Annotated in this window: 42 protein-coding genes, 2 rRNA genes and 1 pseudogene (1 of these 45 running past the window's edge); 33 read left to right on the forward strand and 12 right to left on the reverse strand. The window is 74.9% G+C overall.

What is annotated here, in order from left to right; genetic code table 11:
- Both BM048_RS09750 and rrf read left to right on the forward strand, forming a co-directional pair.
- Positions 1-109: ribosomal RNA gene (locus tag BM048_RS09750) — 23S ribosomal RNA — on the forward strand; the annotation flags it as partial.
- A 104-nt stretch (positions 110-213) separates the two neighbouring features.
- Positions 214-330: ribosomal RNA gene (gene rrf, locus BM048_RS09755) — 5S ribosomal RNA — on the forward strand.
- A 343-nt stretch (positions 331-673) separates the two neighbouring features.
- Here the strand turns inward: rrf and glgB are convergent.
- The 5 genes from glgB to glgX form a co-directional block, all read right to left on the reverse strand.
- Positions 674-2860, reverse strand: a complete 2187-nt coding sequence (gene glgB / locus BM048_RS09760) for a 1,4-alpha-glucan branching protein GlgB (RefSeq protein WP_090032783.1) — start codon at positions 2858-2860, stop codon at positions 674-676.
- Positions 2861-2941: 81 nt separating this feature from the next.
- A complete protein-coding gene (locus BM048_RS09765; RefSeq protein WP_239079052.1) occupies positions 2942-4414 on the reverse strand; it encodes an aminoglycoside phosphotransferase in 1473 nt (490 codons plus the stop codon).
- Positions 4411-6189 (reverse strand): maltose alpha-D-glucosyltransferase, encoded by a 1779-nt coding sequence (gene treS, locus BM048_RS09770; RefSeq protein ID WP_090032784.1) that lies wholly within the window; start codon positions 6187-6189, stop codon positions 4411-4413. Before treS ends, BM048_RS09765 begins: the two co-directional genes overlap by 4 nt.
- Positions 6186-8207 carry an alpha-1,4-glucan--maltose-1-phosphate maltosyltransferase gene (locus tag BM048_RS09775; RefSeq protein ID WP_373308474.1) on the reverse strand — a complete coding sequence of 674 codons (2022 nt, stop codon included), beginning with the start codon at positions 8205-8207 and terminating at the stop codon, positions 6186-6188. The genes treS and BM048_RS09775 overlap by 4 nt, the downstream gene beginning before the upstream one ends.
- Positions 8208-8258: 51 nt before the next feature.
- Complete coding sequence (gene glgX / locus BM048_RS09780) at positions 8259-10571, reverse strand: glycogen debranching protein GlgX (protein WP_090032786.1); 2313 nt, start codon at positions 10569-10571, stop codon at positions 8259-8261.
- 131 nt (positions 10572-10702) lie between these two features.
- Here glgX and BM048_RS09785 point away from each other — a divergent pair, with 131 nt between their 5' ends.
- Both BM048_RS09785 and BM048_RS09790 read left to right on the forward strand, forming a co-directional pair.
- Positions 10703-11515: an electron transfer flavoprotein subunit beta/FixA family protein gene (locus tag BM048_RS09785; RefSeq protein ID WP_090032960.1), complete on the forward strand. Its 813-nt coding sequence runs from the start codon at positions 10703-10705 to the stop codon at positions 11513-11515.
- Positions 11516-11582: 67 nt separating this feature from the next.
- A complete protein-coding gene (locus tag BM048_RS09790; protein ID WP_090032788.1) occupies positions 11583-12596 on the forward strand; it encodes an electron transfer flavoprotein subunit alpha/FixB family protein in 1014 nt (337 codons plus the stop codon).
- Between the two features lie 71 nt (positions 12597-12667).
- Here the strand turns inward: BM048_RS09790 and BM048_RS09795 are convergent, their stop codons facing one another.
- Positions 12668-13678: a phosphotransferase family protein gene (locus BM048_RS09795; protein WP_090032961.1), complete on the reverse strand. Its 1011-nt coding sequence runs from the start codon at positions 13676-13678 to the stop codon at positions 12668-12670.
- 86 nt (positions 13679-13764) lie between these two features.
- On the opposite strand from BM048_RS09795, the gene BM048_RS09800 reads away from it, so the two are divergent.
- From BM048_RS09800 to BM048_RS09850, 11 genes are all read left to right on the forward strand, one after another.
- Complete coding sequence (locus BM048_RS09800) at positions 13765-14979, forward strand: cysteine desulfurase family protein (protein WP_090032789.1); 1215 nt, start codon at positions 13765-13767, stop codon at positions 14977-14979.
- Positions 14979-16148 carry a tRNA 2-thiouridine(34) synthase MnmA gene (gene mnmA / locus BM048_RS09805; RefSeq protein WP_090032791.1) on the forward strand — a complete coding sequence of 390 codons (1170 nt, stop codon included), beginning with the start codon at positions 14979-14981 and terminating at the stop codon, positions 16146-16148. Before BM048_RS09800 ends, mnmA begins: the two co-directional genes overlap by 1 nt.
- Entirely contained in the window at positions 16145-17221 is a 1077-nt protein-coding gene (locus BM048_RS18180; protein ID WP_090032793.1) for a uroporphyrinogen decarboxylase/cobalamine-independent methonine synthase family protein, read from the forward strand. Before mnmA ends, BM048_RS18180 begins: the two co-directional genes overlap by 4 nt.
- 93 nt (positions 17222-17314) lie before the next feature.
- Positions 17315-19840 (forward strand): NAD-dependent DNA ligase LigA, encoded by a 2526-nt coding sequence (ligA, locus tag BM048_RS09815; protein ID WP_090032794.1) that lies wholly within the window; start codon positions 17315-17317, stop codon positions 19838-19840.
- The gene (locus BM048_RS09820; RefSeq protein ID WP_239079074.1) at positions 19837-21159 is read left to right on the forward strand and encodes a GNAT family N-acetyltransferase; all 1323 of its coding nucleotides are present in this window, start codon (positions 19837-19839) and stop codon (positions 21157-21159) included. Before ligA ends, BM048_RS09820 begins: the two co-directional genes overlap by 4 nt.
- Positions 21160-21220: 61 nt before the next feature.
- Positions 21221-21643, forward strand: a complete 423-nt coding sequence (locus BM048_RS09825; RefSeq protein ID WP_090032796.1) for a pilus assembly protein CpaE — start codon at positions 21221-21223, stop codon at positions 21641-21643.
- 17 nt (positions 21644-21660) lie between these two features.
- Complete coding sequence (gatC, locus tag BM048_RS09830) at positions 21661-21960, forward strand: Asp-tRNA(Asn)/Glu-tRNA(Gln) amidotransferase subunit GatC (protein ID WP_090032797.1); 300 nt, start codon at positions 21661-21663, stop codon at positions 21958-21960.
- Positions 21957-23495 (forward strand): Asp-tRNA(Asn)/Glu-tRNA(Gln) amidotransferase subunit GatA, encoded by a 1539-nt coding sequence (gene gatA / locus BM048_RS09835; protein ID WP_239079073.1) that lies wholly within the window; start codon positions 21957-21959, stop codon positions 23493-23495. The genes gatC and gatA overlap by 4 nt, the downstream gene beginning before the upstream one ends.
- A complete protein-coding gene (gene gatB, locus BM048_RS09840) occupies positions 23492-25000 on the forward strand; it encodes an Asp-tRNA(Asn)/Glu-tRNA(Gln) amidotransferase subunit GatB (protein ID WP_090032799.1) in 1509 nt (502 codons plus the stop codon). Before gatA ends, gatB begins: the two co-directional genes overlap by 4 nt.
- 13 nt (positions 25001-25013) lie before the next feature.
- Positions 25014-25571 (forward strand): GNAT family N-acetyltransferase, encoded by a 558-nt coding sequence (locus tag BM048_RS09845; RefSeq protein WP_090032801.1) that lies wholly within the window; start codon positions 25014-25016, stop codon positions 25569-25571.
- 113 nt (positions 25572-25684) lie between these two features.
- Positions 25685-26731: a 2-hydroxyacid dehydrogenase gene (locus BM048_RS09850; RefSeq protein ID WP_239078588.1), complete on the forward strand. Its 1047-nt coding sequence runs from the start codon at positions 25685-25687 to the stop codon at positions 26729-26731.
- Positions 26732-26791: 60 nt separating this feature from the next.
- Here BM048_RS09850 and BM048_RS09855 read toward each other — a convergent pair.
- Positions 26792-28147 (reverse strand): annotated as a pseudogene (locus BM048_RS09855) (cryptochrome/photolyase family protein); the annotation flags it as partial.
- A gap of 77 nt (positions 28148-28224) precedes the next feature.
- Between BM048_RS09855 and BM048_RS09860 the strand changes: the two are divergent.
- The 10 genes from BM048_RS09860 to BM048_RS09905 all read left to right on the forward strand — a co-directional run bounded on the left by BM048_RS09860 (position 28225) and on the right by BM048_RS09905 (position 41708).
- On the forward strand, positions 28225-28890 hold the full coding sequence (locus tag BM048_RS09860) for a VOC family protein (protein WP_090032803.1): 666 nt from the start codon (positions 28225-28227) through the stop codon (positions 28888-28890).
- Positions 28891-28993: 103 nt separating this feature from the next.
- On the forward strand, positions 28994-30856 hold the full coding sequence (gene ilvD, locus BM048_RS09865) for a dihydroxy-acid dehydratase (RefSeq protein ID WP_090032805.1): 1863 nt from the start codon (positions 28994-28996) through the stop codon (positions 30854-30856).
- 69 nt (positions 30857-30925) lie between these two features.
- Positions 30926-32656 (forward strand): dihydroxy-acid dehydratase, encoded by a 1731-nt coding sequence (ilvD, locus tag BM048_RS09870; RefSeq protein ID WP_090032807.1) that lies wholly within the window; start codon positions 30926-30928, stop codon positions 32654-32656.
- 384 nt (positions 32657-33040) lie between these two features.
- Positions 33041-34999: an acetolactate synthase large subunit gene (locus BM048_RS09875; RefSeq protein ID WP_090032808.1), complete on the forward strand. Its 1959-nt coding sequence runs from the start codon at positions 33041-33043 to the stop codon at positions 34997-34999.
- A 13-nt stretch (positions 35000-35012) separates the two neighbouring features.
- Positions 35013-35540, forward strand: coding sequence for an acetolactate synthase small subunit (ilvN, locus tag BM048_RS09880; RefSeq protein WP_090032810.1), 528 nt, complete (start codon positions 35013-35015; stop codon positions 35538-35540).
- 58 nt (positions 35541-35598) lie between these two features.
- Entirely contained in the window at positions 35599-36627 is a 1029-nt protein-coding gene (ilvC, locus tag BM048_RS09885; protein ID WP_090032812.1) for a ketol-acid reductoisomerase, read from the forward strand.
- Positions 36624-37700 carry a 3-isopropylmalate dehydrogenase gene (locus BM048_RS09890; protein ID WP_090032814.1) on the forward strand — a complete coding sequence of 359 codons (1077 nt, stop codon included), beginning with the start codon at positions 36624-36626 and terminating at the stop codon, positions 37698-37700. Before ilvC ends, BM048_RS09890 begins: the two co-directional genes overlap by 4 nt.
- Positions 37701-37805: 105 nt before the next feature.
- Positions 37806-38927, forward strand: a complete 1122-nt coding sequence (locus BM048_RS09895; RefSeq protein ID WP_090032815.1) for a branched-chain amino acid aminotransferase — start codon at positions 37806-37808, stop codon at positions 38925-38927.
- Positions 38928-38961: 34 nt separating this feature from the next.
- Positions 38962-40569: a citramalate synthase gene (cimA, locus tag BM048_RS09900; RefSeq protein WP_090032817.1), complete on the forward strand. Its 1608-nt coding sequence runs from the start codon at positions 38962-38964 to the stop codon at positions 40567-40569.
- 113 nt (positions 40570-40682) lie between these two features.
- Entirely contained in the window at positions 40683-41708 is a 1026-nt protein-coding gene (locus tag BM048_RS09905; protein WP_090032967.1) for a lipoate--protein ligase family protein, read from the forward strand.
- An 83-nt stretch (positions 41709-41791) separates the two neighbouring features.
- On the opposite strand, the gene BM048_RS09910 is transcribed toward BM048_RS09905, so the two are convergent.
- From BM048_RS09910 to BM048_RS09920, 3 genes are read right to left on the reverse strand one after another with little or no spacing between them, the layout of a single operon-like run.
- Positions 41792-42547, reverse strand: coding sequence for a YggS family pyridoxal phosphate-dependent enzyme (locus BM048_RS09910; RefSeq protein WP_239078587.1), 756 nt, complete (start codon positions 42545-42547; stop codon positions 41792-41794).
- The gene (gene ybaK / locus BM048_RS09915; RefSeq protein WP_090032820.1) at positions 42544-43089 is read right to left on the reverse strand and encodes a Cys-tRNA(Pro) deacylase; all 546 of its coding nucleotides are present in this window, start codon (positions 43087-43089) and stop codon (positions 42544-42546) included. The genes BM048_RS09910 and ybaK overlap by 4 nt, the downstream gene beginning before the upstream one ends.
- A gap of 52 nt (positions 43090-43141) precedes the next feature.
- Positions 43142-43717, reverse strand: a complete 576-nt coding sequence (locus tag BM048_RS09920; RefSeq protein ID WP_090032821.1) for a VIT1/CCC1 transporter family protein — start codon at positions 43715-43717, stop codon at positions 43142-43144.
- A gap of 211 nt (positions 43718-43928) precedes the next feature.
- Between BM048_RS09920 and BM048_RS09925 the strand changes: the two genes are divergently transcribed.
- The 7 genes from BM048_RS09925 (at position 43929) to BM048_RS09955 (ending at position 52214) form a co-directional block, all read left to right on the forward strand.
- Complete coding sequence (locus BM048_RS09925) at positions 43929-45230, forward strand: extracellular solute-binding protein (protein WP_090032822.1); 1302 nt, start codon at positions 43929-43931, stop codon at positions 45228-45230.
- Between the two features lie 9 nt (positions 45231-45239).
- Positions 45240-46256 carry a carbohydrate ABC transporter permease gene (locus tag BM048_RS09930; RefSeq protein ID WP_090032824.1) on the forward strand — a complete coding sequence of 339 codons (1017 nt, stop codon included), beginning with the start codon at positions 45240-45242 and terminating at the stop codon, positions 46254-46256.
- Positions 46256-47146: a carbohydrate ABC transporter permease gene (locus BM048_RS09935; protein ID WP_090032825.1), complete on the forward strand. Its 891-nt coding sequence runs from the start codon at positions 46256-46258 to the stop codon at positions 47144-47146. The genes BM048_RS09930 and BM048_RS09935 overlap by 1 nt, the downstream gene beginning before the upstream one ends.
- A 199-nt stretch (positions 47147-47345) precedes the next feature.
- Positions 47346-49760, forward strand: a complete 2415-nt coding sequence (locus tag BM048_RS09940; protein WP_090032968.1) for a beta-xylosidase/alpha-l-arabinosidase — start codon at positions 47346-47348, stop codon at positions 49758-49760.
- Positions 49757-51328, forward strand: a complete 1572-nt coding sequence (locus BM048_RS09945) for a glycoside hydrolase family 43 protein (protein ID WP_090032826.1) — start codon at positions 49757-49759, stop codon at positions 51326-51328. Before BM048_RS09940 ends, BM048_RS09945 begins: the two co-directional genes overlap by 4 nt.
- Positions 51329-51506: 178 nt before the next feature.
- Entirely contained in the window at positions 51507-51800 is a 294-nt protein-coding gene (locus tag BM048_RS09950) for a hypothetical protein (RefSeq protein WP_090032828.1), read from the forward strand.
- Positions 51801-52010: 210 nt separating this feature from the next.
- Positions 52011-52214, forward strand: a complete 204-nt coding sequence (locus BM048_RS09955; RefSeq protein WP_090032829.1) for a hypothetical protein — start codon at positions 52011-52013, stop codon at positions 52212-52214.
- 82 nt (positions 52215-52296) lie between these two features.
- On the opposite strand, the gene BM048_RS09960 is transcribed toward BM048_RS09955, so the two are convergent.
- Positions 52297-54471 carry a DEAD/DEAH box helicase gene (locus tag BM048_RS09960; protein ID WP_090032831.1) on the reverse strand — a complete coding sequence of 725 codons (2175 nt, stop codon included), beginning with the start codon at positions 54469-54471 and terminating at the stop codon, positions 52297-52299.
- Positions 54472-54827: 356 nt separating this feature from the next.
- Between BM048_RS09960 and BM048_RS09965 the strand changes: the two genes are divergently transcribed.
- Complete coding sequence (locus tag BM048_RS09965) at positions 54828-56225, forward strand: dihydrolipoyl dehydrogenase family protein (protein WP_239078586.1); 1398 nt, start codon at positions 54828-54830, stop codon at positions 56223-56225.
- Between the two features lie 82 nt (positions 56226-56307).
- Here the strand turns inward: BM048_RS09965 and BM048_RS09970 are convergent, their stop codons facing one another.
- Positions 56308-57671, reverse strand: the end of a protein-coding gene (locus BM048_RS09970) for an endo-1,4-beta-xylanase (RefSeq protein ID WP_175499472.1). It continues 2725 nt past the right edge of the window; 1364 of the gene's 4089 nt are visible here — the last part of the coding sequence; its start codon lies off the right edge, out of view; its stop codon occupies positions 56308-56310.

The raw sequence follows: 57671 nt of genomic DNA on the forward strand, positions 1-57671 counted from the left end.
GTGGGGTGAGAGGCTCCCCGTAGACCACGGGGTCGATAGGCCGGATGTGGAAGGCAGGACCAACGACTGCCGCAGCTGACCGGTACTAATCAGCCGACAACTTGCTCACACCATTCACTGCTACGCGTCCACTGTGCGGTTCCCGAACCACGACCCACCCCCACCCGCCACCACCACGTGGCCGGGTGCGCGGGGCGCCAGGTTCGACCCCGTTACGGCGGTCATAGCGGTGGGGAAACGCCCGGTCCCATTCCGAACCCGGAAGCTAAGCCCACCAGCGCCGATGGTACTGCACCCGCCAGGGTGTGGGAGAGTAGGACGCCGCCGGACAACCATTACACGAAAGGCCACCCCGACACGGGGTGGCCTTTCGTCGTTCCCGAGACACGGCGTGGTTTCTCGCCGGCGACACGTGACCCGCACACGCGGGGCGCAACGGTGCTCCTCGCCTCTCCTCGGCTCCTCGCCTCCTCGGCTCCTCGGCTCCTCGGCTCGACGGCTCCTCCATCGCGGTCCCGGTCGTCGGGCCAGCTGCTCGTCCGGTGCGGCATGCCTGCACGGCTGCTGTGTCGCATCCGGAAGCACGACGGTGCTGGGGGTGCAGGAAAGTCGGGGACGGCGACGGCCCCGCACCTCCGGTGGAGGGGCGGGGCCGTCGGTGGGGCGGTGCTGGTCAGCCCTCGGGGGTGAAGATCACCGCGCCGAGCGGGGGGACGCGCACCGAGGCGGAGAACGCGCGGCCGTGGTGCGGGACGGCCTCGCTCGTCACGGCACCCAGGTTGCCCACGCCCGACCCGTAGAACTCCTCGGCGTCGGAGTTGTAGACCTCGGTCCACCGGCCACCGGACGGCAGTGCGAGACGGTAGCCCTCGTGGGGTGCGCCGGCGAAGTTGACGACGACGGCGACGGGCTTGGTGCCGGCGCGACCCTTGCGCAGGTACGCGAGCACGTTGTGCTCGGCGTCGTCGGACGTGATCCACTCGAAGCCCTCGGGGGAGTGGTCGAGCTCCCACAGCGCGGGGTGCGCGCGGTAGACGGCGTTGAGGGCCGCGAGGGAGCGCTGGACCCCGGTGTGGCCCGGGTCGTCGAGCAGGTACCAGTCGAGGCCGCGGGCCTCGCTCCACTCCTTCTGCTGGGCGAACTCCTGCCCCATGAAGATGAGCTGCTTGCCGGGGTGGGTCCACTGGTAGGCGAGCAGGGCGCGAACGCCGGCGATCTTCTGCCAGTGGTCCCCGGGCATCCGCTCGTACAGCGAGCCCTTGCCGTGCACGACCTCGTCGTGGCTGATCGGCAGGACGTACTGCTCGGAGTACGCGTAGACCATCGAGAACGTGATCTCCCCGTGGTGCCACCGGCGGTTGACGGGGTCCTCCGCCAGGTAGCGCAGGGTGTCGTTCATCCAGCCCATGTTCCACTTCAGCCCGAAGCCGAGACCGTTGTAGCTGGTGGGCGCGGTGACGCCGGGCCACGCCGTCGACTCCTCGGCGATCATGAGGATGCCGGGGGTGCGGCGGTAGGCCGTCGCGTTGGCCTCCTGCATGAAGGCGATGGCGTCGAGGTTCTCGCGGCCGCCGTACTTGTTCGGCCGCCACTGGCCGGGCTGCCGCGAGTAGTCGAGGTAGAGCATCGAGGCGACCGCGTCCACGCGCAGGCCGTCGACGTGGAACTCCTCGAGCCAGTAGGTGGCGTTCGCGACGAGGAAGTTGCGCACCTCGTTGCGGCCGAAGTTGAAGATGTACGTGCCCCAGTCCGGGTGCTCCCCGAGCAGCGGGTCCGGGTGCTCGTACAGTGCCGTGCCGTCGAACTGCGCCAGCGCCCAGGAGTCCTTGGGGAAGTGCCCCGGCACCCAGTCGACGATGACGCCGATGCCGGCGCGGTGCAGGCAGTCCACCAGGTACCGGAAGTCGTCCGGGTGGCCGAACCGCGAGGTCGGCGCGAAGTAGGACGTGACCTGGTAGCCCCACGACGGGCCGTAGGGGTGCTCGGCGACCGGCATGAGCTCGACGTGGGTGAAGCCCATCTGCTGCACGTACGCGGTGAGCTGCTCCGCGGCCTCGCGGTAGCTCGCGCCGGCGCGCCACGAGCCGAGGTGCACCTCGTAGACGCTCAGCGGCTGGTCGTGCGGGTCGGTGGACGTGCGGTGGGAGATCCACTCGTCGTCCGTCCAGGAGTAGTTCGACTCGACGACGACCGACGCCGTGGCGGGCGGCACCTCGGTGCCCTTGGCCAGGGGGTCGGCCTTCTGCAGCCAGGTCCCGTCGGGGCCGAGCAGCTCGTACTTGTACCGCTCACCGCCGGCGACGCCGGGCACGAAGAGCTCCCAGACGCCGCTGTCGCCGAGCGAGCGCATGGCGTGGGTGCGGCCCTGCCAGTGGTTGAAGTCGCCGATGACGCGGACGGCCCTGGCGTTGGGGGCCCACACGGCGAACGAGGTGCCGGTGACGGCACCCATGGCGCCGGGGTAGTGCTGCACGTTCGCGCCGAGCACCGTCCACAGCGTCTCGTGCCGGCCCTCACGGATGAGGTGCTGGTCGAGCTCGCGGACGGTGGGCAGGAACCGGTAGGGGTCGTCGTCGCGCGTCGTCGTGCCGCCGTAGGTGACGTCGAGGCGGTAGTCGGGGACCGAGGTGCCCGGCAGGACGGCGACCCAGATGCCCTCGTCCTCGTGGACCGCGGGGTGGTGGCCCTCGTCGGTGACGACCACGACCGACTCGGCGAAGGGCCGCAGCACGCGGACGGTCACGCCGTCCGCCCCGGGGTGCGCACCGAGGACGCCGTGCGGGTCGTAGGAGGTGCCGTACGCGACGGCCCGGAGGGTGTCGCGGTCGACGGGGACGGGTGCGGGAGCCGCTGCGGTCATGGGATCAGCCCACCATCTCCGGCGGGACCGCGCAGGTCGGCCCGCCCATCGCGTCGCGCCCGGCGGACACCGGGTGCGCAGTCATCGGTCGAGGAGCCGGTCGAGGCCGGCGAGCGGGATCGGCAGCCAGTCGGGGCGGTTGCGCGCCTCGTACACCGCCTCGTACAGCGTCTTGTCGAGCTCCATCGCGGTGAGGAACAGGTCCTCGGCGGACCCGGCGGGCGGCTCGCCCTCGGCGTGGGCGCCGGCGGACGCGTGCAGCGCTCCGGCGTAGCCCCCGAGCAGGGCGCCGCGTGCCGTGTCCGCCCAGGCCTGCGCCGTCGTCCCGGTGAGCCCGCCGACGGCGGCCGCGTAGTCCAGCGACCGCAGCATGCCGGCGACGTCGCGCACCGCGAGATCGGGGCGCGTGCGCTCCCCGAGCGGTGCGAGAGGCTCGCCCTCGAAGTCGGTGATGAACCAGCGGTCGACGGACCGCAGGACCTGGCCGAGGTGCAGGTCACCGTGCACGCGCTGCCGCGGCGGCGCCGTCGGGGCCGACCGCAGCCGCTCGACGACCGCCGCGACGGGCGCCTCGTAGGGGGCCAGCGCGGGGACCGCGGCCGAGGCCCACGCCCATCGCGTCGCCAGCGCGTCGGCCACGACGGCGGGGTCCGACCCGCCGTCCGCCGTCGCCTCGACGCCGTAGGCGCGGGCGAGCGCGGCGTGCATGCCGGCGACGGCCCGTCCGAGCGCGGCGGCCTCGTCGGCGAAGGAGCCCCCCTCCCGCGCGACCGCGCACGCCAGCTCGAACCCGTCCTCCGCCGCGGGCACGAAGGCCGCGAGGGCGGCGAGGTACCCGGTCAGCGGCGGGCCGGCGGGGTCCCGCGGGTCCGGCCAGGTGCCCTCGAGCCAGGCGAGCGGTGCCGGGACGCCGTCCCAGCCGGCGTCGACGAGCCGACGCGGGACGTCGACGTCGGGGTTCTCCCCGGCCTGCACGGCGCGCAGCACCTTGAGGATGCCGACGGGGGCGCCGTCGTCGCCCCCGGTGCCGGGCAGGACGACCGAGGTGTTGGACTGCTCGCCGCGCAGCACGCGGGCACGGTCGACGTCCAGGTCGGCGCCGGGGCCGTCGGCCACCGCGAGCCATGCGCGCAGGAAGGCCGGGTCGCCGGCGCCCTCACGGACCGTGTAGGCGCCGACCTGCCCGAGCAGGCCCGGGTCGGGCTCCGCCGGCGACGAGGGTGCGTCGGAGTTCTCCAGCGCCTCGGGGGAGGACGGGTCGGCGACGGCCGGCACCAGGACGAGCGGGACCTGCAGGGTCACGTCCACCGAGGGGGCGAGCACGCGGACGAGCAGCAGGCGCACGCGGACGTCGCCGCGCGCGTCCGCCGTGCCCATGCCGATCGGCGTCGCGGCACCCTTCGGCCCGTCGTCGACGGACAGGTCGGCGGAGGCGACGACCGAGACCTCCGCGTCGACGCCCTTCGCGGGGTACCAGCGCCGGGCGGGCGCCCAGGCGCGCACGAGGGCGAGGAGCTCCTCGTCGTCGGGCCGGGGCGGGTCGAGGACGATCACGGTCGGATCAGCTCCAGCCAGAAGAACTCGCGCGAACCGAGGGTGACCTGCGTCCGCCCCTCGGCGGTGACCTGCGGGAACGCCGCGCCGCCGAAGACGTCGCGCAGCCCCCACCCGGCGTGGTCCGGCAGCTCGACCGTCGCCGCTCGGGCGGTGGCCGCCAGGTTGACGACGACGAGCAGCGTCTCCTCGGCGGTCGTGCGCAGGAACGTCAGCACCGACTCGTTGTCGGACGGCACGACGGTGAAGTCGCCGCGGCCGAGCGCGGGGTGGCGGCGTCGGACGGAGAGCATGCCGTGGACCCAGTGCAGCAGCGAGGTCGGCTGCACGAGCTGGGCCTCGACGTTGACGTGGTTGTAGTGGTGCGCGATGGACTGGATCAGCGGCAGGTTGAGCTTGCCCGGGTCGGCCGTGGAGAAGCCGGCGTTGCGGTCCGGCGTCCACTGCATCGGCGTGCGGACCGCGTCGCGGTCGTTGAGCCAGATGTTGTCGCCCATGCCGATCTCGTCGCCGTAGTACAGGCACGGGCTCCCGGGCAGCGACAGGAGCAGCGCGTGGGCGAGCTCGATCTCCTTGCGGGAGTTCTCCAGCAGGGGTGCGAGCCGGCGGCGGATCCCGATGTTCGCGCGCATGCGCGGGTCGGGTGCGTACCAGCCGTACATGGCCGCACGCTCCTCGGTGGACACCATCTCGAGGGTGAGCTCGTCGTGGTTGCGCAGGAAGGTGCTCCACTGCCCGCCGACCGCCGGGATGGGCGGGGTGTCGGCGAGGATGTCGATGATCGGCGTCGCCCGCTGGTCGCGGATGGAGTAGAAGATCCGCGGCATGACGGGGAAGTGGAAGCACATGTGGCACTCGGGCCGCTCCGGCGTGCCGAAGTAGTGCACGACGTCCTCGGGCCACTGGTTGGCCTCGGCCAGCGTGATGCGGCCCGGGAACTCCGCGTCGATCATCGCGCGCACGTCAGCGAGGAACTCGTGCGTCCGCGGCAGGTTCTCGCAGTTCGTGCCCTCCTCCTCGAAGAGGTAGGGCACGGCGTCGAGCCGGAACCCGTCGACGCCCATCCGCAGCCAGAAGCGGGCGACGTCGAGCATCGCCTCGCGCACGCGCGGGTTCTCGAAGTTCAGGTCCGGCTGGTGGCTGAAGAAGCGGTGCCAGAAGTACTGGCGGCGGACCGGGTCGAAGGTCCAGTTGGACGTCTCCGTGTCGACGAAGATGATGCGCGCGTCCTGGTAGCGCGTGTTGTCGTCGCTCCACACGTAGAAGTCGCCGTACGGGCCCTCCGGGTCCTGCCGGGACGCCTGGAACCACGGGTGCTGGTCGCTCGTGTGGTTCATGACGAGGTCGATGACCACGCGGATGCCGCGCGCGTGCGCCCGCTCCATGAGCTCGGCGAAGTCCGCCGTCGTGCCGTACTGCGGCGCGATCGCGGTGTAGTCGGAGATGTCGTAGCCGCCGTCGCGCATGGGCGAGGGGAAGAACGGCGGCAGCCACAGGCAGTCGATCCCGAGCCACGCCAGGTAGTCCAGCCGGGCGATGAGGCCGCGCAGGTCGCCCGTGCCCGACCCGTCGGAGTCGGAGAACGAGCGCAGCATGACCTCGTAGAACACCGCCGTGCGGTACCACTCGGGGTCGTCGGACAGGCCCGTCGCCGTCTCGTGGGGATGGGGGACGAGGGGCTGGCGGCGCGGGGGCAGCGCGGACAGGGCGATCTGGCCGGTGAGCGGCGCCGGCTCCGGGGCGGCGGCGGGCGTCGCGCCCGTCGTCGCCGTCACCGCTGCCCCAGGTGGACGACGTGGGCGCAGCGGACCTGCGGGTCGAGGCGCACGTACACCTGGGGCCCCCACTCGTAGGTCTCCCGCGAGAGCACGTCGTACGCCGTCACCGCGGCGTCGGGGGCGAGGCCGAACTCGGCCAGGTCGAGCTGCACGAAACCGTCCCGCGTGGTCCAGGGGTCGATGTTGACGACGACGACGACCGTGTCGGCACGGCCCGTCGGGGAGTGCTCCGCCGGAAGGTGGCGGGAGAACGCGACGAGGGCAGGGTCGCTCGTCGGGTGGATGCGCACGTTGCGCAGCTGCTGCAGCGCCGGGTGCGTGCGGCGGATCTCGTTGAGCCGGCCGATGAGCAGCGAGATGCCGTACCGGTCCGCCTGCGACCAGTCACGGGGGCGGAACTCGTACTTCTCGTTGTCGACCTGCTCCTCGACGCCCGGGCGGGGCACGTTCTCGACGAGCTCGTAGCCGGAGTAGACGCCCCACGTGGGCGATCCCGTCGCCGCGAGGACCGCGCGGACCGCGAAGCCGCCCACCCCGCCCTGCTGCAGGTACGGCGGGAGGATGTCGTGGGTCGTCGGCCAGAAGCTCGGGCGCAGCCACGGCGCCTCCTCGCCACCGACGCGCGCGAGGTACTCCTCGAGCTCCTCCTTCGTGTTCCGCCACGTGAAGTACGTGTAGGACTGGTGGAACCCGACCTTGGCGAGGGTCAGCATCATGGACGGCCGCGTGAACGCCTCCGACAGGAAGATGACGTCCGGGTGGTCGCGCCGCACGTCCGCGAGGAGCCACTCCCAGAAGCTCAGGGGCTTCGTGTGGGGGTTGTCGACGCGGAAGAGGGTGACGCCGTGGTCGATCCAGACCTGCAGGACGCGGCGGATCTCGGCCGCGATGCCCTCGGGGTCGTTGTCGAAGTTCAGGGGGTAGATGTCCTGGTACTTCTTCGGCGGGTTCTCCGCGTAGGCGATCGTGCCGTCGGCACGCGTGGTGAACCACTCGGGGTGCTCGGTGACCCAGGGGTGGTCGGGGGAGCACTGCAGGGCCACGTCGAGGGCGACCTCGAGGCCGAGCGACGCGGCGCGCGCGACGAAGGCGTCGAAGTCGTCGAAGGTGCCCAGGCTCGGCTCGATGGCGTCGTGGCCGCCGTCGGCCGATCCGATGGCGTAGGGGGAGCCCGGGTCGCCCGGCTGCGCGTCGAGGCTGTTGTTGCGCCCCTTGCGGTGCGTGGTGCCGATCGGGTGGATCGGCGTCAGGTAGACGACGTCGAAGCCCATCTGCGCGATCCGCGGCAGCTCGTCAGCGGCCGTCCGCAGCGTGCCGGACGTCCACTCGCCGGTCGCCTCGTCGTACGTCGCGCCATGCGAGCGGGGGAACAGCTCGTACCAGGAGCCGTGCAGCGCGAGCGGACGGTCGACGCGCAGCGGGTACGCGGCCGACGCCGTGACGAGCTCGCGCAGCGGGGCCTCCGCCAGCGCGTCCCGCACCGCCGGCGTGAGGCCGGCGGCGAGCCGGGCGTCCGGGGTCAGCGTCGTGTCCCGCAGCTCGGCCACGGCGCGCTTGAGCGTCGAGGCGCCCGCGGCGGTCATCGCGTCCGGGCCCCGCCGGGCCGCGGCCCGCCCGAGCAGGAGCGCGCCCTCCGTGAGCATGAGCTCGACGTCGACCCCGGCGGCCACCTTGAGGGCGGCGTCGTGCACCCAGGTCGCGTACGGGTCGGACCATCCCTCCACGCGGAACGTCCAGTCGCCGGGCCGATCCGGCACCACGGTGCCCTCGTAGCGGTCCAGGCCCGGCGCGATGTCGCGCATCCGCTGCCAGGAGTGGTCCGAGCCGTCGGGGCGGGTGAGGACGACGGTCGCGGCGACGGCGTCGTGGCCCTCGCGGAAGACCGTCGCCTGCACGGCGAACGCCTCCCCGACGGCGGCCTTGGCCGGGAACCGGCCCGCCTCGGCGACGGGCCAGACGTCGACGACGGGGATGCGGCCGACCTTCGTGATCGATGTGGAGGTCACACCCGGCAACCTACTGTCAGGGTCGGGGGGCGGGCATCCGGTGGCGCGACGAGGGATCCCTCAGCCCGCGACGTACAGCCGCAGGCTGAGCGGCTCGAGCAGCGCGGTGCCGTCGGGCGCGGGACGCAGGCCGCCCTCGATCGCCGCCGACCGCTCCTCCGCCGGGTGCTCCCAGACGGAGTCCCAGACGAGGCGCCACGCGGCGCCCCCGCCGCCGGGCAGGTCCGGGCAGGCGGCCAGCGTGACCGTCACGGGCGCCAGCCCGCCGTGCACGACGAGGAGCGTGGCGTCGTGGCCGTCGTCGTGACGTCCGTCGGTGCGGTCGTCGGTGCGGTCGTCGGTGTGGGGGTCGGTGCGGGGGTCGGTGCCGGGTCCGTCGTCCGTGCCGTCCGTCGTCCGCACCATCTGCAGCGTCCGCAGGTCCGTCGAGTGCCACCGGGCGTGGTCCATGGCGTCGCCGGCGGCGTCGTACCACCCAAGGTCCGGCGGGCCGCCCTCGCGCCGCGGCCGCCCCGTGAAGAACCGCGGCGTGCGCAGCGTCGGGTGCAGCGCGCGCAGCTCGACGAGCCGCCGCGCCGTGGCCAGGAGGTCCTCCCGCCACGGCGAGCGGTCCCACCGCACCCACGACGTCTCGTCGTCCTGGCAGTACGCGTTGTTGTTGCCCTGCTGGGTGCGGCCCATCTCGTCGCCGGCGGTGATCATCGGGGTGCCGGCGGACAGCAGGAGCGTGGCGAGCAGGTTCCGCACGGAGCGGCGTCGCAGCGGGACGATCGCGGCGCCGGGGGAGTCCGCCGTCACGGGGCCCTCGATGCCGTGGTTCCAGGACCGGTTGTCGTCGGTCCCGTCCCGGTTGTTCTCCCCGTTCGCCAGGTTGTGCTTGTGGTCGTAGGCGACGAGGTCCGCCAGCGTGAAGCCGTCGTGGGCGGTCACGAAGTTCACGGACGCCACCGTGCCGCGGCTCAGGGGCGGATCTCCGTGCCCGAAGAGGTCGACGGAGCCGGACAGGCGCGTGGCCAGGTCCCGCAGCCGGTGCCCGGGCAGGCCGTGGGCGGCGCGGCCGGGGTCGGCGAGCCAGAAGGAGCGCACGGCGTTGCGGAACCGGTCGTTCCACTCGGCCAGGGGCTCGGGGAACTGCCCCGTGCGCCAGCCGCCCGAGCCGACGTCCCACGGCTCGGCGACCATCTTCAGCCCGTGCAGCACGGGGTCGGTCACCAGGGCGACGAGGAACGGGTGCTGCGGCGTGAACCCGCTCCAGTCGCGGCCCAGCGTCACCGCCAGGTCGAACCGGAACCCGTCGACGCCGACCACCTGCGCCCAGTACCGCAGGGAGTCCAGCGCGAGGCGCACGACGGCCGTGCGGCGGAAGTCGAGCGTGCTGCCGGTCCCCGTGACGTCGGCGTACGTGGCCGGGACGTTCCCGTCGTGCAGGTAGTACAGCGAGTTGTCCAGGCCGCGCCACGACAGGTGCTGGCCGCCCTGCCCGCCCTCCGCCGTGTGGTTGTAGACCACGTCGAGCAGGACCTCGAGCCCGGCCTCGTGCAGCGCGTGGACCGTGGTGCGCAGCTCCGCCAGGACGGCCGCCGGACCGGCCGCGCGGGCGGCCGCGGTGGCGTACGCGGCGTGCGGCGCGAAGAACCCGAGCGTGCTGTAGCCCCAGTAGTTGCGCAGCCCCTTGGCGACGAGGTGCGGCTCGTCGGAGAAGGCGTGCACCGGCAGCAGCTCGACCGCGGTGACGCCGAGCGCGAGCAGGTGCGCGACGACCGCCGGGTGCGCGAGGCCCGCATACGTCCCGCGCAGCTCCGGCGGCAGGTGGTGGGCGAGGGCGGTCAGGCCCTTCACGTGCGCCTCGTAGACGACCGTGCGGTCCCACGGGACCCAGGGCCGGTTGACCGCCGGGTCCGGACCCGGCAGTGCCGCGACGTCGACGACGACGGCGTGCGGCACGGACCCGGCGGAGTCCCGGGGGTCGGCGGCGCCGTACCAGTCGCCCCGCAGCGCGTGGTCGACGACGTGGCCGTAGCTCTCGGGCCCGTGCCCCACCGCGCCCACGAGGCCGCGGGCGTACGGGTCGACGAGGAGCTTGGCCGGGTTGTGCCGCAGACCCGCGGCCGGGTCCCAGGCGCCGTGGGCCCGGAAGCCGTAGCGCTGCCCCGGCCGCACACCGGGCACGGTGGCGCTCCACACCCCGTGCGACGGGCCGCGGAGCGGGACCCGCCGCTCGGCGGTGCCGCCCGACGGGTCCTCGTCGAGCAGGCACAGGTCGACGCCCGTGGCGTGCGAGGCGAGGACCGCCACCTCGACGCCGTCCCCGGCCACGTGCACGCCGAGGCGTGGGGGGGCGTCGCGGCGCGGGCTCGGCTGCACGGGTCCCATGATGGGGCAGGGCCGGGCCGGGCGGTGCGCCCGACCGGGTGGAACCCACGCCGTGACGGGCTGTGGACGGCTCACGGGCTCCCGCGGACGCGCGGGCGGGCGCGTCGCCGGGGCGCGGTAGCCTCGCGGGCGTGAGGATCGTGGTCTGCGTGAAGCACGTGCCCGACATCCAGTCCGAGCGCTCCCTGGGCGACGACGGGCGGACCGTGCGGGACGGGGGCGACGGCACCCTGAACGAGCTCGACGAGAACGCCGTCGAGGCGGCCCTGGCGCTGGTCGAGGCCCGCGGCGGCGACGACGACGAGGTCGTCGCTCTGACCGTCGGGCCGGAGGACGCCGTCGAGGCCGTGCGCAAAGCCCTCCAGATGGGCGCGGGCGCAGCCGTGCACGTGCTCGACGACCGCGTGGCCGGTGCGGACGCCGTCGGCACCGCGCAGGTCCTCGCCGCCGCCGTCCGCCACCTGGGCCAGGAGCGGCCGGTCGACCTCGTCGTGCTGGGCATGGCGGGCCTCGACGGCCTGACGTCGCTGCTGCCGACGATGCTCGGCGAGCTCCTCGGCGTGCCGGCGCTGCCGCTGGCCTCCGCGCTGGAGGTCGAGGGCGACGCGGCCTCGGGCGGGACGGTGCAGGCGCGGCGCGACCTCGACCACGCGAGCGAGACCCTGCGCGCCCCGCTGCCGGCGGTGGTGTCCGTGACGGACCAGGCCAACGACCCGCGCTACCCCGGCTTCAAGCAGATCATGGCGGCGCGCAAGGCCCCGGTGACCGTCCTGTCGCTCGACGACCTGGGGGTCGACCCGGCGCTCACCGGCGCGGTCGGGGCGCGCACGCAGGTGCTCGTCGCCCGTCCGCGTCCGCCGCGCGAGGACCGGGTGCTCGTGCAGGACACCGGCGACGGGGGCGTGCGGCTCGCGCAGTTCCTCGTCGAGCGCGGGCTCGTCTAGGCCCGGCACCAGCCCCACCTCCCCGCACCCGCCGCACCACGCCGTCCGCCGAGAGAGGCACCCCACCGTGACCGACACGACGACCGCCGCGCCCGCCCCCGTGCTGGTGCTGCTCGAGCACACGGCCGACGGGACGCTGCGCGCCCCCACGGACGAGCTGTGCACGGCGGCGCGCGGCCTCGCCGCCGGCGGCGCCGTCGAGGCGGTCTGGGTCGCCGGTGACGAGGGGGACACCCCCGCGCCCGCCGTGCTCGAGCACCTCGGCACGCTCGGCGTGGCCCGCGTGCACCGGCTGGTGGCGGAGGGCGGCACGCACGGCACGGCCCTCGTCGCCCAGGGGCTGACGACGCTGCTCGACGAGGTCGCCGGCGCGCGCGCGGTGCTGCTCGCGTCCTCCTTCGAGAACAAGGAGGTCGCGGCCCGGCTCGCCGTGCGCACGGGTGCCGGGGTCGTCACCGACGCGGACGACGTCGTCGTCGAGGACGGACGGGTCGTCACCGGCAAGACCGTGTTCGCGGGCACGTGGACCACGCGGTGCGCCGTGGCGACGCCGCTCGCGGTCGTCACGCTGAAGGCCAACGCCGTGCCGGCCGCGCCGGCGGAGGCGGCCACGGCGCCGGAGGTCGTCGACGTGCCGCTCGTCCCCGACGCCGTGGCGGCCGCCGTGACGCTCGTCGAGCGCACCGAGCGGGACGTCAGCGGGCGGCCCGACCTGTCGAGCGCCCACGTCGTCGTCGTCGGGGGCCGCGGCACGGAGGGCGACTTCTCGCCGGTCGAGGAGCTCGCCGACGTGCTCGGCGGGGCGGTCGGCGCGACGCGCGTCGCCACCGACGAGGGCTGGATCGCGCACGACGCGCAGATCGGCCAGACCGGCGTGACGATCTCGCCGCGGCTCTACATCGGCGCCGGGGTGTCCGGCGCGGTCCACCACCGCGGCGGCATGCAGGCCTCGGGGACGATCGTCGCCGTCAACGCCGACCCCGACGCGCCGATCTTCGAGATCGCCGACCTGGGCATCGTCGGCGACCTGTTCACCGTGCTGCCGCAGGCGGCCGCCGAGCTGCGGCGGCTGCGGGGCTGACGTCGTCGCCGGCTGCCGTGCCGCTGCGCGGCCGCCGGGCGGCGGCCCCCCGGACGCGCGGTCCCGCCGCGTCAGCTCAGGCGGCGCAGCCAGCCCAGCGCGGCGATGCCCTGCGCGTGCTGGAACCGGCGCAGGTTGGGGATGCCCCGTGGCGCCGGCTGGCGGGCGTTCCACACGAAGTACCCCGACAGCCCGGCGAGCGCCGCGCGCAGCTCGTCGTCGTGGACGCCGTCCGCCACCGGGTGGGAGCGGAACAGCTCGTCGGGGCGGCCGCCGCCCTGGAGGCTGACGCTCGGCAGCATGAAGGCCAGGTCGATCCAGGGCGCGCCCACGCTGGCGTGCGGCCAGTCGATGAACCAGACCCGGCGCTCGGCGTCGATGAGGACGTTGTCGGCGCGCAGGTCCCCGTGCACCAGAGCCTCACCCGCGAGCACCGCCGTGGCGTCCTGCTCCCACAGCACGAGCTGCTCCAGCTCGTGGCGGGTCCAGGCCGCGAGCTCGGCCGGCCAGACGAGCTCGTCGTGCGAGCCCGGCCGGTGCAGGAGGGCGGGATCCCCGTCGGCCAGCAGGTGCAGCCGCCGCCAGCCGGTGAAGTCCTCGGCCAGCAGGTCGTCCGTGCGCGGGAGGGCGTGGCCAGGCAGGGGCTCGGCGTCCGCCAGGGGCACGAGCGCGTCCAGCACGGCGGCGAGGTCCTGCTCGCGCCACGGCAGCTCCGGCGACCAGCCGTGCACGACCTCGAAGCCGAGGACCACCCACGTGCCGTCGTCGAAGGACCACTGCAGGCGGGGGGCGGGCACGTCGAGCGGCAGGCCCGCCGACACGCGGAGCTCCGAGCGCGCGAGCTCGACCGAGGTGGGGTTCTGCTCGGGAGACACCGCCTTGACGAAGACGTCGCGCCCGTCCGACAGCTCCAGCACGGAGGCGAAGCCCGGGGAGAAGCCCGTGGTCGCGCCGATCACCGCCGAGACGCGCGCGTGGCAGTGCTCCTCGATGCGGGTGCGGACCGAGCGGGGCAGGTCGCGCCAGTCGAGCCGCTGACCGCTGAAGGCGATCGGCAGCTCGACGGCGTCCTCGGGGCTCACGGCGGTCATCCTGCCAGGTCACGCCCGGCCACCGGCGGGTGCGACCGCCGCGTGGCGCCCGTCGGGGCGTCCGTAGACTGGCGACGATGAGCGCCTACCTGGACCACGCGGCGACCACGCCGCTGCTGCCGTCCGTCCGGCAGGTCCTCGCGGAGGCCTGGGGGCGGACCGGCAACCCCTCCTCGCTGCACGCGGCGGGCCGTGCGGCGCGCCGCGTCGTCGAGGAGTCGCGCGAGGCGGTGGCGGGGGCCCTGGGCGCGCGGCCGAGCGAGGTCGTGTGGACCTCCGGCGGCACCGAGGCCGACAACCTCGCCGTCAAGGGGCTGTTCTGGGGTCGGCGCACCACCGCACCCGAGCGGCGGCGCGTCCTCGTCGCCGCGGTCGAGCACCACGCCGTGCTTGACCCGGCGTTCTGGCTCGCCGAGCACGCGGGTGCCGAGGTGGTGCTGCTGCCCGTCGACGGCGAGGGCGTGCTGGACGTGGGCGCCCTGCGGGCGGAGCTCGAGCAGCGCGCCGCGACGACCGCGCTCGTCTCCGTCATGTGGGCGAACAACGAGGTCGGGGCGCTGCAGCCGCTCGACGAGGTGGTCGCGCTCGCGCACCGCCACGGCGTGCCCGTCCACGCGGATGCCGCGCAGGCGGTGGGGCAGCTGCCGGTCGACTTCTCCGCCTCCGGGCTGGACGCCATGACGGTCTCGGCGCACAAGACCGGGGGGCCGGGGGGCGTCGGCGCGCTCGTCGTGCGGCGCGACGCGCCCGTGACGCCCGTGCTGCACGGGGGCGGCCAGGAGCGCGGCATCCGGTCGGGGACGCTCGTCGCGCCGCTCGTGGCGGGCTTCGCCGCGGCGGTCACGGAGTCGGTGTCCGGGCTCGACGAGCACGCCCTGGCGCTGGCCGCGCTGCGCGACGACCTCGTCGCCCGCGTCCGCGCCGCGGTGCCGGACGCGGTCCTGCGGGGGCCCGCCGACACCGGCCGGCGCCTGCCCGGCAACGCCCACTTCACCTTCCCCGGCTGCGAGGGCGACTCCCTGCTCTACCTGCTGGACTCCGCCGGCGTCGAGGCCTCGACGGGCTCCGCCTGCCAGGCCGGCGTCGCGCAGCCGAGCCACGTGCTGCTGGCCATGGGGGTCGACGAGGCGGACGCGCGGGGCGCGCTGCGGTTCAGCCTGGGCCGCACCTCCACGGCCGCGGACGTCGACGCGCTGCTGGCCGTCCTGCCCGGGGCCGTCGAGCGGGCGCGGGCGGCGGGGCTGGTCGGCGGCGCGCTCGACGCGGCGACGCCGGTCGAGGTGGCCTCCTGATGCGGGTGCTCGCCGCCCTGTCCGGCGGGGTCGACTCGGCGGTCGCCGCGGCGCGGGCTCAGGAGGCCGGGCACGACGTCGTCGGCGTGCACATGGCGCTGTCACGGCAGCGGGAGCAGCACCGCACGGGGTCGCGGGGGTGCTGCTCCATCGAGGACGCGGGCGACGCGCGGCGGGCCGCGGACGTCCTGGGCATCCCCTTCTACGTGTGGGACCTGTCGGAGCGGTTCGAGCGGACCGTCGTGGCGGACTTCCTGTCCGAGTACGCGGCCGGTCGCACGCCCAACCCGTGCGTGCGGTGCAACGAGCACGTGAAGTTCGCGGCGCTGCTCGACAAGGCGCTGGCGCTGGGCTTCGACGCGGTCTGCACCGGGCACTACGCGCGCCTCGTCGCCGGGCCCGACGGGGTGCCGGCGCTGCACCGCGCCCGCGACGCGGCGAAGGACCAGTCCTACGTCCTGGCCGTCACCGGCCCGGAGCGGCTGGCGCGCACGCTGTTCCCGCTCGGGGACGCCGCGTCGAAGGACGAGGTGCGCCGCGAGGCCGCCGCGCGGGGCCTGCCCGTGGCCTCGAAGCCCGACTCCTACGACATCTGCTTCGTCGCCGACGGGGACACGCGCGGCTTCCTCGACCGCGCCCTGGGGACGCGGCCCGGGGAGGTCGTCGACACGGACGGGGCGGTCCTGGGCAGCCACGACGGGGCGCACGGCTTCACCGTGGGCCAGCGCAGGGGCCTGCGGCTGGGGCGCCCGGCGCCGGACGGGCGGCCGCGGTACGTGCTGGCGGTCGAGCCCGTCCGCAACCGCGTGGTGGTGGGGTCGGCGGAGGACCTCGCCGTCGGATGGATCACCGCGGACCGGGCTGTCTGGTACGTGCCGGCGCCGGGGGCGGAGCCCGTCGACGTCCTCGTGCAGGTGCGCGCGCACGGCACGCCGGTGCCGGCGGTCGTGCGCCTGCGCGACGGCGTGCTCGACGTGCGGGTCGCCGAGGAGGCCGGGCTGCGCGGGGTCGCCGCGGGGCAGTCGCTGGTGCTGTACGACGGCGACCGCGTGCTGGGCCAGGCCACGGTGACGGGGGCGGGTCGCGCCCGCCGCGCTCCTGCCGACGACGCGCCGCCCCCGGGTGCGTCGGCGGACGCCCTCGCCGGCGCATCAGGCGAGGGCCGGTGACCGCGGTCACGGGGGCGGGCCCCTGGCCCGGGACGGACCCGTTGGAGGCGCAGGCCACGGTCGTCGGCGACCTCGCGGAGGTGCCGGACGGCGTCGTCGGGCTGCCGTTCTCCGTGCTGCTGCCCGCGCGGGGGCCGTGGGCCGACGCGACGGGCCGCGCCGCGGCGCTGCTCGCGGACCTGCCGGTCGAGCTCGGGCCGCACGGCTGGCGCCTCGCGGACCGGCCGGGGCACGACGCGGCGCGGGCGGCGGCGCTCCTGCGCCAGGACGTCGACGCGCTGGCCGTCGCCGCACACGGCTGGGACGGCCCGTGGGTGGTGCCCGTGCTCGGGCCGCTCTCGCTGGCCGCGAGCCTCTACCTCGCGCGCGGCGACCGCGCGGTGGGCGACGAGGGGGCGCTGCGCGAGCTGGCCGAGTCGCAGGCCGCGGGTCTGGGCGAGCACCTGGCGGCCCTCCGGCGGGCGCTGCCCGGTGCGCGGCCGCAGGTGCTGCTGCACGAGCCCCTGCTGGCGGCCGTCGTCGCCGGGGTCCTTCCGTCGTTCTCCGGCTACGCGCGCCTGCGGGCGGTGCCCGCACCGGTCGCAGCGGAGCGGGTGCGGACCGTGGCCGACGGGCTGCGCGCCGCCGGTGCCGAGGCCGTCGTCGTGCACGGCGGGGCGGCGCGGCTGGCGGTCCGGGTGGCGACGACGGCCGGGGTGGACGGCGTCGGGGTGACCGTCGCCGGGCTCGACGAGGCCGCTTGGGAGGGCGTGGCGGAGGTCGTGGAGGGCGGTACCGCCCTGTGGGCCCAGCTGCCCCCGCGGGCGTCGTCGCAGTGCGCCGGCCCGGACGTCGCCGGCCAGGCCGCGACGCTCCTCGACCCGTGGCGCCGCACCGGGCTGGAGGTGGCGCGGCTGCGGGACGTCGTGCTGCTCGACGGCGGTGCGTCGACGGGCGGCGGCGCGGCGGGCGGTACGGCGGGCGGTGCGGCGGGGGGTGCGGGGACCGGTGGGCGGTCGTCGGCCGACGCGCGGGCGGCGCTCGCGGGCCTGGCGCGCGCGGCGCTCGTCGTGGCGGAGCGCGCCGAGGGCTGAGCCGGTCCGGACGTGCACGTGCCGACACGTGTCGGTGCACGTCTCGGTGCACGTCTCGGTGCACGTGTCGGTGGGGTGGGCCACGATGGCGCCATGACCAGCGCCACCCCCGGAGCCGCCGTGCCGTCCGCCGTGCCGTCCGCCGTCCCCCCGGCGTCCGCGGAGGTCCGCCACCGGTGGGACGGGCTGGCGCGGCGGGTGCGGGACTGGCAGTTCGCGTACTACGTCCGCGACGCCCCGGTGGTCAGCGACGCGGAGTACGACGAGGTGCTGCGTGCGCTTGCCGCCCTTGAGGAGGCCCATCCCGACCTGCGGACGCCCGACTCGCCGACCCAGCGCGTCGGCGGCACGTTCTCGACGGACTTCGCCGCCGTCGAGCACGTGGAGCGGATGCTCTCGCTCGACAACGCCTTCTCCGCGGAGGACCTGCGGGCGTGGGCCGACCGGGTGCAGCGCGACCTCGACGTCGCCGGGGCGGACCTGCACCACCTGTGCGAGCTGAAGATCGACGGGCTCGCCATCGCGCTGCTCTACGAGCGCACGGACGACGGGCCGGCCCGCCTCGTCCGTGCCGCGACCCGGGGTGACGGTCGCACGGGTGAGGACGTGACCCTCAACGTCCGCACCATCGCGACCATCCCGGCCGAGCTCGCGGGGGACCCCGCCGGGCACCCCGAGCTCATCGAGGTCCGGGGGGAGGTCTTCCTGCCGGTCGAGGCCTTCGCGGCGCTCAACGAGACGCAGGTGCGCGCGGGCAGGGCGCCCTTCGCCAACCCGCGGAACGCCGCTGCGGGATCCCTGCGGCAGAAGGACCCGCGTGTGACCGCCTCGCGACCGCTGCGGATGTACGCGCACGGCATCGGGGCGCTGCGGTGGGGCGCCGGCGGCGGCACCGGCGTGCAGCGGCAGAGCCAGGTCTACGACCTGCTCGCCGGCTGGGGGATCCCCGTCTCCTCCCACTCGCGCGTGCTCACGGGGCTCGACGAGGTCCTCGCCATGGTCGAGAGCGTCGGCGCGCACCGCCACGACGTCGAGCACGAGATCGACGGGCTCGTCGTCAAGGTCGACGAGATCGCGCTGCAGCGGCGCCTCGGCGCGACGAGCCGGGCCCCCCGCTGGGCGATCGCCTACAAGTACCCGCCGGAGGAGGTGAACACCCGCCTGCTCGCCATCGAGGTGGGCATCGGCCGGACCGGGCGTGCCACCCCGTTCGGCGTCATGGAGCCCGTCGTGGTCGCCGGGTCGACGGTGCGGCAGGCGACGCTGCACAACCAGGACGTCGTGGCCGCGAAGGGCGTCCGGGTCGGCGACGTGGTGGTGCTGCGCAAGGCGGGCGACGTCATCCCCGAGATCGTCGGCCCGGCGCCCGCCACGCCGGACGACGACGTCCCCCGCATCACCTGGCACATGCCGCGCGACTGCCCCGAGTGCGGCACGCCGCTGCGGCCGATGCGGGAGGGCGACGTGGACCTGCGCTGCCCCAACGCGCGGGCGTGCCCCGCGCAGGTGCGGGGACGGGTGGAGCACATCGGGTCGCGCGGCGGGCTGGACATCGAGGCGCTGGGGGAGGTGACGGCCGCGGCGCTGACCCAGCCCGAGACCCCGGCGGTGCCCCCGGTGGTCAACGAGGCGGACCTGTTCGACCTCGTCGCGTACCCGTTGGACGCGCCCGCGGAGACCGTGGAGCGGGTCCGCCGGGCGAGCCTCGAGCGGCTGGCGCAGGTCGAGGTCGTCGTGCGCGACCCCGAGACGGGACTGCCGCGGCAGGACGAGGACGGGACGGTCCGCCGGCGCACGCCGTTCCGCCGGGTGCTGCGGCACGGCCGTGCCGCCCGGGCGGCGGCCGAGGCGGAGGGGCGCACCCTGCCCGACTGGGCGCCGTCGGAATCGGCGCTCACGCTGCTCGACCAGCTCGACGCCGCCAAGGGCAAGGAGCTGTGGCGGGTGCTCGTGTGCCTCAGCATCCGCAACGTGGGGCCCACGGCCGCCCGCGCCCTGGCCACGCACCTCGGGTCGATGGACGCGCTGGAGGAGGTCGTGGACGTCGGCCCCGAGCACGCGGTGGCGGAGCTGTCGCAGGTCGAGGGCATCGGCCCGGTCATCGCCGAGTCCATCGTGGACTGGTTCACCGGGCCCGACGGGGACTGGCACCGCGAGATCGTCCGGCGGTGGGCGGCCGCCGGCGTCCGCATGCGCGACGAGCGGGACGCCGGCGTCGAGCGCACGCTCGAAGGGCTGACCGTGGTCGTGACCGGCAGCCTCGAGCGGTTCAGCCGGGACTCGGCCAAGGAGGCCGTCCTCGCCCGTGGCGGCAAGGCCGCGGGCAGCGTCTCGAAGCGGACCGACTACGTCGTCGTCGGGGAGAACGCGGGCTCGAAGGAGGCCAAGGCCCGCGAGCTCGGTCTGCGCATCCTCGACGAGGAGGCCTTCGAGGTGCTCCTGGCCGGCGGGCCGGCGGCGCTCGGCCCGGCGGAGCAGGACCCGGCGGAGCAGGAGCCGGTGGAGCAGGAGCCGGTGGAGCAGGAGCCGGTGGAGCAGGAGCCGGTGGAGCAGGAGCCGGTGGAGCAGGAGCCGGTGGAGCAGGGGTCGGCAGCCGACGGGACCGAGGGCGAGGCGTGACGGCGCGCACGGCGGCAGCGCTGCCGCTCGGGGGCATCCCGCTCGCGCCCTGGTCGGTGGGGCCGGTCCGCGAGGACGAGCTCGACGCCGTCGGGGCGCTGACCGCCGGCGCGTACCTCGCGGACGGGCTGCTCGACGGCGACGACGAGTACGAGGCCGAGCTGCGCGACGCGCGGTCCCGGTGGCGCGACGCGTCGTTGCTCGTCGCCCGCACCGACGACGGGGCCGTGCTCGGCTCGCTGACGGTCGCCCCGCACGGCTCGCCCTTCGCGGAGGTCGCGCGGCCGGGCGAGGTGGAGCTGCGCATGCTCGCGGTCGACCCGGCGGCACGCGGCCGGGGCGTGGCGGAGGAGCTCGTGCGGGCGGCCCTGGTCCGCGCGGTCCTCGACCGTCGTGCGGGGGTCGTGCTCTCCACCCTCGACTCCATGCTCACCGCGCACCGGCTGTACGCCCGCCTGGGCTTCCGGCCCGCGCCCGAGCGGGACTGGGACGCCGACGACGGGTTCGTGCTGCGGGTCCACACCTGGTCGCCGCCGCCCGCGCCCGGCGCCGCCGTCGAGCGCGCGGTGTGGCCGCCGCTGCGCACGACGACGACGGCCGCCGGCTGGACGGTCGGGCTGTCCGAGGGCCTGACGCGGCGCGCCAACAGCGCGACGCCGCCCCCGCCCGCGGACGGCGTCGCAGGCCCGGACGAGCGCGACGTGGCGACGCTGCTCGAGGGGCTCGACGAGGTCGAGGCGGTGTACGCCGCGGCCGCCCTGCCGACCACCGTGCGGGTCGACGGGCCGCTCGGTGCGCCAACCGGGCCGCTGTCCGCGGCGCTGCGCGCGCGGGGCTACGCCCTCCGGGCGACCACGCTCGTCCTGGTCGCGGCGCTCCCGGCCGTGCCCGCCACGGCCCTGCCGCCGGCCGACGGCGTCACGGTCACGGCGTCCCCCGAGCCCGACGACGCCTGGGTGCGGCTGTGGCTGGCGGAGAAGGCCGACGGCGACGGTCGCGCGGCCGACGTCGGCCGCCGGCTGCTCACCGGTGCGCCCGCCGCGTACCTCACGGCGTGGCGGTCCGGCGCCGCGGTGGGCGTGCTGCGGGTGGCGCCCGCCGACGGGTGGGCCGCGCTCGCGTGCCTCGTCGTCGACCCGCAGGAGCGACGACGCGGGACGGCGCGACGCCTCGTCGAGGCGGGGCTGCAGCACGCGGCCCGGGAGGGGGCGGCACGCGCGTTCCTGCAGGTCGAGGTCGAGAACCACGCGGCGCGCCGGCTGTACGCCCGGTGGGGCTTCCTGCCGGCCGACGCCTACCACTACGCGGAGCGCCCGTGAGTCGCGCCACGGGCGCGTCGCCCGCCCGGCGGCCCGCCCGGGCCACGGCGATACTGGCGCGATGATCTCCCTGCTGAACGCCGAGCGGCTCCGCGCCGCCGGGCTGCGCTGGTCGCCCGCGCCGGGCGACCGGTTCACCCTGCGGTCCGAGCAGCTCGAGGACCAGGTGTTCACGATCTCCGACATGGTCGTCGAGGCGCACCGGTACGAGACCGGGATCGTGCTGGGCTTCAACGGCACGACGGAGTGGGCGCTGGACTCCGTCCGGCAGGAGGACGCGCTGTGGCTGCCGCGCGAGGACCAGTTGCGCGACCTCCTCGGCCGGACGTTCCGGAGCCTCGCGCGGTCGACCGACGGCCGCTACCAGGTGCTCGTGGAGCTGGCGTCCCGTCCGGAGCAGGTGTTCACCGCCGACACGGCCGAGGACGCCTACGCCGAGGCGCTGCTGGCGCTGGTCTCGGCCGCCCGGGAGCCCGTGGCCTGACGTCTAGACTCGCGGCCATGTCCACCCTCTCCCGCGACGAGGTCGCGCGCGTGGCCGGGCTGGCCCGCATCGAGCTGACGGAGGCCGAGCTGCACCGGCTCGCCGGTGAGCTCGACGTCATCGTCCAGTCCGTCGCGCGCGTGAGCGAGATCGCGACGCCCGACGTGCCCGCCACCAGCCACCCGCTGCCCCTGACGAACGTCTTCCGGCCGGACGTGCCGGTGGCGCCGCTGGACCGCGGCGCGGTCCTGGCCGCCGCGCCGGCCGCCGAGGAGGGCCGCTTCGCGGTCCCGCAGATCCTGGGCGAGGAGGCGTGAGCGCCGTGACGAGCGGGGCTCCCGCGGACCTGACGCGCCGCAGCGCCGCGCAGCTCGCGGAGGCGCTGGCCGCCGGCGAGGTCTCCAGCGTCGAGGTCACGCAGGCGCACCTCGACCGGATCGCGGCGGTCGAGCCGGCCGTCCACGCCTTCCTGCACGTCAGCGGCGAGGACGCCCTCGCCACCGCCGCGGACGTCGACGCGCGGCGCGCCCGCGGCGAGGAGCTGCACGCGCTGGCCGGCGTGCCGATCGCCGTGAAGGACGTGGTCGTCACGCAGGGGGTGCCCACCACCGCCGGCTCGCGCATCCTCGAGGGGTGGCGGCCGCCGTACGACGCGACCCTCGTCGCCCGCATCAAGGCCGCGGGCCTGCCGATCCTCGGCAAGACCAACATGGACGAGTTCGCGATGGGCTCGTCCACCGAGCACTCGGCGTACGGGGACACGCACAACCCGTGGGACCTCGATCGCATCCCCGGCGGCTCCGGCGGCGGGTCCGCGGCCGCGGTGGCCGCCTTCGAGGCGCCGCTGGCGATCGGGACGGACACCGGCGGCTCCATCCGCCAGCCCGCCGCCGTCACGGGCACGGTCGGGGTGAAGCCGACCTACGGCTCGGTGTCGCGGTACGGCCTCATCGCGCTCGCCTCCAGCCTCGACCAGGCCGGCCCCTGCACGCGCACGGTCCTGGACTCGGCGCTGCTGCACGCGCTCGTCGGCGGCCACGACCCGCTCGACTCGACCTCGATCCCCGAGCCGCTGCCCGACGTGGTCGGCGCGGCCCGGCGCGGTGCCGACGGCGACCTGTCGGGCGTGCGCGTCGGCGTCGTCCGCGAGCTGCAGGGCGAGGGCTACCAGGCGGGCGTGCTGGCCCGCTTCGAGGAGTCCCTGACGCTGCTGCGGGAGGCGGGCGCCGAGGTCGTCGAGGTGTCCTGCCCGCACTTCGGCTACGCGCTCGAGGCGTACTACCTCATCCTCCCGGCCGAGGCGTCGAGCAACCTCGCGAAGTTCGACGGCATGCGGTTCGGCCTGCGCGTGGAGCCCGAGGACGGCCCGGTCACGGCGGAGCGCGTCATGGCCGCCACCCGCGGCCGCGGCTTCGGCGACGAGGTCAAGCGCCGGATCATCCTCGGCACGTACGCGCTGTCCGCGGGCTACTACGACGCCTACTACGGGTCGGCCCAGAAGGTGCGCACGCTCATCCAGCGCGACTTCGCCGCGGCCTTCGCGCAGGCCGACGTCCTCGTCTCGCCGACCGCGCCCACCACGGCCTTCCGCCTGGGGGAGAAGCTCGACGACCCGCTGGCGATGTACCTCAACGACGTCGCGACGATCCCGGTGAACCTCGCCGGGGTGCCGGGGCTGTCCCTGCCGGCGGGCCTGTCGGACGACGGGCTGCCCGTGGGCTTCCAGGTCATCGCGCCCGCGAAGGCCGACGACCGTCTCTACCGCGTCGGAGCCGCCCTCGAGGCGGCCCTCGAGAGCCGCTGGGGCGGCCCGCTGCTCGCGCAGGCCCCCGAGCTGGAGGTGCAGCGATGACCACGACCACCCCGGCCCTCGTCGGCTACGACGACGCCGTCGCCCGCTACGACACCGTCTTCGGCATCGAGGTGCACGTCGAGCTCGGCACCCGCACGAAGATGTTCGACGGCGCGGAGGTCGCCTTCGGCGGCGAGCCGAACACCCAGGTGACCCCCGTCTCGCTCGGCCTGCCGGGCGCGCTGCCCGTCGTCAACGCCACCGCCGTGGAGTACGCGATCCGCATCGGCCTCGCGCTGAACTGCTCGATCGCCGAGAGCTGCCGCTTCGCGCGGAAGAACTACTTCTACCCGGACGTCCCGAAGAACTTCCAGACCTCGCAGTACGACGAGCCCATCGCCCACGACGGCTGGGTCGACGTCGAGCTCGAGGACGGGTCGACCTTCCGCGTGGAGATCGAGCGCGCGCACATGGAGGAGGACGCCGGCAAGAACACCCACGTCGGCGGCCTCACGGGCCGCATCCACGGCGCGGAGTACTCCCTCGTCGACTACAACCGCGCCGGCATCCCCCTCGTCGAGATCGTCACGCGACCCGTCGTCGGGGCCGGTGCCCGCGCGCCCGAGGTCGCGCGTGCCTACGTGCAGACCCTGCGCGACCTGTTCCGCACCCTGGGTATCTCGGAGGCCCGCATGGAACGCGGGAACGTCCGAGCGGACGTGAACGTCTCGTTGCGCACGTCCCCCGACGCCCCCCTCGGCACGCGGACGGAGACGAAGAACGTCAACTCGTTCCGCTCGGTGGAGCGGGCGGTCCGCTACGAGGTGTCGCGGCAGGCGGCCGTGCTCGACGAGGGCGGCACCGTCGTGCAGGAGACGCGGCACTGGCACGAGGACCGCGGCGAGACGTCCTCGGGGCGCGTGAAGTCGGACGCCGAGGACTACCGGTACTTCCCCGAGCCCGACCTCGTCCCGGTCGTCCCCGACCCGGCGTGGGTCGAGAGCATCCGCGCGGCCCTGCCGGAGCTGCCCGCCGCCCGGCGCCGCCGGCTCCAGGGCGAGTGGGGCTACGCCGACGCCGAGATGCGCGACGTGGTCAACGCCGGCGCGGTCGAGCTCATCGAGGCCACCGTCGCCGGTGGCGCGAGCCCGGCGGCCGCCCGCAAGTGGTGGATGGGGGAGCTGGCCCGCACCGCCAAGCAGGACGGCACCGAGCTCGCCGAGCTGCCCATCACGCCGGCGCAGATCGCGGCGCTGCAGGGCCTCGTCGATGCGGGCCGCATCAACGACAAGCTCGCGCGGCAGGTCCTCGAGGGCGTGCTGGCGGGCGAGGGCGACCCCGAGGCGGTGCTCGTCGCGCGCGGCCTGGAGATCGTGTCCGACGACGGGCCGCTGCTCGCGGCGATCGACGCGGCGCTCGCGGCGCAGCCCGACGTCGCCGACAAGATCCGCGGCGGCAACCTCGGACCCGTCGGCGCGATCATCGGCGCCGTCATGAAGGCCACCCGCGGTCAGGCCGACGCGGGCCGGGTGCGCGAGCTCGTCCTCGAGCGCGTCGCCGGCTGAGGGGGCGCGGGGCGTGGAGAAGCCCACGCTGATCGGCGAGATGGTCGTCCTGCGGCCCGTCCGGGCCGGTGACGCCGACGCCCTCTGGGAGTCCGTCACCGACCCGGAGGGCCGCCGCCTGGCCGGGAGCACCCGGACGTTCACGCGCCGCGAGGTCGAGCGGTGGGCGGCCACGGTCGCCGACGCGGAGGACCGCGTCGACCTGGCGATCACCGCCCACGGCTCCGACGAGTACCTGGGCGAGATCGTGCTGAGCGACATCGACGAGGTCGCGGGCTCCGCGCGGCTGCGGCTCGCGATGCGGCCCGCCTACCGCGGTCGTGGGTACGGCACCGAGGCGACCGAGCTCGTCCTCGGGCTGGCCTTCGACGGGCTCGCCCTGCACCGCGTCGGCCTCGAGGTGCTCGCCATCAACCCCCGGGTGCAGTCGCTCTACGCGAACCTCGGGTTCGTCGTCGAGGGGCGGTTGCGCGAGGCGGCCCGCGACGGGGACCGCTGGTGCGACGCGGTCGTCATGGGCCTGCTCGAGGACGAGTACCGGGCGGGACGGCAGGCGCCGCAGCTCGGGTGACACCGCCGTGACACCGCCGTGACACCGCCGTGACACCGCCGTGACACCGCCGTGACACCGCCGTGACACCGCCGGGAGACGGCCGCGCGCCGGCCGCAGGGCAGGATGGCGGCGTGCTCACCGTGACCCTGCCCGACGACGACCTGCTCACCCGCCTCGCAGACCTCGACGGGCGCCCCGTGCCCGAGGGCGTGGTGCTCGGTGCGGGGTCGGGGCTGCCCGGCCCGCCGCTGCCGGGCGGGCGCGTCCGGCTCGTCGGCTGGGACGTCGCGTCCCCGCTCGACCCGGCGGTGGCCGACGAGGTGTCGGTCGTCGTCATCCCGCACTACTTCGTCCGCCCCGGCGCCTTCGACGCCCTCGCGCAGGTGCCGAACCTGCGCCTGCTGCAGCTGCCGAGCGCCGGGTACGAGCACGCCCTGCCGCACGTGCCGCCGGGCGTCGCGCTGGCCAACGGGCGCGGGATCCACGACGCCGGCACGGCCGAGCTGGCGCTCGGGCTCGTGCTGGCCTCGCAGCGGGGGCTCGACGACGCCCTCCGCGACCAGGCGCAGGGACGCTGGGCGCCGCGCCTGCGGTCCTCGCTGGCGGACCGGCGGGTGCTCGTCGTGGGCTACGGCTCGGTCGGCGCCGCGATCGCGCGGCGGCTGGAGGCGTTCGAGACCGAGGTCGTGCGGGTCGCGTCACGGCCGCGGGAGGAGCCCGAGGGGCACGTGCACGGCGTGGACGAGCTGCCCGCGCTCCTGCCGGGCGCGGACGTCGTCGTCCTGGCCACGCCGCTCACCGAGCGGACGAGGGGCCTCGTCGACGCCGCCTTCCTCGCCCGGATGCCCGACGGCGCCCTGCTGGTCAACGTCGCGCGCGGCGCGGTCGTCGACACCGCGGCGCTGCTGGCGGAGCTCACGTCCGGCCGGCTGCGCGCCGCGCTGGACGTCACCGACCCCGAGCCGCTACCCGCCGACCACCCGCTGTGGTCCGCGCCCGGCGTGCTCATCACCCCGCACCTCGGCGGCAACGTCGACGCCGCCCTGCCCCGCACGGCCGCGCTCGTCCGGCGCCAGCTCGAGGCGCTCCTCGCCGGCCGGCCGCCGGTCAACCTCGTCGCCGTGCCCGACCGCGCGCCCGACCGCGCGCCCGACCGCGCGGCCGACCACGTGAGCTGACCCTCGAACCCGTCGTGGCGGCGGAGCCCCGCCCCAGTCCCGCGCGCGCTGCAGGTCCGCCAGGGCGCGCTCGCGCTCGCGGGCGTGGTCGACGATGCGCTCGGGGTAGTCCGGAGGTGCGGTCAGCCCGAGCTCCCACGGCTTGTGCACCGCAGCTCCGGGGACGTCCCGCAGCTCCGGCACCCACCGGCGCACGTAGTCGCCGTCCGGGTCGAACTTCTCGCCCTGCAGCACCGGGTTGAAGACGCGGAAGTAGGGCGCGGCGTCGCGGCCCGTGCCCGCCACCCACTGCCAGTTGAGCTGGTTCTGCGGCACGTCCCCGTCGACGAGCCGCGCCATGAAGTGCGCCGCCCCGCGCTGCCACCGGATGTGCAGGTCCTTGACGAGGAACGACGCGGTGATCATCCGCACGCGGTTGTGCATCCACCCCAGCGCCAGGAGCTGCCGCATGCCCGCGTCGACGACCGGGTAGCCCGTGCGGCCGGCCGTCCACGCCTCGAACAGGCGGTCGGCCTCGGGCCCGTCCGCCCACGCGTCGGCGGGCAGCACCTCGCGCAGCGACTCCTCCCGGGCCGCCGGCCGGTGCCACATGACGTCGGCGTGGAACTCGCGCCACGCCAGCTCGGAGCGGTAGGAGTCCACGTCCGCCTGCCCCGGGCCGCCCGGTCCCGGACGCACCGCCGCCAGGTCGGCCAGCAGCGTGCGCGGGTGCAGCTCACCCCACTTGAGCGGGATCGACATGACGGAGGTGACGTCCTCGTCGGGCCGGTTGCGGCGCTCGGCGTAGCCGGGCAGGTCGTGCTCGAGGAAGTGGTGCCACCGCCGGCGGGCCGCCGCCTCGCCGGCCGTGGGCAGCTCGACGTCCGTCGGGACGGCGGCGGGCACCCCGTCGGACGGCAGGACCGCCCACGGCACGGACCGGGGCCGGGGGGCGGGGGAGTGCCAGCCGTGCGCGAGCCAGGCCCGGCGGAAGGGCGTGAAGACCTTGAACTCCTCGCCGCCGCCCGTGCTGAGCCGGCCGGGCGCGACGGCGTACGGCGAGCCCGTCCGCACGAGCGCCACGCCCGTCGACGCCAGGGCCCGTTCCACGCGCTCGTCGCGCCGGCGGCCGTACGGCTCCGTCGCGGCCGTCACGTGGACGCTGCCCGCGCCGGCCTCCTGCGCGACGGCGGGCACCACCTGCTCCGGCCGGCCCCGCCGCACGACGAGCCGCCCGTCGAGCGACGCGTCGAGCGCGGCGAGCGCGGCCGCCAGGTAGGCCAGGCGTGGCGCGCCGGCGACGTCCCACAGGTGGTCGTCGAGGACGTACAGCGGGACGACCTCCGTCCCGTGCGCGCGGGCCTCGTCGACCGCCGCGACGAGCGCGGGGTGGTCGGACAGGCGCAGGTCCCGGCGGAACCACAGCACGGTGGGCACGCGCCGACGCTAGCGGCGCCCGCGCCGGCCGCGCGCTCCGGTCATCACGGGCGGCCCTCAGGTGGCACGGTGGGCCCATGGCTGACGACGAGGTCCTGGCGCACGGGCGCGTGGCGGCGGCGGTCGACGCCCGGCACTGGCGGGTCGTCCTCGGGACGCTGCGGGCGGTCTTCACGGGTCCCGACTTCGCCACCGGCGCCGAGCTGGTGCAGCAGGTCGCCGAGGCGGCGGAGGCCGCGGGGCACCACCCCGAGGTGCTGCTGCGCTTGGGCAGCGTGACCGTGACGCTCGTCTCCCACGACGTCGGCGGGCTGACGGCCCGTGACGTGGCGCTCGCCCGGACCGTCTCGGCGCTGGCCGACCGGCTGGGCCTCGAGGGCGCGCCGGAGCGGGTCCAGGCGGTGGAGCTCGCGGTCGACGCCCTCGACGAGCCGGCCGTGCGCCCCTTCTGGCGGGCCGTCCTCGGCTACGCCGACGAGCGTAGGGGTGACTCCCTCGTCGGGCCCACGGGCGAGGGGCCGTCGGTCTGGTTCCAGCGCATGGATGCCCCGCGGCCGCAGCGCAACCGGCTGCACGTGGACGTGTCGGTGGGCGAGGACGAGGCGCCCCGGCGCGTCGCCGCGGCGCTCGCGGCCGGGGGGCGGCTCGTGTCCGACGAGCGCGCGCCGCGGTTCTGGGTGCTGGCCGACGCGGAGGGCAACGAGGTGTGCGTCTGCACGTGGCAGGGCCGGCCGACGTCCTGAACGACGGCCCCGCCGACGGGCTGACCGCAGGACGGACGCGCGCGGGAGGGCCGCGGACCGCGCCGTACCGTGAGGGCCCACCCCACCGAAGGAGCCGCTCGCGATGAGCCGTCCGCTGCGTTCGCGCACGTCCACCCACGGCCGGAACATGGCCGGCGCCCGCGCCCTCTGGCGCGCCACGGGCATGGGCAGCGAGGACTTCGGCAAGCCCATCGTCGCGATCGCGAACTCCTACACGCAGTTCGTCCCGGGGCACGTGCACCTCAAGGACATGGGCGACCTCGTCGCCTCCGCGATCCGCGAGGCCGGCGGCGTCGCCAAGGAGTTCAACACCATCGCGGTCGACGACGGCATCGCCATGGGCCACGGCGGGATGCTCTACTCCCTGCCCAGCCGCGACCTCATCGCCGACTCGGTCGAGTACATGGTCAACGCGCACACCGCGGACGCGCTCGTGTGCATCTCCAACTGCGACAAGATCACGCCGGGCATGCTCAACGCGGCGCTGCGGCTGAACATCCCGGTGGTCTTCGTGTCCGGCGGGCCGATGGAGGCCGGCAAGGCCGTCGTCGCCGACGGGGTGGCGCGCACGCCGCTCAACCTCATCAACGCGATCAACCTCTCCGCCGACGAGGGCGTCTCCGACGAGGCGCTGGCGACGGTGGAGGAGAACGCTTGCCCGACGTGCGGGTCGTGCTCGGGCATGTTCACCGCGAACTCCATGAACTGCCTCACCGAGGCCCTCGGGCTCTCGCTGCCCGGCAACGGCTCGACGCTGGCCACGCACAGCGCGCGGCGCGAGCTGTTCCTCGAGGCCGGGCGCACGGTCGTCGCCCTCGCGAAGCGCTACTACGACGTCGAGGACGACACCGCCGCCCCCCGGGGCATCGCCACCCGCGCCGCGTTCGCCAACGCCATGGCGCTCGACGTGGCGATGGGCGGCTCGACGAACACCGTGCTGCACGTGCTGGCCGCCGCGCAGGAGGCGGAGGTCGACTTCACGCTGGCCGACATCGACGCCATCTCGCGCCGGGTCCCGTGCCTGGCGAAGGTCGCGCCGAACCACCCGGACTACCACATGGAGGACGTGCACCGGGCGGGGGGCATCCCGGCGCTGCTCGGCGAGCTCGACCGCGCGGGCCTCCTCGACCACGACGTGACCAGCGTGCACACCCCGACGCTGCACGCGTGGCTCGACGACTGGGACGTGCGCGGCGGCAAGGCCACGGAGCGTGCCCGGGCCCTGTTCCACGCGGCGCCCGGCGGCGTGCGCACGACGCAGGCCTTCTCGACGAGCAACGTCTGGGACTCCCTCGACACGGACGCTGTCGGCGGCTGCATCCGCGACGTCGCCCACGCCTACACCGTCGAGGGCGGCCTGGCCGTGCTGCGCGGCAACCTCGCCGAGGACGGCGCCGTGCTCAAGACCGCCGGCATCGACCCCGACGTCTTCCACTTCGTCGGCCGCGCGCTGGTCTGCGAGTCGCAGGAGGAGGCCGTCGACCGGATCCTGCGCAAGGAGGTCGAGCCCGGCCACGTCGTCGTCGTGCGGTACGAGGGCCCGTCCGGCGGGCCGGGCATGCAGGAGATGCTGTACCCGACGTCCTTCCTCAAGGGCCGGGGCCTGGGCAAGGTCTGCGCGCTCATCACCGACGGGCGCTTCTCCGGCGGGTCGTCCGGCATCTCCGTGGGGCACGTCTCGCCCGAGGCGGCGGCCGGTGGGGTGATCGGGCTCGTCGAGGACGGCGACAGGATCGAGATCGACGTGGAGACCCGCCTCATCCGGCTGGACGTGCCCGACGAGGTCCTCGCCGAGCGCCGCGCGAAGATGGAGGCCTCGGAGCACCCGTGGCAGCCCGTCGCGCGCGACCGGTACGTCTCGAAGGCCCTGCAGGCCTACGCCGCCATGGCGACGAGCGCCGACCGCGGCGCCGTGCGCGACCTGAGCCGCGCCCGCCGCGCCTGACGCCCCGGGGCCGCGCGCCGCCGCGGGCGTGCGCGACGTCGGGCGGTGGGGCGGACGTAGAGTCGCGCCATGACGGACACCGTGACGGACACCGTGGCCGGGGTCACCCCGGGCGTCGACATCAAGCCGCGTTCCCGCCAGGTCACCGACGGGCTCGAGGCCACCGCCGCGCGCGGCATGCTGCGGGCGGTCGGCCTGGGCGACGAGGACTTCGCCAAGCCCCAGGTCGGCGTGGCCAGCTCCTGGAACGAGATCACGCCCTGCAACCTGTCGCTGGACCGGCTCGCCAAGGCCGTGAAGAACGGCGTGCACGCGGCCGGCGGGTACCCGCTGGAGTTCGGGACGATCTCCGTCTCCGACGGCATCTCCATGGGCCACGAGGGCATGCACTTCTCGCTCGTGAGCCGCGACGTCATCGCCGACTCGGTCGAGACGGTCATGCAGGCCGAGCGGCTCGACGGGTCCGTGCTGCTGGCCGGCTGCGACAAGTCGCTGCCGGGGATGCTCATGGCGGCGGCGCGCCTGGACCTGGCCAGCGTCTTCCTCTACGCCGGCTCGATCATGCCGGGCTGGGTCAAGCTGTCCGACGGCACGGAGAAGGACGTCACGATCATCGACGCCTTCGAGGCGGTCGGGGCGTGCGCGCGCGGGCTCATGAGCCGCGAGGACGTCGACCGCATCGAGCGCGCGATCTGCCCGGGCGAGGGCGCCTGCGGTGGCATGTACACGGCCAACACGATGGCGTCCGTCGCCGAGGCGCTCGGCATGTCGCTGCCGGGGTCGGCGGCGCCGCCCAGCGCGGACCGTCGCCGCGACCAGTTCGCGCACCGCTCCGGGGAGGCCGTCGTCGAGCTGCTGCGCCGCGGCATCACGGCGCGCCAGATCATGACGAAGGAGGCGTTCGAGAACGCGATCGCCGTGGTCATGGCCTTCGGCGGCTCGACGAACGCGGTGCTGCACCTGCTGGCGATCGCGCACGAGGCCGAGGTCGACCTCACGCTCGACGACTTCTCCCGCGTCGCCGCGAAGGTGCCGCACCTCGGGGACCTCAAGCCGTTCGGGCGGTACGTCATGAACGACGTGGACCGGATCGGTGGCGTCCCCGTCGTCATGAAGGCGCTGCTCGACGCCGGCCTGCTGCACGGCGACTGCCTCACGGTGACCGGCCGGACGATGGCGGAGAACCTCGCCGACATCGCGCCGCCGGACCCGGACGGCAAGATCCTGCGGGCGCTCGACGACCCGATCCACCGCACGGGCGGCATCACGATCCTGCACGGCTCCCTGGCGCCGGAGGGCGCCGTCGTGAAGTCGGCCGGCTTCGACTCCGACGTCTTCGAAGGGACGGCGCGGGTCTTCGAGCGCGAGCGCGCGGCGATGGACGCGCTGGAGGACGGCACCATCCGCGCCGGCGACGTCGTCGTCATCCGCTACGAGGGCCCCAAGGGCGGCCCGGGCATGCGCGAGATGCTCGCCATCACCGGGGCGATCAAGGGGGCGGGCCTGGGCAAGGACGTCCTGCTCCTCACCGACGGCCGGTTCTCGGGCGGGACGACCGGGCTGTGCGTCGGCCACGTCGCCCCCGAGGCGGTGGACGCGGGCCCCATCGCGTTCGTCCGTGACGGCGACCGCATCCGGCTCGACGTCGCCTCGGGGACGCTCGACCTGCTCGTCGAGCCCGCCGAGCTGGAGGCGCGGCGCGCGGGCTGGGAGCCGCTGCCGCCGCGGTTCACGCGCGGCGTCCTGGCCAAGTACCAGAAGCTCGTGCAGTCGGCCTCGCGCGGGGCCGTGCTCATCTGACGGTCGCGGCCGTGGGTGCGGTCGGGCGGGTGCTCACGCCCGTCCGACCGCATCATCGATCTCGGAGATGTCCGCAACACGGACACGTGAACCAGATGCTGAGACGAACTGGAGGAACGTGACACGGTCGCGGATCGAGGCGTACTGTCAGGGACGTGCAGACGATCGTCGTAGTACTCCCGCAGCGCGCAGGCTGAGTCCTCGCTCTCGGACCCGTCCGCGCGCTCACCCCTCGCCCGCCGTCCCGTGACGGCCGAGGGGTCTTTTCATGTCACGGGCAGCACGACGACGAGCACGACCAGCACCACCACCAGCACGACCACCGGCACCACCAGCACGACGACCACCCGAGCAGCACCCACCGCCCCACGCAGGGAGAGATCGATGTCGCAGGCTCCCCACCCGGCACCGCCGCGGGGTCACGCCACCGCGCGGTCCACGACCACCGACACCCCGGCGCCCGTCACGGCGACGCCCGCCGGCGTCGCCGCGCGGCCCGCTCCCGTCCCGGCCGGTTCCACCATCGGCACGGCGACGGGCACGCCGACGAGCGTCGGTGCGCTCGCCCCGGGCGCCGGCACGACGACCGCCCCCGTCGCGTGCACCGGCGCGCAGTCGATCGTCCGGTCCCTCGAGGAGGCCGGGGTCGAGGTCGTCTTCGGCATCCCGGGCGGCGCGATCCTGCCGACGTACGACCCGCTGATGGACTCCACGCGCCTGCGTCACATCCTCGTGCGGCACGAGCAGGGCGGCGGGCACGCGGCCGCGGGGTACGCGTACGCGACGGGCAAGGTGGGCGTCACGATGGCGACCTCCGGCCCCGGGGCGACGAACCTCGTCACCGCCCTGGCCGACGCCAACATGGACTCCGTCCCGATGGTGGCCATCACCGGTCAGGTCGGCGCGGCCCTCATCGGCACGGACGCCTTCCAGGAGGCGGACACGCTCGGCATCACGATGCCGATCACCAAGCACAACTACCTCGTGACGCGCCCCGAGGACATCCCGCGCGTCATCGGCGAGGCGTTCCACATCGCCTCGACGGGCCGCCCCGGCCCGGTGCTCGTCGACATCGCGAAGTCCGCCATGCAGGCGCAGACGACGTTCTCCTGGCCGCAGGAGATGGAGCTGCCGGGCTACCACCCGGTGACGCGCCCGCACGCGAAGCAGGTGCGCGAGGCGGCGCGGCTGCTGGCGACCTCGCGCCGGCCGGTGCTCTACGTGGGCGGCGGCGTGCTGCGCGCCGGCGCCAGCGCCCTGCTGCGGCGGCTCACCGACCTGTCGGGCGCCCCGGCCGTGACGACCCTCATGGCCCGCGGCGCGCTGCCGGACTCGCACCCGCAGCACCTCGGCATGCCCGGCATGCACGGCACGGTCGCCGCGGTGGCGGCGCTGCAGAAGGCTGACCTCGTCGTCGCCCTCGGCGCGCGGTTCGACGACCGCGTCACCGGGCAGCTGTCGAGCTTCGCGCCGAACGCCACGGTGGTGCACGCCGACATCGACCCGGCGGAGATCAGCAAGAACCGCTACGCGGACGTGCCGATCGTGGGGGACCTGGCCGAGGTGCTGGGCGACCTCGTGCCGGAGCTCGAGCGCCAGCACGCGCAGCACGGCCTGCCCGACCTCGAGGCCTGGTGGAAGCAGATCGACGACTGGCGCGAGACGTTCCCGCTGGGCTTCGACGAGCCGACCGACGGCCTCATGGCGCCGCAGCGGGTCATCCAGCGCATCGGCGAGCTGACGGGGCCGGAGGGGATCTTCGTCTCCGGCGTGGGGCAGCACCAGATGTGGGCGGCGCAGTTCATCCGCTACGAGCGGCCCGGGTCGTGGATCAACTCGGGCGGCCTGGGGACCATGGGCTTCTCCGTGCCGGCGGCCATGGGCGCGAAGGTCGGCGACCCCGACCGCGTCGTGTGGGCGATCGACGGCGACGGCTGCTTCCAGATGACCAACCAGGAGCTGGCCACCTGCACGATCAACGACATCCCCATCAAGGTGGCGGTGGTCAACAACTCCTCCCTCGGCATGGTCCGGCAGTGGCAGACCCTGTTCTACGAGTCGCGCTACTCCAACACCGACCTGCACACCGGCCACGGCACCCGCCGCATCCCCGACTTCGTCAAGATGGCCGACGCCTACGGCGCGGTGGGGCTGCGCTGCGAGTCGGACGCCGACCTGGACGCCACCATCAAGCGCGCCCTGGAGATCGACGACGTCCCCGTCGTCCTCGACCTCACGGTGTCGCGCGACTCCATGGTGTGGCCGATGGTCGCCGCCGGCGTGAGCAACGACGCCATCCAGTACGCCCGCGGCATCAGCCCGGCGTGGGACCGCGAGGACTGAGAGGAACCGCGACATGAGCACGCGCCACACCCTGTCGGTGCTCGTCGAGAACAAGCCCGGCGTCCTGACCCGCGTCGCCGGCCTGTTCGCCCGACGGGCGTTCAACATCCACTCCCTGGCCGTGGGCCCGACGGAGCACGACGACATCTCACGCATCACCGTCGTCGTCGACGTCGACGAGCTCCCGCTGGAGCAGGTGACGAAGCAGCTCAACAAGCTCATCAACGTCATCAAGATCGTCGAGCTCGAGGACGACGCCTCGGTCCAGCGCGAGCTGCTGCTCGTCAAGGTCCGGGCCGACCTCTCCCAGCGACGGCACGTCCTGGAGGTCGTCGAGCTGTTCCGCGCCCACGTCGTCGACGTGGTGCCGGACTCCGTCGTCATCGAGGCCACCGGCAGCCCCAGCAAGATCACCGCGCTGCTGGCGGCCCTCGAGCCGTTCGGCGTCCGGGAGATCGTGCAGTCCGGCATCGTGGCGATCGGCCGCGGGCCGCGCTCGATCACCGACCGGGCGCTGGAGCGCGTGACGCGCTCCGCCTGACACCCTCACCACCGCACCGCAGACCCGCACCACCGACGCACCGACGAGGAGTTCCACCGTGGCAGAGCTGTTCTACGACGACGACGCCGACCTGTCGATCATCCAGAGCAAGAAGGTCGCCGTCATCGGCTACGGCAGCCAGGGGCACGCGCACGCGCTGAACCTGCGCGACTCCGGCGTCGACGTCACGGTCGGCCTGCGCGAGGGGTCGGCGTCCCGCGAGAAGGCGGAGAACGAGGGCCTCGCGGTCGCCACGGTGGCCCAGGCCGTCGCGGGCGCCGACGTCGTCGTGATCCTCGCGCCGGACCAGGTGCAGCGGATCGTCTACCGCGAGGAGATCGAGCCGAACCTCAAGCCCGGCGCCGCGCTCGTCTTCGGCCACGGGTTCAACATCCGCTTCGGGTACATCACGCCGGCCGCCGAGCACGACGTGCTCATGGTCGCCCCCAAGGGCCCCGGCCACCTCGTGCGCCGCGAGTTCGCGGACGGCCGTGGCGTGCCCGTCATCGTCGCCGTCGAGCAGGACGCGTCCGGCTCGGCCTGGGACCTCGCGCTGTCCTACGCCAAGGGCATCGGCGGCCTGCGCGCGGCCGGCATCAAGACGACGTTCACCGAGGAGACGGAGACCGACCTCTTCGGCGAGCAGGCCGTGCTCTGCGGCGGCGTCTCGCAGCTCATCCAGTACGGCTTCGAGACGCTGACGGAGGCCGGCTACCAGCCCGAGGTCGCCTACTTCGAGGTGCTGCACGAGCTCAAGCTCATCGTCGACCTCATCTTCGAGGGCGGCATCACCAAGCAGCGCTGGTCCGTCTCCGACACGGCGGAGTACGGCGACTACGTCTCCGGCCCGCGGGTCATCACCCCGCAGGTGAAGGAGAACATGCAGGCCGTCCTCGCGGACATCCAGAACGGCGCCTTCGCGAAGCGGTTCATCGAGGACCAGGACGCCGGCGCGCCGGAGTTCACGGCCCTGCGCGCCAAGGGCCAGGACCACCCGATCGAGCCCGTCGGCCGCGACCTGCGCAAGCTCTTCGCCTGGGTCAAGCCGTCCGACTCGGACTACGTCGAGGGCTCCGCGGCGCGATGAGCGCGCAGACGGACGGTCCGGCGACCGGCGGCACCGTCGACCTGGCGGTGATCGCCGGCGACGGGATCGGCACGGAGGTCGTCGAGCAGGGCCTGCTGGTGCTCGAGGCGGCGCTCGGCGCCGACGGCGACGGCACGCGGCTGACGACGACGGACTTCGACCTCGGGGCGCGCCGCTGGCACGCGACGGGGGAGACGCTCACCGACGACGACCTCGCGGCGATCCGCACGCACGACGCGATCCTGCTCGGCGCGGTCGGCGACCCCGGGGTGCCGTCGGGCGTGCTCGAGCGCGGGCTGCTCCTGCGCCTGCGGTTCGAGCTCGACCACTACGTCAACCTGCGTCCCGGGAAGCTGTTCCCCGGCGTGCGCGGGCCGCTGGCGGACCCGGGCGAGGTCGACTTCGTCGTCGTGCGCGAGGGCACGGAGGGTCCGTACGTCGGCAACGGCGGTGCCATCCGCATCGGCACCCCCCACGAGGTCGCCAACGAGGTGTCCGTGAACACGGCCTTCGGCGTCGAGCGGGTGGTCCGGGACGCCTTCGCGCGGGCCGCCGCCCGTCCCCGCAAGAAGCTGACGCTCGTGCACAAGCACAACGTGCTCGTGCACGCGGGGCACCTGTGGCGCCGGACGGTCGAGGCCGTCAACGCGGACTTCCCGGACGTCACCGTGGACTACGCGCACGTCGACGCCGCGACGATCTACCTCGTGCAGGACCCGTCGCGGTTCGACGTGATCGTCACCGACAACCTGTTCGGCGACATCGTCACCGACCTCGCCGCGGCCGTCTGCGGCGGGATCGGCCTCGCGGCATCGGGGAACATCAACCCCGACCGCACGGCCCCGTCCATGTTCGAGCCCGTGCACGGCTCGGCCCCGGACATCGCCGGCCAGGGCAAGGCCGACCCGACCGCCACCGTGCTGTCGGTCGCCATGCTGCTGGAGCACCTCGGCCGGACCGCCGCCGCCGCCCGCGTGGAGGCCGCCGTCGCCGCGGACCTCGCCGAGCGCGGCACCGCGGCGCGGTCGACGTCCGAGGTCGGCAAGGACCTGGCCGCGCGCGTCGCCGGCTGAGCCCCCGCCGGTGGTGCGCCCGCGCACCGGGCGCACCACCGGCCAGCACGGACCACCAGCACCACCCGTCCCACCGGTCGTGACCGGTCCCGCGAAAGGCCGCCCATGAGCACCCTCGCCGACACCACCGCCGCGACGCCGACCGGCGGGGGCTTCGTCGTCCACGCCAACCCGGCTCCCGTGCCCGACGAGGCGCGCGAGGCCGAGCTCGTCGCCCCGCGGTTCGGGACGGTCTTCACCGACCACATGGCGCGCGTCTCCTGGGACGAGGCGCGCGGCTGGCACGACCGGCGCGTGGAGGCCTACGGGCCGCTGCAGATGGACCCGGCCTCGGCGGTGCTGCACTACGCGCAGGAGATCTTCGAGGGGCTCAAGGCGTACCGGCACGCGGACGGGTCGGTGTGGAGCTTCCGGCCGCAGGCCAACGCCGCCCGCCTGGCGCGGTCCGCGGCGCGGCTCGCGCTGCCCGTGCTGCCGGAGGAGGACTTCCTCGCCTCCATCGAGGCGCTGGTCCGGCAGGACCTGGCGTGGGTGCCGTCGGGGGAGGAGACGAGCCTGTACCTGCGCCCCTTCATGTACGCCTCGGAGGCGTTCCTCGGCGTCAGGGCGTCCCGGCAGGTCGAGTACCTCGTCATCGCCTCGCCCGTCGGGCCCTACTTCGCGCAGGGCGTGCACCCCGTCGCGATCTGGGTGTCCGACGACTACCGCCGCGCGGCCCCCGGCGGCACGGGGGCGGCCAAGTGCGGCGGCAACTACGCGGCGAGCCTGCTGCCGCAGCAGGAGGCCTCCGCCCGCGGCTTCGACCAGGTCTGCTACCTCGACGCGACGACGGGCACCACGCTGGAGGAGCTCGGCGGCATGAACGTCGTCGTCGTGCACGCGGACGGCACCGTGCGCACGCCAGCGCTCAACGGCTCCATCCTCGAGGGCGTCACCCGCTCGTCGATCCTGCGGCTGCTGGCCGACGCCGGGCACGCGGTCGAGGAGGCGCCGGTGCTGCTGGCCGATCTCGTCGCCGGGCTGGCCGACGGGTCCGTCACCGAGGTGTTCGCGTGCGGGACGGCCGCGGTCGTCACGCCGATCGGCCGCCTGGCCGGCGCCGGGTTCGACCACGTCGTGGGTGACGGCACCGCCGGTGCCGTCACCATGCGCATCCGCGAGCAGCTCACCGACATCCAGTACGGTCGCGCCGCCGACCCGCACGGCTGGATGCACCGGCTCGCCTGAGCTCCCGACCCCCTCGCCCGCGAAGGACCCGACCGTGACCGCGTCACCCGCCTTCCACGTCTACGACACCACCCTGCGCGACGGCGCCCAGCAGGAGGGCATCAACCTCTCGGTCGCGGACAAGCTCGCGCTGGCCCCCCTGCTCGACGAGCTCGGGGTCGGGTTCATCGAGGGCGGCTGGCCGGGTGCGGTGCCCAAGGACACGGAGTTCTTCCGGCGCGCGCGCAAGGAGCTCGACCTCGAGCACGCCGAGCTCGCCGCCTTCGGGGCCACGCGCAAGCCCGGCACCACGGCGGCCGAGGACCCGCAGGTCCGGGCCCTGCTCGACGCCGAGACGCCCGTGGTGACCCTCGTCGCCAAGAGCGACATCCGGCACGTGGAGCGCGCGCTGCGCACGACGGGCCCGGAGAACCTCGCGATGATCACCGACACGGTCGCGCTCCTCGTCCGCGAGGGGCGGCGGGTGTTCGTCGACGCGGAGCACTTCTTCGACGGGCACCGGTTCGACGCGGCCTACGCGCTCGAGGCGGTCCGGGCCGCCGCGGCGGCCGGCGCCGAGGTCGTCGCGCTCTGCGACACGAACGGCGGGATGCTGCCGCCGTGGGTGGCGGCGGCGGTCGCGCAGGTGCACGACGAGCTCGGCGGCGCCGCGCTCGTCGGCATGCACGCCCACAACGACTCCGGGTGCGCGGTCGCCAACACCCTCGCGGCCGTCGAGGCCGGCGCGACGCACGTGCAGGGCTGCGTCAACGGCTACGGCGAGCGGACGGGCAACGCCGACCTCCTGTCCGTCGTCGCCAACCTCGAGCTCAAGCAGGGCCGCCGCGTCCTGGCGGAGCGCGCCGGCGGCCTGCCCGAGATGACCCGCATCGCGCACGCCATCAGCGAGCTGACGAACATCTCTCCCTTCGCGCGGCAGCCGTACGTCGGCACGAGCGCCTTCGCGCACAAGGCCGGCCTGCACGCGTCCGCCATCCGCGTCGACCCCGACCTGTACCAGCACATGGACCCGCGGGGCGTCGGCAACGACATGCGGATGCTCGTCTCGGACATGGCCGGCCGCGCCTCCGTAGAGCTCAAGGGCCGGGAGCTGGGCTTCGACCTGTCCGAGCGCCCCGACGTGCTGACGGCCGTCACCCGCCGCGTGAAGGACGCCGAGGCCAACGGCTACACCTTCGAGGCCGCCGACGCCTCCTTCGAGCTGCTGCTCGTCGAGGAGGTCGAGGGCCGGCGGCCGCGGTACTTCACCGTGGAGTCGTGGCGCACGATCGTCGAGCGCGCGGGCGGGCGCGGCATGCCGGCCACGGCCGAGGCCACGGTCAAGCTGCGCGCCGGCGGGGAGCGCATCGTCACGGTGGGGGAGGGCAACGGCCCCGTCAACGCGCTGGACCACGCGCTGCGTCAGGCGCTGGGGCGCGTCTACCCGGAGCTGACCGCCTTCGAGCTCATCGACTTCAAGGTCCGCATCCTCGACTCCATGCACGGCACGGACGCGGTCACGCGCGTCCTCATCGAGACGTCGGACGGCGAGACGAGCTGGAGCACCGTCGGCGTCGGCCCCAACCTCATCGAGGCGTCGTGGGAGGCGCTCACCGACTCGGCCATCTGGGGCCTGCGGCACCACGGCGTCGAGCCGCGCTGACCCCTGCTGCCTACAGTGGCGGGGTGAGCACGCCGCAGCCCCTCGACCACCTCGACGGCGAGCACCACGGCGACCTCAAGGTGCCGGGGGGCAAGCTCGTCGCGGTGGACCTCATGGTCGCGGACGGCACGATCACGCGCGCCGCCGTGAGCGGGGACTTCTTCCTGGAGCCCGACGAGGCGCTCGACGTGCTGTCGGCGGCGCTCGTCGGGCAGCGGGCCGACGCGGGGGTCGCCGCGCTGACGGGCGCCGTGACCGACGCGCTGCGGCAGGCGGAGGCGACGGGGGCCGTGCCGGCGCCTGTCGCGATGGTCGGGTTCGACGCCCGGGCCGTGGCGATGGCGGTGCGGCGGGCGCTCGGCTGGTCGACCGGGTGGGACGACCACGCCTTCGAGCTGCTGCACCCGGGCGTCCTGCCGCCGGCGCTGCACACCGCGCTGGACCAGGTGCTCACGGAGGAGCTCGCGCAGGGCCGGCGGGGGCCGACGCTGCGGTTCTGGGAGTGGGAGGACCCCGCCGTGATCATCGGTTCGTTCCAGTCCGTGCGGAACGAGGTGGACCTGGCGGCGGCGGAGCGCTTCGGCGTGGAGCTCGTCCGGCGGATCTCGGGCGGCGGCGCGATGTTCATGGAGGCGGGCAACTGCATCACGTTCTCGCTGGTGGTGCCGTCCTCGCTGGTGGACGGGATGACCTACGAGGAGTCGTACGCCTTCCTCAACCAGTGGGTGCTGGGGGCGCTGGCCGACGTGGGGGTGCGGGCGACGACGACGGGCCTGAACGACATCTCCTCGCCCGCGGGCAAGCTGGCCGGGTCGGCGCAGAAGCGCATGGTCGGCGGCGCGGTGCTGCACCACGTGACGATGTCCTACGACATCGACGCCGCGAAGATGCTGCAGGTGCTGCGCATCGGCCGCGAGAAGCTCTCGGACAAGGGCACGACGAGCGCCGTGCGCCGCGTGGACCCCGTGCGCTCGCAGACGCAGATGCCGCGGGTGGAGGTCATCGAGGCGTTCAAGGCCCACTTCCGCGAGCGGTACCGGACGGTCGACGGCGCCCTGCGGCGCGAGGAGCTCGACCGCGCCGAGGAGCTGCGCCGCACGAAGTTCACCGATCCGTCGTGGACGTACCGCGTGCCGTGAGCTGTGCCTGCCCTGGTGGCGCGCGGTCCTGGTCGGCGTCGGCCCGGGTCCCGCGGCGCCCGGACCGGGTGCGGACGGCCGGCTCAGGCGGGGGCAGCGGGCCGGGCGCCGAACACCGCCGTGCCGAGGCGCACGAGCGTGGCGCCCTCCGCCACGGCCGCCTCGAGGTCGCCGCTCATCCCCATCGACAGCTCCCCGGCGTCGGCGGTGCCCGGGGCGCCGCGGGCGAGCACCTCGTCGCGCACGTCGCGCAGCGCCGCGAAGCCCGCCCGCACGACGCCCTCGTCGGGGCTGCGGGCCCCGATCGTCATGAACCCGCGCAGCCGCAGCCGGTCCAGCGCCGCGACCCGCACCGCGAGGTCGGCCGCCGCCGCGGGCGGCACGCCGCTCTTCGTCGCCTCACCGGAGACGTTGACCTGGACGAGCACCTCGAGCGTCCGGTCGACGGCCTCGCAGCGCCGCTGCAGCCGCTCCGCGAGGGCGAGGTCGTCGACGGACTGCACGCACGCCGCCCAGCGCAGCGCGGCGTTGACCTTGTTGGACTGGAGCGGCCCGATGACGTGCCAGCCGGGTGCGAGGTCGGCGAGCTCCGGCGCCTTCGCGACGAGCTCCTGGACGCGGTTCTCCCCGACGAGGACGGGGAGCTCGCCGGCGGGCCGGTCCGTCCCGTCCCGGTCGGCGACGAGGGCCGCCCGCACCACGGCGGCCTCCATCGTCTTCGTCGCCAGGAGCAGGCGCACCGACCCCGGCGGGCGCCCGGCCGACGCCTCGGCGGCCCGCAGCCGGCGGCGCGCCGCGGCGAGCCGCGCGGCCACCTCGGCCACACCGTCGTCGCTCACGGGCGACCCGGCCGCGCGATGTCGGCCACGCGCGCACCGGTCAGCGCGACGAGGTCCGCCGGCGGCAGGCTGACGTCCAGCCCGCGCCGGCCGCCGGAGACGTAGACCTCGTCGTACAGCCACACGGTCTCGTCGAGCACCGTGGGGAGGGCCCGCCGCTGCGCGAGCGGCGAGATGCCGCCGACGACGTACCCCGTGGCGCGCTCGGCGGCCGCCGGGTCGGCCAGGACGGCCCGCCGCCCGCCGGCGGCGTGCGCGAGCGCCTTGAGGTCGAGCTGGCCGCTGACGGGGACGACGGCGACCCACAGGTCGCCGTCGACCGTCGCGACCAGGGTCTTGAAGACCTGCTCGGGCTCGACGCCGAGGACGGCCGCGGCCTCGAGCCCGTAGCCGACCGTGCTGCCCGGGTCGTGCGCGTAGGGGTGGACGCGGTGCGGGACGCCGTGCTCGGCGAGGAGGCGGGTCGCCGGGGTGCCGCCCGTACCGGTGCCGGTTCCGGCGCCGGTGCCGGTGCCCGTTCTCGTGGCAGCCCTCCTCGTCACGGGGCCAGGGTAGGGCCGCCGCCGGCGCGCGTCCGGGCCGTCCGGCGCGTCCTCAGAGGGCCGAGCCGACCAGGGTCCCGACGCCGTACGTGACCGCCATCGCGACGCCGCCGCCGAGCACGTTGCGCAGCACGGCACGGACCACCGGCGCGCCGCCGAAGCGGGCGCTGAGCACGCCGGTGAGGACGAGCGCGGCGACGACGGCGACGACCGTGACCGGCAGGCGGAGCGCACCCGCGGGGGCGACGAGCACCGCGAGCAGGGGGACGAGCCCGCCGACGGTGAACGCGGCGCACGACGCCAGCGCCGCCTGCCAGGGGTTGACGTGCTCCTCGTCGTCCAGCGTGCGGTCGGCGCGCGTGGCGCCGGCCGCGGCCGCCGCCCGCTCCGCGTCGCGCTGGCTGCTGACGGAGACGTACTCGCCGGCGGCCATCGACAGGGCGCCGCCGACGAGCACCGCGACCCCCGCCACGACCAGGACGTGGGCGGCCGGGGCGGCCCCGGCGACGCCGAGCACGGCGGCCGCGACGGACACGACGCCGTCGTTCGCCCCGAGCACGGCCGCGCGCAGGCGGTTGAGGTCGGCGGCGGTGCGGACGGGCGTCCGGGCCGGTGCGAGGAGGGCCATGCGGCCGACGCTAGGCGTCCGCGCGACGTCTGTCACCGCAGGCGAGGCTGCCCTGAGCAGGCACGACGCAGGGCAGCCTCACCTGTGCGGGTGACGTCTCGCCATCGTGACGACACCGTTATCGAAAACGTTTGACATCACCCGCCTGTGCTTGCGAGAGTCCTCCCCGACAGGCAACTGCCACCCGTCGACGACGACAAGGGACTCCACGATGATGAGGAAGAACAGGGGCGCGGCGCTGGCGGTCGCGCTCGGCGCGAGCGTGACCCTCCTGGCTGCCGGCTGCTCGGGCGGTTCCGGCGGCGGCTCGGGCAGCGAGGACGGCTCGAGCGAGATGACGTTCTGGCACAACTCCACCACCGGTGAGGGCAAGGCGTACTGGGAGAGCACGGTCGCCGCGTTCGAGGAGGCCAACCCGGGCACGACCATCACGATCCAGGCCATCCAGAACGAGGACATGGACGGCAAGCTGCAGACGGCCCTGAACTCGGGCGACGCGCCGGACATCTTCATGGCCCGTGGCGGCGGCAAGCTCGCCGACGTGGTCGAGGCCGGGCAGGCGCAGGACCTCACGGACCTGATCACGGACGAGACGAAGGCCGCCCTCGGTGAGGCCTCGTTCGCGGCCTTCACGCTCGAGGACAAGATCTACGGCATGCCGATGTCGATCCTCCCGGGCGGCATCTACTACAGCAAGGACCTCTTCGCGGAGGCCGGCATCGAGGGCACGCCCACGACGATGGCCGAGCTCGAGGACGCCGTCGCCAAGCTGAAGGCCGCCGGCATCCAGCCGATCGCCCTCGGCGCCAAGGACGCCTGGCCCGCCGCGCACTGGTACTACTTCTTCGCGCTGCGCGCGTGCTCGCAGGAGACCCTGGAGAGCGCCGCGGCCGAGCGGTCCTTCGACGACCCGTGCTGGGAGAAGGCCGGTGAGGACCTCGCGTCCTTCGCCGAGACCGAGCCCTTCAACAACGGCTTCCTCACGACCTCGGCCCAGCAGGGTGCGGGTTCGTCCGCCGGCCTGCTCGCCAACCACGAGGCCGCGATGGAGCTCATGGGTGCGTGGAACCCGGGCGTCATCGCCTCGCTGACGCCGGACCAGCAGCCGCTGGCCGACCTCGGCTGGTTCCCCTTCCCGGCCGTCGAGGGCGGTGACGGCGAGCCCGGCGCGATGATGGGCGGCGCCGACGGCTTCTCCTGCTCCGCCGAGGCCCCGCCGGCCTGCGCCGACTTCCTCAACTTCGCGGTGCAGAAGGAGTACCAGGAGGGCTACGCGGAGGCGTTCCAGACGCTGCCCGCCAGCCAGGAGGCGCAGGGCGTCGTCGACACCCCCGCCCTGCAGGACATCCTCGCCACCTACAACGAGGCGCCCTACATCTCCCTCTGGCTCGACACGCTGTACGGCCAGAACGTCGGCAACGCGCTCAACACCGGCGTGGTCAACCTGCTCGCCGGCCAGTCCGACGCCGCCGGCGTCGTGGCGGCCGTGAACGACGCCGCGGCCAAGGAGTAGTCCCTCACCATGGTCGACGCCTCGCGCGAGGGCTCCCTCGCGGTGACGCCCCCGCCCGAGCGCGGCACGGCGGTCGGGGACGGTGCCCGCACGGCACCGTCCCCGGCCCGCCGGCGCGGCCAGGCGGACTGGCGCAAGCGCCTCGAGATCGGGGTCCTCGCCGGACCCGCGATCCTCATGTTCGTCACGTTCGTGCTGTTCCCGGTCCTGCTGGCCGCGTACTACGGCTTCTTCCGCTGGAAGGGCTTCGGGCCGCCCACGGACTTCGCCGGGCTGGACAACTACCTGACGATCTTCCGCGACAGCACGTTCATCGACGCGCTGCAGCACAACGCCGTCATCGTGGTCCTGTCGCTGGTCCTGCAGGGGCCGGCGGCGGTGCTCCTGGCGCTGCTGCTCAACCAGAAGATGCGCGGCCGCTCCCTCGTGCGCGTCCTCATCTTCGTGCCCTACGTGGTCTCCGAGGTCATCGTCGGGACGGGCTGGGGCCTCATGCTCCAGACGAACGGCGCGGTCAACGACCTGCTGGTCAAGGCCGGCTTCCCGGAGTGGACGGTCGACTGGCTGTCCGACCCGAAGGTCGCCATCTGGTCGCTCATGCTCATCATCACGTGGAAGTACATCGGCTTCGCCGTCATCCTCTTCCTCGCCGGGCTGCAGTCCATCCCGGAGGAGCTGTTCGAGGCGGCGGCCATCGACGGCGCGACCTACTGGCAGACGCAGCGGCGCATCACGCTCCCGCTGCTCGGCCCGACGATCCGCATCTGGGCGTTCCTGTCGATGATCGGCGCGCTGCAGCTGTTCGACCTCGTCTACATCATCTGGGGCCAGTACGTCGCCTCCACCGCCGGCACGTCGACCATGGCCACGTACATGGTCGCCAACGGGCGCAACGCGGGGAACTACGGCTTCGGCAACGCCGTCGCCGTGGTGCTGTTCCTCATCTCCCTGGTCCTCGCCCTGACCTACCAGCGGTTCGTGCTGCGACGCGACACCGAGGGCGCCCTCACGGAAGGCAAGAAGTGATGGCGACGCTCACCGCGCCCCCCCTCAGCCCCACGTCCGCGAGCCCCACGCGCTCGGGTCGGCGTCGACCCAGCCTGAGCCGTGCGAGCTGGGTGACCTACGTGGTCGCCTTCGCGCTCGTCGGGATCTGCATCGGACCCGTCCTCTACATCATCATCGGCGGGTTCCGCACGAACGCCGAGATCACCACGGACCCGTCGGGCTTCCCGACGACCTGGCAGCTCGGCAACTACTCCTCGGTGCTGGAGAGCTCCATCTTCTGGCGCCAGGTGACCAACTCGGTGATCTGCGGCGTGGCCACCACGGTCGGCGTCGTGGTCCTGGGCGTGGCGGCGAGCTTCGTCCTGGCCCGGTACAGCTTCTTCGGCCGGGGCGCCATGTACTCGCTGTTCGCGGCGGGCCTGATGTTCCCCATGACGGTGGCCATCACGCCGCTGTACATCCTCATCCGGGGCCTGGGACTGCAGAACACCCTCGGCGGGATCATCCTCCCGCAGATCGCGTTCGCGCTGCCCACGACGGTCATCATCCTGGTGCCGTTCCTGCGGGCGATCCCGAAGGAGCTGGAGGAGGCCGCGGCCATCGACGGCTCGAGCCGGCTCGGCTTCTTCTTCCGGATGGTCATCCCGCTGTCGATCCCGGGCGTCGTCACCGTCGGCATCCTGGCGTTCATCGCGAGCTGGAACAGCTACATGCTCCCGCTCTTCATCCTCAACGACGAGACGTCCTACACGCTGCCCCTCGGGGTGCAGGCGTTCGCGTCGCAGTACTCGGTCGACACCGCCCGCGTGCTGGCCTTCACCTCCCTGTCGATGATCCCGGCCCTCGTCTTCTTCTCGCTGTTCGAGCGGCGGATCGTCGGCGGCCTCACCGGGGCCGTCAAGGGCTGACCCGCAGCGGGCGGCGGCGCCCCGCGCCGCCGTCACCGGCCGCGCCGATCCGCGCGCGTCGCCGCCCGCTGCCGCGGCACACCTGCCGCCCACCCACCTGCACCTGCCCGCTAGGAGCCCTGCCGTGCCCGACCGTGCCGTCGACCCAGCCGTCGAGACTGCCGTCGACCGAGCGACCACCCCCGCCGGTGTCCCGGCGATGCCCGTGGTGTCGGAGCGCGTCCGCGCCCTGCACGCCCGGATGACGCTCGAGGAGAAGCTCGCGCAGATCGTCGGGTACTGGCTGGACCAGGGCGGGAACGTCGTCGCCCCCATGCAGGGGGAGATGGCCGCCGCCTCGGAGGGCGTCTCCCTGGCCGACATCACGGCGCACGGGCTGGGCCACTACACCCGCGTCTACGGCACCCGTCCCGTCGACGCCGTCGAGCGTGCGGCGTGGCTCTGGGCCGAGCAGCGCCGGCTCAAGCGCGAGACGCGCCTCGGCATCCCCGCACTGGTGCACGAGGAGGTCCTCACGGGCCTCGCGGCGTGGCGGGCGGCGACCTTCCCGACGCCGCTGGCGTGGGGCGCGTCCTTCGACCCGGACCTCGTCGCCGAGGTCGGGGCCGCGATCGGGGGCTCCATGCGCGAGCTGGGCATCCACCAGGGTCTCGCGCCCGTGCTGGACGTCGTGCGCGACCCGCGCTGGGGCCGCGTCGACGAGTGCATCGGGGAGGACCCGTACCTCGTCGGGACCGTCGGCACCGCCTTCGTGCGCGGTCTGCAGGGCGCCGGCGTGCACGCCACCCTCAAGCACTTCCTCGGCTACTCCGGCTCGCGGGCCGGGCGCAACCACGCGCCCGTGTCGGCGGGCATGCGCGAGGTGCTCGACGTCTTCCTGCCGCCCTTCGAGATGGCGGTCGTGGACGGCGGCGTCCGGTCCGTCATGAACTCCTACGCCGAGATCGACGGCGTGCCCGTCGCCTCCTCGCCGGGGCTGCTGACCGGGGTGCTGCGCGAGCGGCTCGGCTTCACGGGCGTCTTCGTCTCGGACTACTTCGCGGTGGCGTTCCTCGAGGTCATGCACCGCGTGGCCGCCGGGCGTGGCGACGCGGCGGCGCAGGCCCTCGTCGCCGGCATCGACGTGGAGCTGCCGGGTGGCGACGCGTACCTCGAGCCGCTGGCGGAGAAGGTCCGCACCGGCGAGCTCGACGAGGCCTACGTCGACCGTGCGGTGCTGCGCGCCCTCGCGCAGAAGGAGGAGCTCGGCCTCCTCGACCCGAACGCCTTCGAGGACGAGCCGCCGACGGTGGTCGACCTCGACACGCCGCACCACCAGGACCTCGCGCGCCGCCTCGCCACGGAGTCGGTGGTGCTGCTGGCGAACGACGGCGTGCTGCCGCTGGACCGCTGGACGGTCGCGCCGCGTCGGGTGGCGGTCGTCGGCCCCAACGCCGACCGCGCCGAGGCGCTGCAGGGCTGCTACTCCTTCGCCAACCACGTGCTGGCCCACCACCCCGACCACGAGCTCGGCTTCGCGATCCCCACGGTCCGCGAGGCGCTCGAGCAGGTCCTGGGCGAGGTGTCCGCCAGCACGGGCGCGGCGCCGGTCGAGCTCCTGGTCGCCGAGGGCTGCACGGTCGAGGGCGACGACACCTCCGGCTTCGCCGACGCGGTGGCCGCCGCGGCCGCCGCCGACGTGGCGGTCGTCGTCGTCGGCGACCAGGCCGGGCTCTTCGGCCGCGGCACGGTGGGCGAGGGCAACGACGTGGACAGCCTGGAGCTGCCGGGCGTGCAGCGGGCGCTCGTCGAGGCCGTCGTCGGCTCGGGCACCCCGGTCGTCATGGTGCTGCTCACGGGACGGCCCTACGCCATCGGCTGGGCGCTCGAGGGCGAGGGCCCCCGCCCCGCCGCGGTGCTGCAGGCCTTCTTCCCGGGCGAGGGCGGCGGCCTGGCCGTCGCGGACCTCGTGATCGGGCGGGCCAACCCCTCCGGGCGCCTGCCGGTGTCGCTCCCGCGGTCCGGGGGAGCGCAGCCCTACTCGTACCTGCACCCGGTGCTGGGCGGGCCGTCGGACGTGACGTCCACCGACCCCACCCCGCTGCGGCCGTTCGGCTTCGGCCTGGCCTACACGACGTTCGCCTACGACGGGCTCGTCGTCGACGAGCAGGCCGGTACGGACGGGGCCTTCGACGCGGCGGTGACCGTGACGAACACCGGCGAGGTCGACGGCGTCGACGTCGTGCAGCTGTACGGCCACGACGTCGTCGCCAGCGTGACGCGGCCGGTGGTGCAGCTCCTCGGGTACGCACGGGTGGCGCTGGCGGCGGGGGAGTCGCGCCGCGTGACGTTCCGCGTGCCGGCCACGCGCCTGGCCTTCTCCGACCGGCGCCTGGTCAAGGTCGTCGAGCCGGGTGACGTCGAGGTCTGGGTCGGCTCGCACGCCGGCGCCACGACCCCTGCGGCGGACATGCGGGACATGACCGGCGGGGCGATCAGCAACGAGAAGCAGGCCGAGAAGCGGGAGATCCCGGGCACGGCCACGGCCCGTGCCCTCGTCCGCCTGACCGGCGCGGTGCACGAGGTGACCACCTCCGACGAGCGGCTGGTCCGCGCGACGGTGACCTCCGCGTGACCCTCGTCGCCAACCCGCTGCTGCCCGGGACGTACCCCGACCCGAGCATCTGCCGGGTGGGGGAGGACTACTACCTCGTCACCTCGACGTTCGAGTACGTCCCAGGCCTGCCGGTGCTGCACAGCCGCGACCTCGCGCACTGGACGCAGGTCGGGCACGTCGTCGACCGGGAGGGGATGCTCGACTACGAGGGCCTCGCCTCCTCGGGCGGTCTCTACGCGCCGACGATCCGGCACCACGACGGGCTGTTCTGGGTCGTGTGCACCCTCGTCGACCAGACGGACCCGACGCGCGGCGGCAACTTCATCGTCACGGCGTCGGACCCGGCCGGTCCCTGGTCGGACCCCTTCTGGCTGGCGACGGCCGGCATCGACCCGTCCCTCGTCGTCGACGAGGACGGGCGGATGTGGGTGCACGGCACGCGCCTCGTCGCCGAGCCGGAGTGGCCGCAGCAGACGGAGGTCTGGCTGCGCGAGCTCGACCGGTCCTCCATGCGGCTCGTCGGGCCGGAGCACGTGCTGTGGACGGGGGCCGTGCGCGGTGCGGTCTGGGCGGAGGGGCCGCACCTGTTCGCCAAGGACGGCCGCTGGTACCTGCTGGCCGCGGAGGGCGGGACGGAGTTCCACCACGCGGTGTGCGTGGCGCGGGCCGACCACGTCACGGGACCGTACGAGGGCTATGCCGGCAACCCCGTGCTCACGCACCGGCACCTGGGCCACGGCGGCGACGTCGTCGGGGTGGGGCACGCGGATCTCGTGGAGGCGGTCGACGGCTCCTGGTGGGCCGTCCTGCTCGGCATGCGGCCCTACGGCGGGTACCACCACAACCTCGGCCGCGAGACCTTCCTCGTGCCGGTGACGTGGGAGGACGGCTGGCCGGTCTTCGCGCCGGGCCTCGGGCGGGTGCCGCACGAGGTCGAGGTGCCGTTCGCCGAGCCGACCGCGCCGGCGGGCGTCCCGCAGGTCGTGCCCGGCGGCCCGGTGCTGCCGGGCGACCCCCGGTGGACGGCGTTGCGCGCGCCGGTGACGTCGGTGGCGACGGCCGACGGGGACGGCTGGCTGCTGCCAGTGCGTCCTTCGACGCTGGCCGACGCGACGACCCCGGCGTTCCTCGGCGTCCGTCAGCAGCACGTGGACGTCGACGTGCGCGCGGTCCTTGACCTCGGCGGTCTGGCGGCGGGGGAGAGCGCCGGCCTCGTCGTGCGGCAGTCGGAGCGCGACCACGTGACGCTGATGGCCACACCGGGGGGCGACGCGTTCGTCGTCCGGGCCGTGCACCGGCGCGGCGGCGTGGAGACGGTGCTCGGTGAGACCGTCGTACGGCCGGTGGACGGCGGGTTGACGCTGGGCCTCCGTGTGCGGGGCCAGGAGTACGGCCTCGTCGTGGAGGAGGCGGGCGACGACGTCGTCGTCGCGGTGGCGGACGGCACGACGCTGGACAGCGTCGCCACGGGCGGCTTCGTCGGTCTGTGGCTGGGCGTCGTCGCGACGAGCGCCGGGCGCCCGACCGACTCGACCGTCAGGGTGGAGCGCTTCGCGTACGACCCGCTGCAGCCCCTCGACCGCTGATCGACGGCCCGTCGGACGCTCCTCGAACGGGCGTCCCGACGGTGCCGTGGAGCGCTATGGCGCCTGGCTCGCCTGTCGGGCGCCCGGGGCACACGCTGCCCGGCGCGACGCGCTGAGCCTGCTGCGGCGATCCCTTCCCTCATCACCACGACGTGGGCCACTGCTACGGTCCGTCGTCGTGCTGGAGTTCCTCGAGTCGCACCGGGTGCTCGCAGGTGCCGTCGGCTGCATCGTGGCGCTGGCGGTCGCCGTCGTGTTCCTCCTCGTCGTGCCCGAGGAGGCGGCAGGAAGCACGGGAGCCAGGTATCTGGTCCTCCGGTACGGGCACTCGCTCTGCTGGCTCCTCCTTGCTGCCTGCAGCGCGCTCCACGCGCTGAGGGCTCCGTCCGGTCTGGTCGAGGCGACCGGGCTCCTGGCACTCGCGAGCTACGTCTCGTTCGTCGCCGTCCTGCTCTCGGCGCGGGGGCGGTGACGCTCAGGCAGGACGGAAGCGCCGACCCGGAGCCGGCGGCGACCCGTCTTGCGGTGTCAGGGACCGCACTCCACGACGGCGAGCCGGCGGTTCCCACCCACCGTCGGCCCGCTTCCTCGACATCTGGTTCGGGTGGCGCGGCCCCGCCCGGGCGCTGACGATGATCCCGATCTGGTCCGCGCTGGTCCAGGCAGGGCAGGAGGGTGACCGATGAGTGACGCACCGCAGGGCGGGGCCGCCGGAGCGACCGAGGAGGGTGGCTACGGCTACCCGACCCTCGAGCAGGAGGTGGCGCCCGAGGTCCTCGAGGACGGCGCCGGGACCGGCGGCTCCGGTACCGCGGACGACGGCGGCGACGGGGCGACGGACGACGAGCAGGCGGACGACGCGGCAGCGGACGCACCCGCCGAGTGACAGCCGGGGCCGGTCCTCGACCGAGGACCGGCCCCGGGCTCCGTCCAGGTCGTCGGGGCCCGGTCCGCGGCCGGTGTCGGCGTCAGACGACGCCCTCGGTTGCGAGGGCGTCCGTGAGCTGGCGCACGAGGGCCTCCAGCTGCACGGACGTGGCCGCGTCGTCGTCGAGGTCCTCCGCGCCGTCCAGCGCCCGCGCTGCCAGGTGGCTCTTGCTGTCGATGAGGCCGGCGATGGTCTGGTCGATGGTGTGGGCGGCGACGACCCGCCAGGCGGTGACGGGTTCGGTCTGGCCGATGCGGTGCACGCGGTCGATGGCCTGCGTCTGCTCCGCGTCGGTCCAGGACAGCTCGGCGAGGACGAGGTTCGAGGCGACCTGCAGGTTCAGGCCGACGCCGGCCGCGGTGAGGGAGCACACCACGACGGCGACGTCCGGGTCCTCGACGAACGCGGCGACGTTGCGCTCGCGCACCTTCGTCGTCTGGTCGCCGCGGATGGAGGCGTAGCGGATGCCGCGGTCGGCGAAGGTCTGCTCGGCCGCGTCCATGACGTCCACGTGCTTGGCGAAGAAGACGACCTTGCCGACGTTGCGCGCGAGCTGCGCGGCGTAGTCCGCGGCGAGCCCGGCCTTCGCCTGGCCGATGCGCCGCACGAGCGAGAACACGTTCTCGCCGCCCGTCTCGCCGCTCGACTCGCGCAGCTCGGCGGCCGCGACGCGCCGGACGAGCTCGCGGTCGAGGTCGTGCCCGTGGGAGGCGGCCGCGGCGGCGCCGACGCGCATCTCGAGGGCTGCGCGGTAGCGCTGCACGAGGCGGCGGGCGAGCGCCGCCTCGGCGGCACGGATCGAGCGGCCCGCCGCGCCGTCGAGCTCGACCGGCAGGTCGGCCACCCGGCGGGCGGGGATGTCCTCGACGACGTCCACCTTGCGGCGGCGCACGATGCCCATGTCGATGACGCTCGACCGTGCCGCGGCGGCGAAGCCCGGGTCGGCGGGCGTCAGCCCGGTCTCCTCGAGCGCGGTCAGCAGCGCGCCGCGCGGCATGGTCTCGTCGATCCAGCCGAGGAACTGCCAGATGGCCCGGAAGTCCTCGATGTCGTTGATGAGCGGCGTCCCGGTGAGCGCCATGAGCAGCGGGCGGCCCTGGCGCTCGCGGATGCGGTCGGCCAGCGCCAGGACGTGCCGCGAGCGCTGGGACCCCGTGTTCTTGATGAAGTGCGCCTCGTCGACGACCATCCCGCGGAACCCGTGCTCGCCGAGCCAGCCGACGTGGCGGTCGAGGAGCTCGTAGTTGACGACGACGACGTCGGCGAACCCGTCGATGTCCTCCCCGTCGCCGTGCACCACGGTGGACCGGCGCTGCGGCGTCCACAGCCCCACCTCGTGCGCCCAGTTCGTCTTGACGACGTTCGGCGCGACGACGAGCAGCGGGTACGCGTCGGCGGCGCGCGCGGCCAGCAGGGCCTGGGCCGTCTTGCCGAGACCCGGCTCGTCGGCCAGGAGGAAGGTGCGGTGGCCGCGCGCCGCGGCCGCGACGAGCTGGGCCTGGTGGGGCATGAGCTCGCGGCCCGGGGGCGTCGGCACGGGGCGGGCGTCGGGCAGCGGCATGCAGGCCGGCGCGCCGGCACCCGCCTGCTCGAAGGAGCGGAACAGCGGCTCGAGCAGCTCCCACCCGGCCAGCCGGCGCGGGCGGGGGAGGACCCGCTCGGCGGCGGCCTCGAAGTCGGGGGCGAGGAAGGGGTTGGCGAGCCGCCGCGCGACGACGGACCGGGGCACGACGGTCCGGGGTGCCGCTGCCGGCTCCGCGTCCGGCGCCGGGGCGACGGGTGCGGCCGGCTCCGGCTCCTCCGGGGGCTCCTGCCCGCCGGCGCGCAGCACGGTCCGGGTGTAGGCCCGCGCCGCCTCCGACACGGGGGCGTCCTCGGCCAGCAGCGCCAGCAGCGAGGTGTCCCGCGCGGCGGTGGTGGCCAGGGACGTCGCGACGGCGTCGAGCTGCTTCAGCTGCGCCGCGCGGCGGGAGCCCGAGGGTCCCTCGTCGGACAGCAGGCGCGCGCGCTCCTGGCGCACGAGCAGGGCGACGACCTGGAACTGCGTGCGCACGCCCGCGCGGACCGGCGGGCGCTGCACCGCGCGGTCGACGTCGCGCGCGATCCCGGACAGCACCGGGATGAGCCCGCGCTCGGCGGGACGCACCGGACGGCGGCGCTGGGCGCCGTTCTCCGTGCGGGCGCCGCCCGACCGCTGTCGGCCTGGTCGTGCCACATCTCCTCCTTCTGCGGGCGCGCGCCACGGCACGGCCCACGCCGCCCGCGGCGGCCGGCCGCTCCGGTGTCGGCGGCGCGGCGTGCCGCGGCGCACGCCGCCCGGACGAGGCGGTCCGGCGCGCTCGTGGACGGATCCGCCACGGCGCTCGTCGCGCTGCTCGTCACGCGGCTCGTCGTGGTGCCGGCACCCGTGTCCGGGCCGACGGTGCGTGCTCGTCCCCGATGGTGTCACGTCCGGCGCCCCGGCGGGCAATCGGCCACGCCGGGCGTTCCTGGCAGGCGGGTGAGGACGCAGTGTCGGGACGGGCGCCGTCCGCGTGGCCGGCGCGGCGGTCACCGGCGAGAGTCGTCGCCGTGAGCGATGCCTACGACGTCCTCGTGGTCGGAGCCGGACCCGCCGGCACGGCCGCGGCGCTGCGCGCGGCCGACCTCGGCGCCCGGGTCGCCGTCGTCGAGTCCGGCCCGCCCGGCGGCACCTGCGTGAACTCCGGCTGCGTGCCCACCCGGGTGCTGGCCAAGACGGCCCGGCTCATGCGCGAGGTCCGGACGGCCGACGCGTACGGGATCTCCGTGACCGAGCAGCAGATCGACTGGCCGCGGACGGTGGAGCGGGTGCGCGCGACGGTGGAGCGCGTGCGCGGGTCGAAGGACGACCTCGGGCGCTTCGCCGCCGCCGGGGTCGACGTCCTGCACGGCCGCGCCCGGTTCGTCGGGCCGCACGACCTCGTCGTCACCGCCGCGGACGGCACGACGAGCGAGGTGCGCGCCGAGCGGGTGGTCCTCTGCGTCGGGGGGCACTCGCGCGTGCTGCCCGTGCCGGGTGCGGAGCTGGCGACGCTGCCGGAGCACGTCCTCGACCTGCCGGAGCTGCCGCGCCGCGTGGGGATCATCGGCGCGGGCAACACCGGCGCCCAGCTCGTGACGATCTTCAACGCGTTCGGCAGCGAGGTGACGCTGGTGGAGGTGGCGCCCCGGATCCTCGCGCAGACGGACGCGGACGTCTCGGCGCACGTCACGCGGGCCTTCCGCGAGCAGGGCGTCCGGGTCGAGGCGGGGGTCGAGACCGTCACCGCGCTGGAGCGCACCGACGACGGCATCCGGCTGCGCTGGCGCGCGGACGGGCGCGACGAGGACGTGGTCGTCGACGCGGTGCTCATGTGCGCGGGCTGGCCCGCCTCGGTCGAGGGCCTCGGACTGGAGGCCGCCGGCATCGAGGTGGGCAGGGGGCGCATCCCGGTCGACGAGTACCTCGCGACGAACGTCGGGCACGTGTACGTCGCGGGCGACGCCAACGGAACCGCGATGCTCGTGCAGGCGGCGAACGCCGAGGCGGAGGCGGCCGCCCGCAACGCCGTGCTCGGCACGACCGTCCGGGCTCCGCACCACCTGCTGCCCGCCGGCGGGTTCACCGACCCCGACTACGCCGACGTCGGGCTCACGGAGGAGCAGGCGCGCGAGCGCGACGAGCACTGCGTCGTCGCGCTGGTGGAGCTCGCCGAGCTCGAGCGACCCGTCATCGACGACCGCCCGCGGGGCTTCCTCAAGCTCGTCGCCGACCGGCGGCGCGAGTACCTGCTGGGGGCGCACGCGGTGGGGGAGAGCGCGGTGGAGGTCATCCAGTCGGTGACGACCGCGATGGCCGCGGGGGTGGACGTGGCCACCCTCGCGCGGGTCGAGTTCGCGTACCCGACGTACACCGCGGCGGTGGGCGTGGCGGCGCGACGGCTGCTGGACGTCCCGGCCGTCCGCTGACGTCGGCGGCACGGCTCGCGCGACGAGGCGCGGCGCCCCCTGTCCGGGGACGCCGCGCCTCGCGCGGTCACGGCTCAGGCGGTCAGCGCGCCGCCGACCCGAGCCAGGACGGCCGCGACGGCAGGACGAGCACGCCGTCGGCGGCGCGCAGGTCGTCCTGCGTCCCCGTGATCGCGTACAGGCCGACCCCGGCCCGCCGCGGGATGGTCACCGTCGTGGTGCCGGTGCCGTCGGAGCCGACCTGCACCGCGCCGAGCGGGAGCACCCGCTGCGAGGGCCACAGGCCCTGGAGCGTGAGGTCGACCGTGGTGCCCGGGCGGTAGCCCGTCACGGCGACCGCGACCCGGTCGCCGCCGAACACGATCACCTGGCTGACCTCGACCACCGGGTCGAGGACGGGCTCCGGCTCCGCCGGCGGGCCGACGAGCTCGGCGACGCCCCAGCGCTCGGTGGTCTGGTAGCCCAGGCCGGTCGGGTCGGCCCACGACGTCACGGCGGTGCGGGCACCGGCCGTCGCGTCGTTGACCTGCACGTCCAGGCCGTGGAAGGTGCCCAGCCCGCCCTGGTCGACGAGCCCGATCGCGGCCTCGACGACGTAGCCGCCGTCGACCACCTGCGTCGCGCTCGTGACGCGGGCCTGCTGGAACGCCTCGTCGCCGGTGCCGAACGAGACCGCGTTCTCGTAGGAGATGCGGATCTGGGTGTCGTCGTACCGGTAGGGCCCGTTCTTGACGTTGCCCGCGTCGAGGAAGACCTCCACGGAGTCCTGGATCCACGGGTCGGAGCCCGTGGCGTCCAGCGTCGGGTCCGCGACCTCGGCGAGGAGGTACAGCGTGTCGCCCTCCCACAGGGTCCGGACCGTCGCCCGCGCCCCGTCCGTGGCACCGGAGACGGTCTTCTCGGTGCGGAAGGAGGTGGCCGTGGCCCACGCGGCCTCGACGACCCCGTCGACCGACGGCGCCTGCGGCGCCTGGACCACCTGCGTGACCGACAGCGGCTCGACGAGCGTCAGCGTGCCCGTGTCGCCCTCGCCGGCCCAGCCCGTGGTGGTGGCGCCGTCCGTGACGCGCACGTCGAAGGCGACGAGGTCGCCCTCGGCGGCGGCGGCGAGGGGCAGGTGCGCCACGACGGCCCAGCCGCCCTCGACCGGCGAGGCGACGGCGGTCCCCGGTCCGGACGTCACCGTCCCGTCCCGGCCGACGGTCGTCGTCGCGTCGCCCACGGTGAACGTCACCGCGTCGCCCGCCTCGACGTCGCCGTCCTCCACGCGCACGTGGGCCGTGAGGTGGTCGGGGCTCCAGCGGACGGAGAAGCCCGTCGCGCCGGCGACCTCCTGCAGCGGCAGCTGCGCCCACGCCGGGGCGGTGGTGGCCGCGCCGTCGAGCGGCACGTCGCCGGCGAAGGCGAGCGCCGTGCGCAGGGGGGCGGGCAGCTCCTCGTCGACGG

Source organism: Cellulomonas marina (genome assembly GCF_900111925.1).
Lineage (GTDB): Bacteria > Actinomycetota > Actinomycetes > Actinomycetales > Cellulomonadaceae > Cellulomonas > Cellulomonas marina.

Coding starts and splice junctions, on each gene's coding strand:
- BM048_RS09875 (WP_090032808.1), top strand. CDS start 33,041: ATGTCGCAGGCTCCCCACCCGGCACCGCCGCGGGGTCACGCCACCGCG.
- gatB (WP_090032799.1), top strand. CDS start 23,492: ATGACCACGACCACCCCGGCCCTCGTCGGCTACGACGACGCCGTCGCC.
- glgX (WP_090032786.1), bottom strand. CDS start 10,571: ATGGGACCCGTGCAGCCGAGCCCGCGCCGCGACGCCCCCCCACGCCTC.
- ilvD (WP_090032805.1), top strand. CDS start 28,994: ATGAGCCGTCCGCTGCGTTCGCGCACGTCCACCCACGGCCGGAACATG.
- BM048_RS09860 (WP_090032803.1), top strand. CDS start 28,225: ATGGCTGACGACGAGGTCCTGGCGCACGGGCGCGTGGCGGCGGCGGTC.
- gatC (WP_090032797.1), top strand. CDS start 21,661: ATGTCCACCCTCTCCCGCGACGAGGTCGCGCGCGTGGCCGGGCTGGCC.
- ilvD (WP_090032807.1), top strand. CDS start 30,926: ATGACGGACACCGTGACGGACACCGTGGCCGGGGTCACCCCGGGCGTC.
- BM048_RS09895 (WP_090032815.1), top strand. CDS start 37,806: ATGAGCACCCTCGCCGACACCACCGCCGCGACGCCGACCGGCGGGGGC.
- mnmA (WP_090032791.1), top strand. CDS start 14,979: ATGCGGGTGCTCGCCGCCCTGTCCGGCGGGGTCGACTCGGCGGTCGCC.
- BM048_RS09955 (WP_090032829.1), top strand. CDS start 52,011: ATGAGTGACGCACCGCAGGGCGGGGCCGCCGGAGCGACCGAGGAGGGT.
- ilvN (WP_090032810.1), top strand. CDS start 35,013: ATGAGCACGCGCCACACCCTGTCGGTGCTCGTCGAGAACAAGCCCGGC.
- BM048_RS09925 (WP_090032822.1), top strand. CDS start 43,929: ATGATGAGGAAGAACAGGGGCGCGGCGCTGGCGGTCGCGCTCGGCGCG.
- ligA (WP_090032794.1), top strand. CDS start 17,315: ATGACCAGCGCCACCCCCGGAGCCGCCGTGCCGTCCGCCGTGCCGTCC.
- BM048_RS09905 (WP_090032967.1), top strand. CDS start 40,683: ATGGTCGCGGACGGCACGATCACGCGCGCCGCCGTGAGCGGGGACTTC.
- BM048_RS09920 (WP_090032821.1), bottom strand. CDS start 43,717: ATGGCCCTCCTCGCACCGGCCCGGACGCCCGTCCGCACCGCCGCCGAC.
- BM048_RS09930 (WP_090032824.1), top strand. CDS start 45,240: ATGGTCGACGCCTCGCGCGAGGGCTCCCTCGCGGTGACGCCCCCGCCC.
- BM048_RS09940 (WP_090032968.1), top strand. CDS start 47,346: ATGCCCGTGGTGTCGGAGCGCGTCCGCGCCCTGCACGCCCGGATGACG.
- BM048_RS09890 (WP_090032814.1), top strand. CDS start 36,624: ATGAGCGCGCAGACGGACGGTCCGGCGACCGGCGGCACCGTCGACCTG.
- BM048_RS09935 (WP_090032825.1), top strand. CDS start 46,256: ATGGCGACGCTCACCGCGCCCCCCCTCAGCCCCACGTCCGCGAGCCCC.
- BM048_RS09825 (WP_090032796.1), top strand. CDS start 21,221: ATGATCTCCCTGCTGAACGCCGAGCGGCTCCGCGCCGCCGGGCTGCGC.
- glgB (WP_090032783.1), bottom strand. CDS start 2,860: ATGACCGCAGCGGCTCCCGCACCCGTCCCCGTCGACCGCGACACCCTC.
- BM048_RS09800 (WP_090032789.1), top strand. CDS start 13,765: ATGAGCGCCTACCTGGACCACGCGGCGACCACGCCGCTGCTGCCGTCC.